The following is a 51220-nucleotide window of genomic DNA, read 5'->3' on the forward strand; positions in this document are numbered from 1 at the left end:
CTGGGAGAAGTGACGATAGGGGGTGAAAAGCCCTGACCTGGGCGTGTTCGTAGTCAACCACGGCGAACCCATCTGGGTAGGGATACCTCCCAACTGGCCCCACTGGAGGCCCCCGTGACCACTCCCGCCATCACCTCCCCGGCCTACAGCCACCGGGCAACACCCGCGACCCGCTTGACCGAGTCCGGCCAGATCAATTTCATTTCCTCGGTATCGGAGGAAATGAAATGACCGCCGCGAGGATCGTCGAATGCAAGTTCCCCGGCTGCCATGAGCCCGTCACGCGGACTGGCAGGCGGGGGCGACCGGCGGAGCTGTGCGCGAACCCGAAGCACACGTCCAGCGCCCTCTATGAAATCAACAGGGCGGCCGATGCGAAGGCCGCCAGAGTCGCCGCAGAACGACAGGACGCGATCATGCGGCCGGTGAGCGCCAGGGCCGATGCACTGGTGGGTCTTGTTCGCCGGATGGAAGAACTGTTCGGAGAGTTGCCCGCCTTGGTCGCCGATGTGCGCGACGTGCTGGAGGTCATCGCCGATCCGCTGTCCGTAACAGAGGAGATCGCGGCCGTGCGCAGGGAATGCGATAAGAGGGTTGCCGACGCGGACCTTGCACGCGCCGATGCTGAACGTCAGGCAGAGCAAGCGTATGCCGAACGTGACGCCGCGATGGCCGCGCGGGAGTTGGCCGACGCCGCCGCCGATGAGGCGCTTGAGGCGCGAGACGAAGCGATCGATGAACTCGATCAGGTGCGCCGCGAAACGCGGGAGAAGGTGATCGAGGTGCAAGGATTGTTCAACAGCGCGCGCAAGGAACAGGCGATCGCCGAAAGTGACCGCGACGCCGCCGTCCGGATCGCGGAGGCACGACTCGCGGAAGTGGGCACCGCTCGCACGGATCTCATTGATGAACGGCGCGAGGGGCAGCGGCGGATCGATGAGGCGCACGCCGCGCACGCCCAGGAAATGGCCGCCGTCCGCGCCGCCGCCGATAAGGCGATTATGGAGATGCGAGCCCAGAATGGGCTGGATATCGCGGCGGTTCGAGACGAGGCGGCCACGATCCGGGCAGAGCTTCGCGAAGATCTGGAGGCGGCGCACGCTGAGTTGAATGCGTTGCGGCGGACCGGGGAATTCGCCCCGGCGCTGGTGCCTCAGAAGCGGTTTGGGACGAAGTGAGTTCACCCGCTGCCCTGTGCAGCGGATCAGTCCTTCCGTATGGCAACTAAAATTCGATGCGGAAGGCGAAGCGCCGCAGAGCCTCCCATGGCGTGGTTGATGAATCAATCTCGGCAGGGCAACAATTCGGCGAATTGCCCCCGGGTGCGGTCGACGTTTGATAGCAAGGACGGATCTGACGATACGCACCACGAGAAAGGGGCTCCATATGCCCGGTCACAATGCCTATCCGGACGAGGTACGCGAAGACTTCGTAACGAAGGTCCGCGACCTCATGAACGGTGAGGAGAAGCTTTCGTTGACCGCTGCCGCGAATCGGCTCGCACAGCCAGGAGGGCCCAGCGGGGCAACCATTATCGGCTGGGCCAAACCCAAGCCGCCACAATCGCGGCCGTCACGCGCGAAGCGCAACGGCCATGCGAAATTTGGTAAGGATCGGGGCGAAGCTCTGGCCGTGATAGAAAACCTCATGGGTGAAGGATTCACACTTCCCGAGGCCATGAAGGCAGTGTCCGACCTGCCGGGAGGTCCGACGATGTCGAAGCTGAAGACTTGGGCCGAAGAGGCTAACTTGACCCCCGGGAAGGCAGTGGCGACTGTGGCACCACAGAAGATCGCGACGGCCGAAGATGTTCAGCCCGAACAAGCGCTGGAGCCTGCTGGGGAGCGGGAGTTGATAGCGCGACTGGACGCGGCGAACGCGGAGAACGGGGAGTTGCGCACGAAACTGCGTGAGGCGCTGGTGGCGTTGGACGCCGCTGATCAGATCATCGATCAGTTTTGCCCGCACGTGGCCACCTACATGAATTTCCGGCAGCGGGTCGCCTAGACCCGTCACGACCCCCGGTTCCCGCTGCGGGGAACTGGAAAGGCCCCGGAGGTTACCTCCGGGGCCTTTCGTCGCGGTGCCTGCGGGTCCACCGCTACCTAACAGGCGACGCCGTAGTTGAGCACCGGAATGCCCGCCGCCGTGGCCATCTCCATGCATCCGTAGGTGCCGATGGAGTCTGCCAGCGGGAAGGCCAGGACGAGATCGGCTCCGGCGGCCACCATGTCGCGGTTGCGCAGCGGGCCCGCCTTGAGGCCCAGGCGTTTCCAGTGGGCCGGGTAGGGGGCCGGGATCACTCGCACAGCCCCGCCGGGGGCGGCCATGCGCCGCGCCCAGATGTGCGCGTGGCGGTCGGCACCGTCCCAGTGGGCACCGTGGGCCACGGTGAGCGCGTCGCCCGCGCTGAGACCGCTGTAGGCGTCGGCAAGCGCCGCCCAGACGGCCCAGGGGTCGGGCCATCGCCGTGAGCCGGTGACGATCACCCGCGCCGCTGTCACCAGCAATCCTGAGGCCACTTCGTCTCCAAGATCATTCAGGGTCCTGTCGGCCACCTGGCTTGGGCACTGACGGTATGCACGATTCATGAATCGTCGGGGGATTCATGAATCGGGTGAACAGCCGCCGAACCCGCGCCGCCGGAACGGAATACGGTTGGCGCGTGATGATCATTGCCGACGCGGTGCGCATCCGCTTCTCCTTCGGAGGTTCGAACGGGGGTGCGTTGGGTGTAAAGCGTTCTGCGGGTCGGCAATTGGGGGATTCCTGCGAGAATCAGACTGGTCATCCGTTTCTTCCTATTGCGGCCCGCCTCTCCGGGCGCGGCGATAGGGTGCGAAACATGGGGATCGACTTACTCTCGTTAACGATCGGCTACGGCGCGTGCCTCGCGTCCGTCGGATTCGGTTCGGCGCTATCGCATGCCAAGCAACGACGTCGCGCTGCGGCGGGGATCGTGTCGCGTTGCTCTTGCAAGCACACGGTTGCCTATCACAATCCCGAAACCGGCGCTTGCCACGCCGAGATTTGTACGGATCGTTTGGCTGACAGGTGGGCTAAGTGCTCGTGCCAGCGGTACGACGGGCCGCCCCTGGTGACGGATTTCTTCGTACCGGAACTGCCGGGCAAGCCATGACGCCGGAGCCGGAGGACGTGGCGAACCTCCGCGCCCTGACCCGCAAGGTGTTGGGGGAGGAGGCTCCTCCACCGCTGGAGCGGCCTTCCCCGGAGCAAATCGCCCGGATCAAAGCGCTGATCGCGAAGCGGCTTGCGCGCCGGGACGCTTTGCGGTCGAAACTGGCCCAGCTCCGGATTCAGATCGAGAACAGGCAGGTTACCGAAGAAGGTGAGTAGCGAGGTGGACATGTCGATCCCGAAGGATGTGCGGGCGTGGATGCAAGACCTACGCGAAGTCGGCCTGGAGCCGCACGCGGCGCGGGAAGCTGAACTGTGGGTGGTTTCGGTGACGACGGAGCGCGCCGAAATGCGCCTGGAACTACAGCGATCCGACGATGGCCGGTGGAAATGGCACGACTCCACCCTCACCGTCGACGGCGAACTTCGGCCGAACGCGAAGGACGCCGACGATCTGGCGCGCATCATCCGGCTGGCCAACGGGCTCGAGCCGGACGAAATTCTTCCGATGCCCCCGGAACGTGATCCGTCCGAAGCGCCGCCGCAAGTCCAGCAGCAGTATTACAACTTTGCCCGGCGTACCGATGTGCCCGTCCTGGTCGGCTACGACGGTCAGGTCTGGGTGATCGGTCTCGACATGGAGCGGGCGTCCCTGCGGCTGGTGTATGTCCGGCGTGCTCGGCACCGACTGGAGACCCGGATCGCGCTCTACATCGACGGCGAAAACCGATCCGCCGAAGTGGCGGGCGATCTGACGCGGGCGATGGCGATGATGGCTGCGGCCAATCAGTCTCCCGCCGCACCGAAGACGATCGGCGCGGCCTCTGGTCCCGCGAACCCGAATTCGCCGGAGTCGCGCAAGGGGACCGTGATGCGGAACTGACTTTCCGCGCCATGTGAACAACCTATTTCCGGTACCGTTTATTGCACCCTCCCATCTCTGTAGCCTAGCCTTAAACGGTACCGTTTATTGTTTCTCCAATAGGGAGGTTCCCCGTGGCCATCGTCAGCGTGTACGAATACCCCGCCCCCGGCGACTACGAAAGCCCACGTAAACGAGTCGGTTTCTTCGACCCCAGCAAGGCCCTGAAGTGGTCCGACAAGGAGGACTACAGCGACACAGGAAGTGGCGGCGTCGGCGCGGGGCAAGCCGTCCTCCTCACCGCCAAGGGCCGATGGATCCTCCAGCATTGGACGTTGTGGCAGGGCCAGGGGGACCGTCACGAATACATCACCGGCGACCAGGCGCGGGAATGGTTGCTGGACAACAACTTCCCCGAAGCTGTCGCAGAGTACTTCGGCGAGGTCGAGGAGGAAGACGGCCCCGGGCGTCCCGCGATCGGCAAGGGCTCCACGCTCCGCCTCGGTGACGAACTCACCGCCCTGGCCGACCAGCGCGCCGAAGCCGACAACATCTCACGCGCGGAGCTGATCCGCCGCGCCGTCCGTCACTATCTGATCGAGGAGTAAATCCATGCCCGACCTGGCCTCCCTCGTGACCATTGCGATAACCGGCCTGGTCCTCGTCGCATTCTTCCGCCCGGAAATCCTCAGCGGTCAACGGCAACGGCTGGCCATGACGCGGGAGCTGGAGGTGTGGCGGCATCTCCACGCGGAGATGCAGGACCGACTAGACAGGGTCGACGCGGGACGCGATGACCGTGCGGCGCTGGTGCGCGCGCTGAACCAGGTGCAGGCCGCCGAAACCACGGTGCCCCTCCCCCGGCAGGTCCGGGATGCCGTGGACGACGCTCTCTCCCGGCACCGCGCCAGCATGGCCGACGGGCGATGACGTTCGTGGCGGACGGGTACGCGGACGCAACAACGCCGCACCGGTCGAGATATCAGCAAGACCGGGGCGGCGTTGGCGCATCACACCATCCCCCCGCCTACGCGGGGAACGCGGCCCCGGCTCAGCAACCTCCGGAAGCCTGCCGGGACAACTTCACTCCACTACTGCGAAGTGCGGCAACAGGATAGCAAGGAAAGGGGCTCGCGATGGACGATTCGGCACCAACGGAAATGCGTCAGGAGGTTTTCACCGACGGCGAGGTCGCCGGACAGAGCAAACGCCAGCGCAGACGACGGCGCGAGAAGGCCAGGCGGTTGCGCAAGATGGCCAAACAGCGGGTAGCCGAGAGGAAGGCTGTCGGCTGCCCCCGCCCGGACAAGGCGGCCTACAGCCCGAATGACGACTTCGAACGCAAGCTCCAAGAACGCGCGTTGGGTCCGGGTATGGAGATGTACGTCTGCCGATGTGGATTCAGCCACAACGGACATTCGTTTCAAGTAGAGGTGGGGCCCCTGTGAGCATCGAACTGGACCCGGTGGTGTTCACCGCCCGTGTCACCGGCCGCGACGGGCGGTTCTGGGCGATCTGGATACCGGAGTTGGGTGAGGACGCACGGACTCAGGCACTGGAGCTGAGCGACGTGGCCAAGGAGGCGCGGGACTACATCGCGGTCACGCTGGGCATCCCGCCCACGGAGGTCAGCGTGATCGTGGCCATGGGCGATGAGGAGGCCGAGCCGTGACGGCGAAAACGACCCTGACCGTTGTAATTAGCCGACGAGATCACGAACTTCTGACCAGCGTGGCCGCGATCAAGAACCTCCGTGTCGCAGAACAGGCGCGGCAGATCCTGTCCGAGGGGATCCGGCGGCTTCTCGATCCGGCGGAGATAGACAAGCTCCTCGACACGCAGCGCATCAAATGGCTGGCCGCCTGCGAAGCGGTCAGGGCTGAAAGCGGTACAGCGGATGACGACTGACCCCCGGAACAGGATCACGCTCACCTTGCATCCATCCACCGCTGCGGCAATCCGGGCGTATTCCGAAAGCAAGTGCGTCGGCACCACGGAGGCGGTGAAGCGGTTGATCACCCTCGGAAACGTCCTGTTCCAGGCCGACATTGCGGGCAAAAAGGTGTTACTGAAGGACGGCGACGAAATCGAATGCGTGTTGATTGTGGATTAGATGACCGGCAAACGCGTGCCGCCCGCGCCGGATACCGACACAGCTCCGGACGGCCAATGAAAGCACTCTTCGTCGGCGGGCCAATGCACATGTGCGCGTTGGAATTTCGCGAACCCGTGGACATCCGCCCCGTCAACGTCAACGGAATCCGCTACTTGCACGGCATCCTCACGCTGACCCACGCGGACGGAGTGCAGCGCCAGCATGTGGTATTCCACACGCCGGAGGCCGTGACGATCAGCGACTATCCGGAGGTTCTGGAGCACTTCTGGGACAACACCGAAAAGGATTGCCCGCCATGATGATTCGCCCATTACTCGACTACATCCAGCGCAGGCGATACACGCGCACCATGGTCGCGGTCGACAAGGTCGTGGACGCGCTCACCGAACGGCCGCACGCCCGCCATTCGGCGTTCGCGATCGCCCACCGTACGGGGCTTCGCACATGGCGGGTGTTCCGCGTCCTGGACCGCATGCTGGCGGACAAATGGCTCCGCGACGGCTGGGAACCCGCGACCGATCCCAAGCGCCCTCCCCGGCGCTACTACGAACTGACCGACGCCGGACGGGACGCCCTGGGTGTGCCGACAGGCCCCCGATGTCGCGAGGGAGCCACGAACTCCCGCGATGAGGACGCCAGCGACTGACTACACAGCAGGGCCGCCCCGGGCGAACTCCGGGACGGCCCTGCTGTCGTCACCATCAAACTGGAAGCGATCGATTGGAGGCCCCCAGGATAGCAGTCAGCTGCCGTCCTGGCGTTCAGCCGCGTCGAGTTCGGCGGCCTTCGCGTGAACCCGCGCAGCGAGCGCGCCGACGCGGGGCGAGAGCCACCGCATCACGGCGCTGAGGGCGAACCACGGCCACAGCACGGACGCCGCGAAGGTGAACACGATCGTGGTGAAGCACAGCGCCGGACTGTGCGGCAGCATCGCGACGATCGGATCGTCGTCCTTGTTCTCGCGGGCGGCTTCCCCGATGTGCACGATGAAGATCACCATGCACACGGCGTACGCGATGAGGAATTCCTCGACCACGACCGCGACGATACGTCATCGACGCGGTGACGTGAACCTGGCCCGCGACGGGGAAGGCCCGCCCCCACTCCATGAGGGGCGGGCCTTCGATCCCTGGCGGCGCAGGGGGAGCGCGAACCAGAGGTGCCCCGGGATGCGGGTGATTGGCCGGGGCGGGTACGCAGTATAGAACAGTGGGCCGCCCCGGATTCGGGGTGGCCCACTGCGGAGCGACGACCAGTGAAGTTATCGCGGTCGCGATTCTACCTTTTGGAACTATCACCCAAAAAGCCCCCGTCGGCACGTGGCCGACGGGGGCTTTGCTGGCGTTCCGCTTCAGCTGGGGCGGTTGAACTCTCCCCCAGCCGCGCCGCCGATGAACGCGTCCCACTCCTCGGCGTTGAAGGTCAACGCCGGTCCTGTCGGATTCTTCGAGTGGCGCACTCCGATTGCCCCTTCCGGGAGGAAAGCGACCTCGACACACGCGTCCTTGGCCGCGCTGAGGCTGGATTTGAACCACGTAACCGATTCGTTCACTGGTCGATCTCCTTCACGATCTCGAGGATGAGAGCACGGCTCTTGGCCTCACTGAGCGCCGCACGGGTTATCACGGCATACGCATCACGATACCGGCGCACCTGGTCTTCGTTGCCCAGATACAAGTCAGATGTGAACGTTTCCACATAGACCAGCGGCGGTTCGCTCATCCAGGACGGTGTTTGCGGCGGGAACTCGAGCAAGACGAACGGGCCGGTGACCAGCCCTTCGTGGCTTCCGGCGGTCAGGGGCACGACGCGGATCGTCACGTTGGGTCGTTTGCTCACGGCGACAAGGTGTTTGAGCTGTTCGACCATGACCCCCGGCTCACCGACGCGGCGGCGCAGCGCCGACTCGTCCAGCAACGCATGCATGGTGAAGGTTTCCGGCTCATCCAGCCTGGCCTGGCGCTTGGCTGCCAGTTCCAGCCGCCTTTCCACCTCGTCGGCCGGTAGGTCGGGATAGTTGGCGGGAATAATCGCGCGACGGTACGCGGAGGTCTGGACCATCCCGGGAAGCAACCTGTCTTGGTAGGAGTAGAGGCAGCGGGCGGATTGTTCGAGCCCCACATACACCTGGAAGTCGTCGGGGATCGCGTCGGCATAGATGTTCCACCAGTTCGGCTGACGCGCTTGCTCGGTCAGATCGAGAAGAATTTCGGTGATCTTGGCGTCCGCGCCGTACATCTCGCACAGGTTCTTGACAGCGCCAATTTTCATCTGTGAGTTCAGGCCGGATTCCCACGCCCACAACGTGTTTGCTCCGACATCCATGGCTTTGGCCGCCGCAGCCTGAGAGATCTTCGCGTCCTTCCGCAGCTGGCGGAGGTGTCGGCCTAGCAGCCGTCGGGGGAGTGTGGAGTCTCTGGTCATACGAGCCACCTTCGTTAGCACCACTACTGGTAGACACTCAATATTGAGTACTTTTATCTTACAACACTTTGGATTGAATACTCGATATCGAGCCCCCTTCGGTGCTGTACTGAAACAGCGCCCGGGAACGGGAAACGCCTAGTCATCCCCGCCAGGACGACAGCCGCGAAGGGGCCGGTCCAGCACTGCCAGACGACCAGTGTGCACTACGGACACGCCGTTTCGCACCCCCGTTCCCGGCCGCCCTCACACCACCAAGGGGATTGACATGCGGACACCGGTTCTTCCCATATATCACTGCGACGAAGACATTCCCTCGATCGCCAGCTACGACCAGGCGCAGGCAATCGCGTTGGCGCACAGTCGAATCCTCAACCACTCCCCCGGCTGTAAGGCCGACTTGGCGGCGGTCGCGTACCTCAGCGCCGGTCTGGACGATGAGGAGTGAGCCATGTTCGCCCTATGCGTGACCGCGCTCATCCTCGTCTTGACGGTCATCGTCGTGGCCGGGATCTGGTGGCCGCTACCGACCGAGGATTCCAGCCTATGCCGCGCCACGGGCGAGCGGATGCCACGCGGAACGCTCACCGTGGCGCAGGCGCGCCTGCTGGAGGTCCAGCACTCCCGATGCTCGGTCATGTGCCCGGATCGGGGGCGGGCGAAAAGCCGCCTGGCCGTCGCCAGGTACGCGGCGATGAACTTGGAGCCGGGCCGGTGAGCACCACCGGGACCGAACGCCAACGCCAGCTCTGCGACGTCGTGCGCGTCTTCGCCGACCCCGCCAAGGCCGAAGCCGCCGTCGCGGTCCACCGCCGCCTGCTGTGCACCCCCATCGATTGCCCGCGACTGCGGTCGGCGTTGCAGCAACTCACAGGAGATCAACCGTCATGAACACCCCCGATGTTTGCCGCCCCCCGTGCGCGATCGGCGCGCGACGGCTGGGCATCGCGATCCATGAGCAAGAGATGGTGTCGGCGATGCAGACCACGGCCGCCGCCTACGGCTACGCACTGTTGGACGGCATCGTCGTGATCGACCCCGACCGGGAGGACCCCACCGCCGATCTGATCGTCGCGGTTCGTACCCACCGGGCGGGGGCGGTCATCGTCCCGTCGCTGCCGCACCTGTGTGCGCCGACGAAGGTCAACAAGGTCTGTGGGGTGATCCTGGTGGAGCCCGAAGAGCCCAGCGCGGCAATGCATCTCAGCGTGGTCAGGCACTCCGATGACCGATAGCGCGCCCTGGGCGGCCATCTACATCAACGCCTTCGTCACCGGGGTGTCGTCGTGGAGCGGTGATCTGATGGACGTATTCGACGTGGCGCTGGACCAGGGCTATTTCGTGCGGAAGATCTTCGTTCGCGACCCCGGACACCCGGATGCCTTCGAACGGATGCTCACCGTCGTGCGCGAGGACGACCGGTTCGCCGCCGTGTTCACACCCGGCCTCATCCATATCGACGAGTACACCGGCCGCCGCACCCAGCTGATCACGCAGGTGGCCGACCTGATCGCGGCCCACCCCCCGCACATCACCCCCAAGGTGGCGTTGTGACAACGAATCTCCCCGCGTGCCCGGTCAGGGGTGAGCGCGCGGGGCTGGAAGGGAGCCCCCGGGCTGGGACAACCGGGGGCATCCCGACCACCGCGCAGGGGGCAACGTCGCCCCCGACGGTCAGCGTCGATCATCATGCGCGCGAAAAAGGTTGCCCGCCAGCGTGTTCTGGCGGGGACCTTCGAACAGGAGCCACCATGCGCGATGTTGAGCGCGTGCCCGCGATGAACCCGTATGTGCCCAGCTCCGCCCGCATCACCAACTATTTGCTGGACGGCAAGGACAACTACGACGTCGACCGTGAGGTCGCGCACCGCATGCTGAACATCGCCCCGGATACCAAGACCTTGGCGTGGTTCGTCCGCTCGTTCCTGGTGAAAGCGGTCTGTACGGCGGGCGAAGCGGGTGTGCGGCAGTACATCGATCTGGGTTGCGGCATGCCGCTGGACATGGACCGACTCAATGCCCATGACGCCGCGCACGAGGTCGACCCGCAGGCGCGCGTGGCCTACGTCGACAACGACCCGATCGTGATCGTGCATGCCGACGCGCTGCTGGCGACCCGGCCTGAGGTGTGGGCGTTGAAGGCCGACGTGCGCCAGCCCGGGGACCTCATCGACCGGTTGAAGAGTTTCATCGACTTCGGTGAGCCGGTCGCCGTCCTGATGGTCGGCGTGCTGGATTACGTGATGGACGACGAGGACCCATGCGGGATCGTCGCGGCGTTGCGCGATTCGATGGCACCGGGAAGCTGGATCGCGATCACTCAATACTCCACCGACACGCACCCGGATTTCATCGACCAATACCACGACGACACCGACCAGAGCCCGGCCCAGGCCGTTTTCCGGACGAAAGAACAGACGGAAAAGTTGTTCGACGGATTCGACCTTTCCGAACCGGGAGTAGTACCCGTACAGGAATGGCTGCGGGATAACCTTCCCGCCACCCGGGTAACAATTTACGGCGGAATGGCCGTGAAGACATAGGAAAGATTCCCGCGCGAAACCCGGTCAGGCGCGGGACGGGAAGGCCCCCGGCTTACTAGGCGGTACTGGGGGCCTTCACCCCAACAGACTCCCCGTAACAGACGGGGTGGGATGCGCCCGAAATCAGGCGCATTCGACACACGAAAAATCACGAACAGAAAAGAAAAGACCATGGCACAAGGCATCGTCAAATGGTTCAACGCCGAAAAGGGTTTCGGATTCATCGCCCAGGACAACGGCGGCCCCGACGTTTTCGTGCATTACTCGAACGTTCAGGGCACCGGGTTCCGGACCCTGGAGGAGGGGCAGCGCGTGGAGTTCGAAGTCGGGCAAGGCCAGAAGGGGCCGCAGGCGGAGGGGGTCCGGGCCCTGTGATCACCGCCCGCGCCAAACGGATCGGCCGCGACCAACGCACGCTCCGCATCGCGTGGCGCGGGGCCATGGGCGTGACGGTGACGGCCGGGGTCGTCACCGCCATGACCCTGTTCGGGTACATCGCCCCGCACAACCGCACGGTGGTGATCGTTGCATCGGTCATCACGCTGATCGGCATCGGGACTCTCCGCAAGCTCGCGCCCAGACTGGCCGCCCCAGAGGCCCAGGGCAAGCAATGATCGACGTCGGTGTCCGCCAGTTCTTCGGCCTGTCGCGGTTCGCCTTGCTCAAGGGCATGCCGCGTGAGGAGTTGGAGCGGTTGCGCCATCAGAAATGGGTGCCGGACCCCGATGTCGTGGTCGGCAGCCGCAGCGGATGGTCGTTGCCGTGCATCCAGCACTTCACGCCCTACGGCAGGCCGTTCCGGCGGGCACCGATCCTGTTCTACGACGACGAGTCGACAATGCTGCGCCGTTACGGCCTGGCCGGTGATGTGTTCTGGGCCCAGATCGCGGCCGGGCGTATCGGGAACCCGGTCGCCTGGGTCGACGGCCAGCCGGGTTGGGAGAAGGAATGAGCAAACGAATGCGCTTCACCTCCTGGGAGCATGCCAAACGTCGGCGGCGCATCTGCCGGGCTCTGGACACCGCGCGCCAATTCTTCACCGTGCTCACGGTTATCTTGCTGACCATTACGGCGTGCAATTACCTGGTAGGCCCGTTCCTGCGCCCCCAGGCCGCCGCCCTGGTGTTCGGGAGTATCGGCGTAGTGGTCGTCGCCGCCATTGTGTTGCACGTCGAACTGAAAAGGAGGCAACGGCGGTAACGCTGCCGCAAAACGCAGAAAACGCCCCGGCCCTGTCAAGGGCCGGGGCATTCCTCGTACGGAAGTGAGAGATCGTGGAAGACATCGTGCTCGACGAAGAGAACGAAAAGAGGGTGGCGGCGTATATGGCCGACAAGAAGGTCGACCGCAATCAGGCGCTGAATCAGCTGATCTATCTCGGCAATCGCGTGCACAAGGTGCACCAGTTCGGCTATCCGACGAGGCTGGTCAGCGCGGGCACGTCGTTTCTCGTCAAGCCGTTCGATCAGGGCCCGCTATGAGCAAACGCGTGTTCTTGGATGAGGTCGAAGCGCTCGAGGTCGCCTATCTCACGCTCCCGCTGGCGGTGCTGGGATGCTGGGGCGGTGCGGGTGCGGCCATCGCGATCGGCACCGGCACCGCCGATATCCGGCCGCCGTGGCGGCGCTGGATTCTCACTGCCGTGCTGGCGTGGACGCTGGGTCATGCGGCGACGGCGGCGATGCTGGTCCGGATGATCAGCTATCTGCAATCACAGCGGTCCATCGACGTCGCCGCATCCAGACATGCTGCCGCGCGGGCGATTTCGAAGCGCAACAATGCCGAAAACCGCCCCTGATCGCACACCGAACGGATATGCTGATCACGCTCAACCTCATCAATCTATGGATGGAACCCTGGCCCTCCCCCTGGGCCGGGGTTCGTCATTTCTAGAACATCACGAAGAACTGCTCCGGGCCGGTCGCGGGCGGCACGTAGATCGAGCATTCGATGCCGCCGTTGGTGCTGAAGAAGTTCGACGAACTGACGGTGAAGGTCTTCGTGCCGGTCGGATCGGGTGGATTCAGCAGGGACGCAACGCTTTCCGCCGTCCATGCGTTGCTCTGGGCGTCCGCCTGTTCGGTCATGCCCGACGGCGGGGTGAAGGTCGCGGCGGTGTTGTTCATGTCGACCATGGTCGAGCACAGCAGGACACCGCCGGGCTGGGGCCCTACCACGGTCGGGGCGACCCGGGAGGTGGAGTTGGCCGACCACACCGGGGCGGCGTAGAGCCAATGCGCGGTGTTGGTGTCGACCCCGCGCAGGGTGGTGATGATGACCACGCCGTCTTCACCGGAGCCCTGGTTGAAGGTGTAGGTAGTGCCCTCACTGGCTCCGGCGATGCGGGTCCAGATCTTTTGATGCAGCAGATTGGTACCCCGGTCCAGCCCGGTCAGCAGTGTCCAGCCCGCCGGGGCGGTGAGTTCGCTGTAGGTGCCGAAATCGTTTCCGTGCCAAGCGATCATGGCATCACCGGACGCGGTGTTGGTCGGTTTGTTGCAGACCAGGGTGGCACCGCTGCCCTGCTGGTTCGCGCTGTTGACCACGGACGCGACCATCAGTAGCCCGTCGGGTCGCAGGCCATGCACACCCATTTCGCGGCGGTGCTGTCATAGATCAGCCCGATGAGATGGGTTTTGCTGATCACCGTGGTCGACAGCAGGGTCGCGATGCCGGAGGAGACGAACGACGTGCCCCAGGTGATCGTTCTCGCGGTGCCGTTGTCCTTGATCCGGATCAACAGCTTCTGGCCGTTGACCGGGGTGCCACTGAGGCCGCTGGTCATCGAGGTGATCGCGGCGGCCAGCGCGGTGATCGTGAACACATCCGTGGTGTCGGTGTTGATGGACGGGGTCGCACTCGAGGCGGTCGTGTTGACCCGGGGGGTGATCGCCTTGTTGGTCAAGGTGTCGGTGGTGGCCCTGGCGACAAGGGTGTCGGTCGCGGCGGGCAACGTCAACGTCCCCGACGCGGTCGCCGACGCGTTGACGGTGGTGCTGCCCGAGGTCGCACCGTTGTGGATCAGCTTACTGTCGTTGAACGACCATGCGCCGGTGATGGTTTGAACAGCCGCCAGCCCCGCGACGGTGTCCGAGGAGCCGGGAAAAGTAAACGTCGTGCCGTCGGTTCCGGCCAGAGTCAGGGTGTTGCTGACCGACAGTTTCTTGCCGCTGGTGACGACGCCAGCCAGGTATTGCGCATTCCAGTCCGCCGCAGCGGTCGGAGTCGCCACGACAGCGGTGAAGATCGCACTGGTGCCCGCCGCCACGATGGTGACGGTGTTCGCGCCCGAGGATTGCACGGTCACCGCGCCCGTGCTCTGGTTGATGATCACGTACTGGCCCCCGGCCACAACCGACGTGGTCGGCAACTTCACCGTCTGCGTGGTCGTGCCCGTCCACACCTGGACGTTGGTGCTCGAGATCGTCATCGTCGTCGTCCCGGCCGCCGTCGCGGTCGTGGTGAACGCGTTGACACCGGCACTGGACCAGGTCGTACCGTCCGAGCGCAGCACGCTACCGTTGGTGCCCGGCGCGACGTTCTGCAACGCGCCGGTGCCGTTGCCCAGCAGGACGTTGTTCAGGGTCTGCGACGCCCCGCCGGTACCACCGTTGCCGACGGGAAGGGTGCCAGTGACGTCCACGGTCAAATCGACTGAGGCGTCCTTGATTTGGCCGCCGCGAACCTCCGTGCGTGCCATTACTTGATGTAGCTCACGCGCAACCGGTCACCGGTGGCCGGGGCGGTCAGGTAGGTGATCGTCGCACCGCTGATGGTGTAGTCGTTACCCGCGCCCGGCTCCTGCAACAGCCCGTTCAGGAACACCGACTCCGTACCGGCGACAGGCGTATTGGCAAGAGTGTAAGCGGTATTCGAGCCGTTCACGCTGCCCGACGGGGTTTCCCGGACCACGTAGTCGGCCTCCTTGACCACCGTGGAGACCAGCGTGAGGGCACCGCTGGCGGCGATCGTCGCGTCGCCGGACATGGTGACCGGGGTGCACACCCCGGAGGCGTTGGCGACATACACCTGACCGCTGGACCCGTGGGTGACCCGCAGGCCCGAGGACACCTCCAGGGAGGCATCGCCCAGGGTGACATGGACTTCGTCGGCGTTGACGGTCAGGCTCGTGTCACCGGCGACCACGTCGAGGGTGTTGGAGGTCTTGGTCAGACCGGCACCGGCGGTGACGGCACCGGCACCGGTGAATTGGGTGAAGGTCAGGGCGGTGGTGCCCAGGGTGATGGTGCTGTTGTTGGTCAGCGTCCAGCCCGTATCCGCGTTGGTGGTGCCTTCCTCCACGAACACATACAGGTTGGGGGTGACCTTGGCGCTCGAGTCGGCGTCGGTGGCGCGCGTGGGCGCGCCGGAGGCGTTGACGGTGTAGATGCCGTTTTCTGAGCCGGTGGACTGGTTCTTGATCAAAATGCGGTCGCCGGTGGCCAGGGTGACCCCGTCGATGGCGTCGCCGTTTTCGAACGAGCTGGCCAGGGTGCCCGCTGCCGTGGTGGCCGCCCGCACGCTGGCCTTGGAGTCCAATCCCTGTGAGCGGGCGTCCAATTGGGCCAGGGTCACCGCGTCCTGGGCGCTGGTGCCGTCGGTGAGGTTGGTGAGCTTGTGCGAGCCCATCGACTGATCGCCGGTGAAAGCGCGGGACCCGTCGGCCTTCACATAGGAAGTGGCCAGTAGGCCGTCGGTGAGGGTGCTGGAGACGATGCGGTCGCCGGTGATGGTGGCGGATTTGATCTGCCGCCCGCCGTCGATCTGTGTTGTCGTCATTGGAACGGGGCCTTCCTTAGTCGATGGCGTAGTCGATGGCGACTACATCGGTGCTCAGCGGCGGATCGATGAAAGTGACTGTGCTGGCGTCGGTTTCGATGTATTCGAATTCGCGGAGCCCATTGAGGTAGACGGCGGTGGAGGTGGCCCGGTAGGGGTAGGCGGTGGTGAACGCGGTGTTGACGCCATTGAGTGCGCCGGTCGGGGTTTCCCCCCAGACCCGCACCCCCTCCCCCGGAATGCCCTGCGGGCCTTGTGGTCCCGGGGGTCCTTGGGTGATGGCGACCAGGACGCGGGGGCTCTGGCCGGGGGTGACCACGACCGGGTTGACCGGCTGGGCGCGTACCTTCGCGGTTTGGGAGACGACCCGGATGACGGTGGTGGTCATGAGGTTTTGCCGTCGTAGCGGGCGATCACGCCGTTGACGATCGGCACTTCCGTAGTGGGGGTGCCGGGATAGCGTTTGATGAAGACCCAGCACCAGCCGTCGCGGAGGGTGTCGGCCACCTCCGATTCGATCCGGACCACGGCGTGGTAGCCGGTGATGGTGGCGGTGAAGCGTTGCGGGGGATCGGTTTTCACGTCCAGGAACGCCGTGACGCCGTCTTCGTATTCCAGCGGTGTCCACACCGGCGGGATCTGGGCGGCGTCGTCGGGGTCGTACTGCTGGAAGTCCACGACGCAATCACCGTGCCAGGACACCGGCAGACTGTGGATTTGCGGCGGGTCGAACAACGGAGGTGCCGTCACAGGTTCTCCCGGGTGTTAGGTGATCGTCAGGAAGGTGCCGGTGCCGGTGGAGACGGTTCCGGCGTTGGATCCGTTGGTGTTCATCTGCACCCCGACGCTGGTGATGCCGCTCAGATTGACGTTGGTCGCGGTAACGGTGCACGTCCCCGAATCGGCGGTCACCGTGGCACCGGTGGCGATGACGGCCCCGGATTGACTGACCAGACGCACGGTGTGCTGACGGCTGAAAAACCCTCCACTGAAAGGGATTTGGGCGTTCAGTGTGGCGTTGGTCTTGGTGCCTTGCACGACCAGGCGGTCGCTGGTGATCGTGCTGCCCGGGTAGGTGGCGGTGTTGGCCACCCAGGTCGTGATCGCCACCCAGGTCGCGGAGCTGGCCCAGGTCTGGGTACCGGATTTGGTCATGCCGCTGGGGGTGAACATCACCGCCGCCACGGCCGGGGCGGGCGCGGAGGCCGACGCGGTGGCGATCGGCGGCGCGATCGTCTTGCTGCGCGAGACCACCGGTGCGAGCGCCGATGCCGACGCGGTGGCCAGCGGCACCGTCTGTGTGGCGGACACGATGACCACCGGGTCCGTCCCCGACGCGGTCGCGGTGGCGATCGGGACACCGATAGCGCTGCTGCCGGTGGTGGCCAGGCCGGGCACCAGCGCCTGAGCGGTCGCGGTGGCGGCGGGCACGACGACCTGAGCGTCGCTCAGCGGCGGCGTGGCCGAGGCCGACGCGCCCGCGACGGGGACCGCCAGCGTGGCACCGCCCGACACGACCGGGGCGGGCGCGCTGGCGCTGGCCTGGGCGATGGGAGCGATCATCGTGCGCGACACCGTGATCGTCGGCGCAGCGGCCGACGCGGTGGCGGTGGCGATCGGGACGCTGAGCGCGGGCGGTTGCGCGCTCACCACCGGGGCCCAGCCATAGGCGGCCGACGTCGCGGCGGGCACCGTGGCGAACTGGGACACGGTGCCGTCCCAGATCAGCAGATCCCCCAGGTATGCGGCGATGACGGGGTCCTCACCGACGTAGAGCACTCCCGTGCGCCCGCGTGAGAACGCCCCGCCGCCGATACCGGAGGCGTACAGGTTCTCCCCGGGGTAGACGTCGGCGTCGGGGTACAGGCTCACGGCGTCTGCCAGCTGCCGCTACCGTCAGCGTTGGTGCATTTCCAGACTTTGCCGACGGCCGCGCCGTTGCGGATCTTCAAATTGCCGGTGTCGACGGTGCCGTCGACCGAAATATTCGATGAGACAGTCACATTGGGGGCACGGAACTGCCCGCGCCGCGAGACGATCCAGTACTGGGGGAAATCGGAGTCGTCGAAATCGGATCGGATGGTGGTCACCAGATTCAGCGCCAGCCCTTCGATCACCTCATCACCGGCGGGGCTGCCGCCGAAGACGATCTCATCCATGGTGCCGCCGGAGTCCAAATTGAACTCACATGCGATCAGGCTGGGCTGTCGGCAATGATTCAGTTGCAGCCCAACGACTCTCGCGCCGATCTTGCAACCGACCAGCGTGAAACTCGACGGTCCGCCGGAGCCGAAGACCCCGACCCTGAATCCGTAGTCCGACCCCTCGAACCAGCACCCGTCGAACACCCAGGTGCTGGCGCTGCCGGTGATGTCGACGTGCACAAGAGTGGTGTCGGGATCGGTATTGCTGATGAATTCACAAGCGATACAGACGATCCCCGCGTTGGCGGTGCCGCCCACACCCAGGATGCCGGTGTACGAATTGACGATCTTGCAGTTGGTCAATTCGTTCTGAATGCATGAGGTTTCGATGCCCACGCCCAGGTTCTGGATCACACTGTTGTGTATCCTCGAGTTACCGGTGTTGTCCTGCAACCGGATTCCGGTCTGCCCGTGATAGGTCGATCCGGTGGTGCCGTCGTGGGAGCCCCGGATACGGACGTCGTCGATGCTGATCTGGAAACACCCCGACAGATCGATCGCGGTCGCCCCGGCACCGGACAGATGGATACCCAGCGACCGGATCGCGATATCCTGGCGGCCGGTCAGCGGCAGCAGGGTACCCGTTCCGGTGTAGACGATTTCGGCGTCCAACGGCCCCACCCCGATGAGGCGATCCCCGTCGATCAACGCGGGCAACGCGGTCACCTTGTAGACACCGGCAGTGAACAACACCGGCTTGCCCCCGGCTGCCGCATACGCCGCCGCGATGGCGGCCGTGTCGTCGGCGGACCCGTTGCCCACCGCACCGTAGTCCCTGACCGACACGAACGAGTCGCCCTTGGGGATGCTGGCAGAGATCCCCGCTTCGATGTGATTGAGCCGCGCAGCGCTGATCGGCGTCCCGCCGATCGCGCCGTTCGACCAGCTCTGCGGTGTGTAGACCATGACTTACGCCACGACCACAGAGCAGATGCCCGCCGCGTCCCAGGTCAGCGACAACGTGCCCGACGTCACGGGGACGTCCGCGCCGAAATCGACATAGACCAACAGCGGGCGGGTGGCGTCGGTGCCGGGGGTGGAGTCATAGGCGACCGCGCCGCGCGCGGTCAGCGTCGCGGAGGTCCAGGACACATCGGCACCATCGAAAGCCAGTGTGTTCGTCGCGCCCGTATACGTCAGCGTCGGAGAACCCAGCGTCGCCCCGCCAGCGGTGTACCCGGTGCCGGTAACTTCGTTGGTGATCGAGGATTTGTATTGGTGCGCGTCCTGATCGAAGGTGTAGGACGACGTCACCAACATGACCTTGACCGTGTCGGATGTCAGATCGATTTTCTTGCTGAACGCGCTGCTGAAGGCCAGCCCGTACCACTTGCTGGTGATCGCCATCAAGGCTCCTTACATGCGAAAACCCCCACCGGAACGGCGGGGGTTCGGGGAATGAATGTCAGTCGGCCACAACGAAATACAGCGTTTGAGGGTCCGGCGTGACCAGCGCCGCATAGGCCGACGCGGTGATCCGCTGGGCGCGGGCGATCCCGCCGCCGTTGCGCACGAACTGGTTGGTCTGCGGCGGCGGGGGGATGGATGCGTCCAGCAGGGGCCACAGCCGAACGGCCGACTGGGAATCGGGAATGACGATCGGATAGGTCACCAGCCCGATCCGCACCCGCGCCGGGCCCGGATCCAGATCTTCGGTCACCACGCGGCCGTCGACCGGCCACACCTGATGGACACGTGTCGTGACTGTGCCTGTGCCGTCCGCGTTTTCACGCAACTCATCGATGAAGAACGTCAGGGGCTCCGTCTCATCGACCCCGGCGATATTGCGCAAGGTTTCCGCGATGGTGGTCACGATGTCCCCTCCCCGTATCCGAGTACGGCCAAGACCTCCGCATGGCTCATCACGACATAGCTCTGAAAGATCGGGACGACGTGATCGCCTGCGATACAACCGTTTTCGTCGCATCCGACGACGTCGACACCGGCGGATTGCCATTGCCCGTACTCCACGGGATGCACGGTGACCGCGACATGGTCGTGGCCGTGATAGGGCGGGGTGAGCCGATAGATACGCGCGTCCCCGATCCAGGACGGGTGTTCGTCGAAAACCAGTTCAGCTCTCACGTGATGTCCTCCATGTACACCCACGCCACGACCGCGCCGTTGCCGCCGGGGCCGCCGGGCAGAAACGGGCCGACGCCGATACCGCCGCGCTGACCACCCCCGCCCCCGCCCCCGCCGCCGCCGGGCGCGGTCCCGGCCCCACCGCCGCCGGGGCGTAGCGCGGTGCCGATGCTGCCGCTGGCCCCCAGGCTCCCGCCGCCGCCGCCGCCCCCGCCGCCGCCGGAATAGATCTGGGGGTCGGTGGCTGTGATGCCTGCGGTCGCGCCGGAGGCGTGCGCGGGGCCTCCGTTGCCGCCGGAACTCAGTGCGGTGGACTGTCCCCGCAGGCCGGGGCTGGCGTACTCGTATTTCTCGCTGTAGGCCCCGCCGCCGCCGTTGCCGCCGCGCCCGGGGGCGCACGTCGAGCCGACCGCACCCTGAGCGGTGCGGATCGAGGACGTTCCCGCTTTGCCGCTGAGCAACGATCCGAAGCTGGACACGCCGCCCACTTGCCCGATGGAGTTGGTGGGGCCCCCGTTACCCAGTGCGCCGACGGTGATGGTCACCGTGGCGGGCACCTCATCGGGCTTCCATTCCGCGTAGGCATACCCGCCGCCTTCGCCGCCTTCGGCCCCTTCGCCGTTGATGCCCGGCGGTCCGTTGCCCCCGTTGCCGCCGTTGATGCACGCGGCGGCGATACGCGAAATCCGTTTCCCCGCAGGCGCACTCGGCTTGGTCCAGGTACCGGCACCGGTGTAGACGTAGCGGGTCACCGTCTGCCCGGAGATGATCGAGGTGGTGACCACGGCCGCCTTGGTGGCGGAGATCGACCCCGCCTGGGCCTGAACCACGGGCATCGCTTGCACATAGCCGTTGTCGACGATCCCGAAAATGGCCTCGATGACCGTGGCGAAGCCACCCAGAATTCCAGCGATCGCGGAGACGATGAAAGAGATGATCATCGCGACCAGGCCGCCGTTGAGGGAGCTGAATCGGTCGCTGGTGAACTGATCTTGCAGGGTCTGGGTGACGTTGGCCTGGGTGTGGCCGGTTTTGGCCGTGATGCTGCCGTCCTTGCCGGTCACCCCCCACTGGCCGGGTTCGAGTCCTGAGGGTCCGCCGGGATTGGTCATCGGCGCGTGAACGCTTCCAGGTCGGTGAGCAACCGGGCCCGGTCGAAGCCCGGCGGGCTCACACCGGCCCGCAGGAAATCAGTAGAGAAATACACCAGCGCCTCATCGCAGTACCGGCGATAGAAACCCTCACTCATCGGCTGGATCCGCCCCCAGGTGATCACGTAGAAGTTGCCCTCACTGCTGCGGCCGACCGCCGGAACGTACTGTCCCCCAGCGATATCGGGGATGCCTTGGCGTAGATCCCAGACCCGGCCCGCCTCGGCGTCGGCCAGCGCGTATTCCGGCAGGCGCAGCCCCACCCCGGCCGCGCCGAACACATACACCGCCGCCGCCAGCTGGTCGGGATCGCCGGGGGTCAGCGCGACGTACCCGCCGATGCGGTGCCGGTTGCCGTCGGCGTCGAGGATCCCGACCCGGCGGCGATAGGAGGCAGCGGTCTGGAGGTCGGTGCCCAGATCCTGAAATCCGGTGACCGTCGCGTAGTCGGACAGGGTGTTGTCGGTGCTGATCGTGACCGATGTACCGGATTCCTGTGCCCACCAGCGGGTCTCATGGGCGGCACCGGCCCACACCGATGTGGCGCGGACGTCGTTGCCGTGCATCCCCCATTCCATGCCCAGCGCGTCGGTGCCGAATTCGGCTGGGATATGCGCGGATACGACCGTGTGGTCCCAGTAGTCGGTCAGTTTCAGCTGGGTGGCGTTGATCCGCGCGGGCGTCTTGCCCAACCTCATTTGCTCACACATCCCAGATCGACGCCGATCTGGCGCAGGGTCGCGTATGCCTTGGCCTGCAACACCTTTTCGTCATCGGAATAGTTCGGGGACCGGGTCGTGCGGGATTCGAACTGGGAGAACAACGCGATGAACGCACACTGGGCCTGCTGGTTGCGGGCGGTGTCCGCACTGACCTGGGCCTGGAGTTCGTTGATGCGCTGCTGGCTGTGGCCCAGGCCGAACATGCCCACCCCGACCAGCACCGTCAGGGTCAGATCCAGCGCCAGCCCCAGCATCACGCCAGCGGAGACGATCTTGACCCGCTTGAGCGTCGATTCGTGGACCTCCACCGTGTCGGCCAGCTTGACGACGGCCTTTTCGGTCTTCGCCAGCGCGCCCATCAGTTCGGGAATGCGGTCAGGCATCGTCGCCTCCCTTGGATAGCCCTGGCCTGGAACTCAATTCGGTCTCGAGGTCATCGAGGTGAGTGCGTAATGTCGCCAGGATTTCCCGCAGATCGGCTTCGACCGCGCGCGCCTGGGCCAGCGCGTGGCCGGGATCCGTCTTCGCGCGTGAACGCGCCCGCCGCCAGCTCACATCCAGCCCTTCCGGTGCGGGTCGCCCCGGCGCTGCCTCTGCGTCTCCGCTTCCAAATCGTCCAGGGCGGTAGAGAATTCGTTGAGCCGCGCCTCGAATTCGTCGAGGGCTTGTCGGGTTTCGGCGATGACGATGCGAACGTCGCGCCGTTCGGCAGCCATCACTGATCGCCCCTGTTCCGAAGCATTTGCGTGACCTCCCGCATGGCCTCTGTCGCACGTACCAGGTGTCCGGACAGTTCACTGGAGATGAGCCCGTTGAGTGAAATAAGTTGCGCCTCAAGACGATCCGCGCGTTGACGTTCGGTCTCATAGAGGCGATCGTGGCGCTGGCTCTCTGCCTCATAGATACGATCGATTCGTTTCCAGAGAATCCAGACCCCGATCAGCCCGACCAGGGCCAGCACGCCGACCGCGCCGTACTGGGCAAGGTTGTTGGAGATCGGTTCGACCTGCTGTTGGGCCAGCACCACAACACGTCATTTCCTGGGGTCAGCGACGCCCGGTCTGCGGCGGCGGGGCCGCCGCCATCATGATCTGGATCTGATCGAGGACATCCACGCCGGGCTGGCCCAGGGTGTCGGCGACCTGGCCGCGCAACCGTTCGATCGCCCCCACCCCCGCCGCCGCCACCGCGTCGGGCAGATGCCCGGCCGGGGTGACCTGGGATCGGGCGGCGATGACCCCGGACCCGCCCAGCACGGCGACCGCCACGGCGGTGATGACCGATGCCATGTCGTCGCCGATGACGCCCCGGGCGACCAGGATGGTGGTGATCGCGCCCAGCACCGGCCACAGGATCAGTTGCAGCGGTTCGTTTTCCCGCAGCCGGGTCAGGTACGCGCGCATGGCCCCTCGAACCCGTCGATGCCCAGCTTCGCGCCGATGGCCGCCAGCGCGTCGACCACGGTCCGATCACCCAGCTGGGGCCATCCGCCGTAGTGGCCGGGTTCGCGCTGGCCGGTGCCGCACAGCTGTTCGCGGATATCGCCCAGTACCTCATCGTTCATCGGTGCCTCCTGAGAGATCGACCATTGCCCGTAGTCGGGCTTGCGGGCTTCGTTGACGTCGCAGTCGACGCCGCCGACGTTCACGTATCCGACCGAATTTCGTTGCAGCAGATGGATTCTCGGGTCCACGTTCCAGCCCGACCATGCTTCGGCCTGCCACGCCCACCGGGCGGTGCCGTGGTCGAGGGCGCGGCTGAGCGGCCAATACCCGCCGTAGATGCCCACGTTGTCTTCCCCGATGACCTCCGCCGCGCCGCGCAGATACTCGTCGATGGCGTCCTGTTCGTCCTCGGAGGCGTCCCAATCGGCCGAAAAGTAGATCGGCCGATTGGGACGGCCGCCGCAGGCCAGCACCTGCGCCAGGGCCGCCTGGGCGTCCTCGCGTCCGGCGGCGCGGCCCTCGCGCATGCGGTCGCCCCAACTCTCCCAGTTCGAGACGATCTCCACACCGTGCGCGCGGTAGTCCTCGGCCTCCTCGGGCAGCAGCTGTTTGCCGGGCAAGCTCGGGCCGCCGTGGCTCAGATACCGGACGACAAAACCGAATCCGGCGGCGCGGATCGCTGCGGCACCGGGACGTCCCCCGGCAAAATCGAGTCCTCGGATCATCGGACCTCCATCCGGGTAGATGGCGCTGGCCAGCCACGTCATCGGGTCGAGCTTGGCTTGGGGGGCGTAGCCGTGCGGCATCACCGACAGGTGCAGATGCGGGCCGCTGGACTGGCCGTTGCTGCCGACGTAGCCCAGGAGCTGGCCGCCGTCGACCCGGTCGCCGACCTGGAGGCCGGTCGCCCCGGCGTGCCACATGTGGCCGTACTCGGTGACCCCCCCGCCGACGGAGGCGGGGTGGTCGATGACGATCCACTGCCCGTAGCCCTGGGCCTCGCCGATGTAGAGCACGGTGCCCCCCGCGCACGCGTAGAACGGGGTGCCGTCGGCCGCCTCGAAATCCTGGCCCGCGTGGAACCCGCCGTCGCGGGGCCCGAAGCCGGAACCGAATCGGAAGCTGCCCAAGGCCAGGGGCCAGTAGCGGGTCATAACAGCATCGCCACCAGCAGCAGCGCGGCGGCGATCAGCACGATGGCCACGACACCGATGACCATCACCGACGCCAGCCCGCGATCTGGAGCAGCAGGCTCACCGTGACCACTATCAGGATGACTACGTGGACAACGTCGGTACTCATGACGACTCCTGTCCGTGTAGGCCATCTGGCTTTTCCGCTTCGACGGCGGCCCGTAGTTTCTCCAGCCGGTCGAACGCGGCGGGCATCGCGTCGCGTTGTGCCTCGAGCGCAGCGGCTTTCTCCTCCGGGGTCATCGCACTGATCCGTTGTGCCAGTTGCGGATCCAGCGCCGCGAGCATCCGTTCCGCGCTGGCGCGCCACCGGTCGGCTTCGACGTCGGGGTCGGAGTGGGCGGCCCGGTATGCCTCGTACTGCTCCCGGTCCACCACATCGGGAACGTTCAAATAGCCCGCTTCCGGATGCTGGCCGGGGATCAACCACTTGGCCTGAAGGTCGGCATGCCAGCGAAAACCTAAGTCCCACAACCGTTGTGAGAACTTCGGGCGGATCACCGGATGGATGGGGACATCGCCCATATCGGTGTTGGGTGCCGGGAACGAGCACAGGGCCCAGGCGAAATGCTCGCGCGGGTTGCTCATATCGGCGCTGTCCTGGGTCGGCGGGGAGGTCAGACCAGTGATATCGGATTCGTCCACGGATGGCCCTTTCTCAGCTGATGAGGTGCACGCCGATATTGCTGAGCGTGGCCAGAGCGAAGGACAGTTGACGGGTCTGGCGTTCGGCCAGGGTCATCGCCGCCTGAGCCAGTCCGATCTGGGCGGTGTATTCGTGCGCCTTGCCCGCCCCGTAATCCCAGGACAGGGTCACTTCCTCGCACTGATCGACCCGGATCGTGGGGGTGGCGATTTCGAATGTCGAACCGATCCGATCCCCGGGCATGAACATCAATCCGGGAAGGAAACGCCCCCCGGAGCCGAAACTCATGACATGCGCGGCTTGGGACTTGGTGGCCAGGAACGCGCCCCGCAACGCGACGATCGCACCCAAACTCCACGCATTGTTTTCCGCACCCTGGCCGAAAGTCTCCCACAGATGACACCAGCCCAGATTGTGCGCCCGGGAATGGTTCTGCCATTCCAACCACGCGAAGATAGTTCCAACCAGAAATGGCATCACCACGTCAGCCACAATGGAGCCGAGCCCGCTGAATCCCCCGAGGAGGAAATAACCTATCAGTGCACCGATACTTTCGATGAGTAACCGTGTGATCTGATCGGCTAATGGATTGTCTCCGCCGACGATGGCGCGGGTCGCCGACGCCGGGCCCCAGGTCCATTCGGAGGTGTCGATCGAGGAATACTTGCTGTCGCGCACCACGATCCACGTCCGCGTCGGATCGCCGGGCCCCAGGTAGTCGGCATCGTAGTAGCTGGGCGGCCACGATTCGGCGTCACCGGTGAACGTCTGAACGTCCTCCACGAAACCGTTCGCGAAACCCTGAATGGTGCGCGACAAACCGCCCAGGAGCCCGCCACCGGTCGCGACACCGTCCGGGGAGTAATACCCCGACGAATCGACGATCTCCAGCACCAATGCACCATTGGCGACGTTACTGACCCCGGCCACATCGGGGACTTCCCCGTCGACGGTCAGAATCCGCCGGTACCGCATCGTCAATTGCGCGTCATCGAGGGCGTTGGCGATGACCTGATCCATTCTGTTCATCCGTGTGGCGATCAACGTCCACACCGACGAATCGTCCAGATCGATCGGGCTGGCCTTCATCAATACTTGCCACCCGGACCAGTCGACCAGCGCTCCCCATCCGTTGTCCGCGAAGGGGTCGTCGCTGGGTGTCCACAAATTCCCCTCCAACCGGAGGAGATTGAGGAAAATCATCAGCGAAATCGCGAATTTCGCGGGCCCGAAAATCGGGAGAACACGCGGGAATTGAAAAATGGGAATCGGCAGCAGGGGATTCGGTGCGCCGAGCATGAATTGCAGGTACTGGAGGTCGTCGATAAACGTGCAATCGAGATACCAGATACCGCCTTTTTTGACCGCTTTGAAATACTTCAGCAACCCGGACCAGCGAACTTTGCCACCGTAGTGATCAACGGTGATCACGACATTTTTCTTGGCATCCGGATTGTCGGGGATGGAAATCAGCCACCGCGCCAGGTAGTGGTCCAGGCGCAATCTCAGCGTGCCGGTGGAGCCGAATTGGTTTCTCTTCCAAGGGAAATCACCGGCGATCGTGTCGGCGGCGTTGCCCATCAGCACCAGCCCCGGGGAACTGTCAGGGTTGTTGGTCCACAGCCGCACCAGCGGGCGGGCCCGTCGCATGGCGTCGAGCTGGTCGCGGCGCGCCTGGGCCCCGGCGTGGATTTCGGCGTGGGTCAGGCTCACAACGTCACCCCCCACGGCCGCGAATACCACCGGTCGCATTCCAGGGTCGCCGTGGCACCGGCACCGGCCCCGCTCACCGCCACCGGCACCAGCGCCGGACGGGTCTGCGCGGCCACGGGATAGATCAGCTCACGGCCGTTGGAGCGCATCCACGGCCCGAAACCCCCCGCAGCGCTGATCATGTACGGGTGGTCGGGGTTGGTATCGATCTCCACGTCCTCCCCGTCCAACAGGGTGACCACGGTGTAGGTGCGATCGGCGTCCGCGCCGGGCGGGCGCTGGAAGTCGATCTCCTGGCCCCAGCTGGGGTCCGGCAGCACCCAGGTGCCCGGACCGGTCAGCGTCCAGCGGGGAAAGATCACGACGTCGCCGGGATTGCCCGGATGCACGAAGTTCGCGGTCGCCCCCGACGGGCCCGGCGCGGTCCACGCGGACGTGACCGGGGTGGAATACCAGTGCGGCATCTCCGCCGCCGCGCTGACCATCAGCGTGGACGTGGCGTAGAGGTGCGGGTCCTTGCCCTCCCAGTCGCTGGTTTCGGCCGTCTTCGGCGCTTCCAGCAGCCGCATCTTCAATGACCTTGTGCCGTAAGCGGTTTGGGCTTCCAAGGTGAACTGCTGGTCGTACATGCCCAGGTCCAGGCGCACCTGCGACGCGATTTCGGCTTCGTCGGCCGGATCGTCGCCGCAGATCACCAACCCGAACAGCGGATCACGCCGTTTGAAGGAATAGCCCTGGTATTTCTGAAGCGCCCCACCGGATTTGATCCAATACGTTTCGGCCGGGGAGTCGTAGAACTGCACCGGCTTGGGCATCAATTCCACGCCCTGAGCGCCCTGGTTGGGGCCGGAGATGTCCCAGCGCCGACCCTTGACCCCGACCAGGGCGAGGGCAAGCAAATCGCTCATGGCATCGCCGCCATCAGCCCGATCGCCTTGGCCTGGGCCGCGCGTTCGGCCAGCGCGACCAGATCCCCGACATCAGCGACACGCGGTTCCACGATCGTGGTCGAAAAGTCGTGCCCGCCACGGCTATACGTGGCCGCCGAAGTGCTCATCGCGCCGGTATCGATACGGTCGGGCGACCAGGCGGTCGCGTTGATCGACTCCAGCAACGGCAGCGCCGATTCGAAGGTGTCGGTCTGACGCGGGGACAGCACCCGTTCGGGAAGCGGGGTCTTTTTCCACAGCGCGCCGGGGCCTTCGGCGATACCGCCGTCGTCATACCAGTGCGGTGACTGCGCCTGCCAGAACGCCCAGGCATGGGCGGGATCACCGTAACGTTGCTGGATATATTTCCTCCCGTAGAGTGCCTGCAATCCGGCATCGGAGGTTTTCGACCCACCGACCGTGGCCCAGGTGGTGTCCAGGAACTGGAACAATCCATAGGCGGTGGAGGTCGGATTCTGGGCCTGGGGATTCCAACTCGATTCGTGTTCGACCAATTGATCCAGCGCATTCCATTGGGCACCGGTGTGCCAGCCCAGATCAGCCATGATCCCGCGCACCCGATCCACCACCGGCCCGGTCCTGCCGGTGCCGGTCACCGAATTCGGGACGGTGGTGTTGATGGTGGTCGACCCCAGAATCTGGACATTGCTCTGATCGCCGGTGATCGGCCCGGACGACGGAATGGTCGAGGTCACCCCGGTATCGCTGGGCGTCACCGTCGTCACCGTCGACGGCAGATTCTTCGGCTGATAGGCATACCCGCCGCCGCCGGGCTTCTGCCCGAAACGATCGATCAGCGCGTTGGCCGATTTGTTGTAGACGTTCGATTCCGACAGCACGCTGTTTTCCAGCCCCAGCCCCGACAGGATTCCGGTGGCCAGAATCGAACCGGCCTTGGAGAAGATTCCTTGCAGGCTGATCGCGGACGTGTCGGATTTCTGGGTGGATTCCAGTTGATTCTGGGCCTGCTGGTATTTGATGTCGGCGGCCAGGCGATCGGCGTCGGTCGCGGACGGATTGGCATAGACCGCGTTTCTTTCACTGTTGGCGGCATCGACGGCGTTCTGTGCGGTCAGGGTGGACAGCTGTTGTTCACTCGCGCGGCCCGGCAGTGCGGCCTGCGGGTAGAGCTGGGTTTGCGTGCCGGTCGTGGTGGTGTTGGTTCCGGTCGACACCGCAGGAATCGACCCGGCGGGCGCGGTGGTTCCCGGTGCCGACACCGGCGCTGAGCTGGCCCAATGCACATGATTTCGATGCTCGGCCATGATCGGCGCGGTGTAGGTGGAGATGCCGTCACCGACGTCGCGGCCGTTTTTGATGTTGTGCCCGAACGGGGAATGGATCAATTCCAGACTGCCCGGGTAGTTGGTCGCGATGAATCCCGCCAGCGATTGCATCCCCGGGGTGTCGTCCTGGCCGTCGGAGAAATCGGCAGCCTTGCCCTGGGTGTGGTAATCGTCACCCTTATTGCGATACCCGGAGGTGAGTTTCATTCCCGGGTATTTCGCGGCCACCACCGCCGCCATGGAATCGACGATCGGCGAACCGACCGCGCCGCCCTCGGCATATCCGCGTACTTCACCGCGCGCCAGCGCCTCCCGGAACCGGTAGACCCCGGCCTGACCACCCATCCGGTTGACATCATCGACGTTGAGCATGTGTTCACCGGGCATCGCCCAGACCGGGACCGAGTCCTTGCCGGGAATGCCACCGCTGATCTCGCCACCGGCCGCACGCGGAAGCCCGGGGGCGATCTCGACATTGCTGATGTCTTCGTGCAACTTCTGGCGTGAGGTGATCGTGAGGCTGTAACCGGTCAAGTCCGTGGCGTAGTCGATGACGACCTTCACGCGCTTGTCCGCGATCTTCTGGTCGGCGATGCGCTGCAATTCCGCGATCGCGTCGGCGGTCTGGGGCACCAGCCGGAATTCCTTGGTGCCGGGAATTTCCTGGATCGCCACGTGAGCCCTGGTCAGCTCATCGCGGAATTCCTGGTCCACCAGTTTCATCGGGACGACGACGCCGTCTTTGTGCAAATCCAGCAATTGCCCGATCGTCACCAATTTCTGCGTGACGTCGTCGGCCCCGGCCAGGCTCGCCAAGAGCTTGATTTCCGGGGGGAGATAGCCCACGGTCTTGGCCAGATCGATGACCTGTTGTTTGGTCAGGCCCATCCGGTCGGCGATCAGCTGGAATTGCTGTTCGTTTTTCGCGAACAGCGGTTCGAGCGGATTGCCTGCGGCACCGGCCTCCAGGGTCGTGCGCGTGAGATCCTTCAGTTCATCGCGCAACAGCTTACCGTTGGCCAAGGCGGTGTCGATATCGCCGTCTTTGATCAGTTGCGACCCGAAACCCTGTGACCGGTCGAAACTTTCGATCGCCTTGATGGTGTCGCGGATCTGCTGGTTGTATGCCTCGAGCGCATCCCCGGCCGCGATCGGCTTGCCGGACAGGACATCCAGGGCGGCCTGCATCGCCTTGACTTTGTCTGCGGCGGTAGAGGATTCGTCGGCAAGCTTCTCGATAGCATTGGAGAGAGTGAAGAATCCGGGAGTGGAATCCTTGGCCAGCTGACGGGCTTCGGCGATACGTTCGCGCATCGCGCGAATCTCAGCCTCGGCATCCGCGCCACCGTTGGAGGTCTCACGCAAACGGCCGATGAATTGCGCGAATGTCGAGTCCGAGCCGGTGATTTCGGCAGCGATCTCCTTGGAGGACAGCTGAAGTTCGTCGAAAGAAGCCTTCGCCCGTGCGTTGGCGTCGGACAGTTCATCGGCCGCCCGGACGGCATCGGTACCGGCTTGGGCCTGACCATGGAACCAACCCTTGATGTCCTGGAAACCGCCGGTGAACACCGAGAACGCGCCCGGCCTGGACTCGGCCAGAGCCTTTTCCTTGGCAAGCACGATGTCGATCTGTTTGGCGACGGAGTCCAGGACGTCGACACTGACCGCACCGCCGGATTCCTGGAACGATCTGGCCATATCCCGCTGCGAGACCGCGACGTCACGCGCGGAGTCGGCCAGCGCGTCCTGTCGTTCCTTGGCCTTGTTGACCTCCCCGGAGATGCCGGTGATTCCCAGCGTCACACCGGCCATCGCCAGACCGGCGATCGTGATCGACGCCGCGACCTGCCGCCAGCCCAATTGCATTGCGCCGGTAGTGAATCCAACGCTTCCTTGCAACGCAAGCATTTGCGCGCGCACAGCCTGGATCGCGCCGGTAACCAGGTTGACGATGGGTGCGATCGTCTTGAACGCCAGGTACGCGACAACGACCGTTTGAACGAAATCCTTGTGGTCGGCCAGCAGTTTCGCAGCGGTGGTCAGGAACGGCACCACGATGCCGCTCCAGGTCTTGAACCCGTCGATGACGGAGTCCATGATCGAGGGCAGTTGCTCGAGCAACGGCTTGATCTTGTCGAGTGCGGCGCGGCCGTCGTCGAAGTACTCCCTCAACTTCGTCTGTCCCTCAGTGGATTTGACGAACGTGGCGATCCTGTCGGTGAGCGCTTCGAGGTCGTGAAGCGCGTTACCACCCCCGGCGGCGCGGAACACGCCGCCGATCGCCGACCCGATATGGCCGATGGTCTGGGTGAGTTCGCGGGCGGCATCGATGCCGCCTTGCATGAACTTCTTCAGGCTCCCGTCGGCGGCGGTGCGCTGAATGAAATGATCGAAGTCGACCGAGGCGTGGCGGATCGCGTCACCGAACGCGGGAAGGAACCCGGTCCCGACGGTGATCAGTTTGGTGGTGGCGTCGGTCAGCGGCCGGGCACCTTCGGCGGCGCGGCGGAACGCCTCGGCGGTGTTGCCCAGGCTGGTCTTGAAGTCGGCTTTGTTGGTGTCGCTGGACAGCGACGCCAGCGACGCGCGCAAGCCGCTGTTGATGGCGGTGTTGATGCCGACCATGCCGTCGCGCAAGGCGGGCAACTGCACCTGGGCCAGGCGGGTGACATCGGGGCCAAGCTTCGCTGTCAGGGCATCCTGGCTGGCCTGCTGGGCCTCACGCCAGGCCGGGCCCAGGGCGCGGACGTCGTTGACGAACTCCTTGGCGTTGGGCGACAACTTCGCCATCGCCTTGGCCAGCGCGTCGTCCTTGGCCGACCCCTTCGACGCGTCCTCACGGGCCTTTTCCAGGGCCTGTTCGGCGCGGGTCTGGGCATGGATCGCCTCGGCGATGCGGTCGCGCGCCGCGACCACGGCGTCGGAACCTTCGACACCCTTGCGGTTGGCTTCGGCGGTGTCCTGGCTCAGATCCTGGGTCTTCTGGGATTGCTCTTTGAGCCGCTGGACGGCTTCGTCGTAGGACAGCTTGGCGCGGGCGCGGGTGGTGGAATCGGCGGTGACGTCGAACTGCACCTTTTGCAGCCGCTGCGCGGCTTCCTGGACACTGAGCGCCGCGTCCTGGGTGGCGAACTTCTGATCGACCAAATCGTCGTTCATGTCGCGCAGAGAGCGCGAGGCGTCGCGGTAGACATCCGACAGCGACCGCTGGCTGGTCAGGGCGGTCTGGTTGGCGCGATCCAGCTGATATTCGGCTTCGGCGATCGCCTCGGCAGCGTCGCGCTGGGAGCGCATCGAATCGCTGGCGTCCTTGGACGCGGCGGAGGCGGCCTTGAACGCGCCCACGATGCCGCTGGCACCGGAGGCGATCGACCCGACCCCGGCCAGCCCGGCGAACCCGATCGCAGGAACCAGGGCGATGGTCTGACCGGCCTTGGCGACGGCGGCGGTGATAGAAGCCAGATCCGCCAGCACCCCAGCGGTCCCGGCGATGGCGACGGTGGCGATGCTGATCGGCACCGGGCGGGCGCTGAGCAACGTACGCCGCAGGCTGGAGATCGAATTCGAGGCGTTGCGGGTGCTGTTGCGGTCGACATCGACCCGCATCCGCACCGGGTCACGGGTCGAGTCCCGCAGCGAATCCACCTGAGCTTGCAGCGCCGCGATCTTCGCCCGCGCCAGCATGGTGTTAGCCCCGACGGTGAAACTCTGGTTGTCCGAGGCGAGCCGTTGCAGGCTGCGGATCTTGGCGTCGGCGACCTTCGTGTCGGCGGTGATCTTGACGTCGAACTCGCGTTTGAGACCGGTCAGGAACGTATCCAGCTCGGTAACGAAGGTCTTGAACGACGGCGTGATCTTGATGGAGGCACTACCGGCGCTATATTCGACCACTCATCGCCCCTTTCACGCGCTCAGCCGTGGCGTCAGCCCGGCGTGGACAGGGGAGAACAGCTTGATCGTGCGATCCATCCCGGCCTGGCGCTTGGACAGCCGCAGATGGTCAGCGGCGGTCAAAGGACGCGGAAGTGCCGCTGTGGCAGGGTCTTTCACCGCTTGCTTGTAGAGAATGTCGCCGATGTCGGTCAGCAAGTGCATCTGGTTGCTGAACCGCCACAGGGGCGGGTGAGTCTGTCTGGGTGCCTTGTCCCCCGCCGCCGCGAGGTCGGGATCCAGCAACAGCGCCGAGTGATACGCCGACCCCACGAACCGGTTGATGCGCTCTTCGAACCGGAAGAACTGCCGCCAATCCTTCTTGCGCGCAATCCAATCCATCGCGTTCAGGCCCAGGATCTCCTGGAAATCCCATTCCAGCGCATCCCAATAGCCGTCGACTACGGCGTGGATTCTCCGGATTTTCCCGGCACCTCACCGGCCCCGGCACCGTAGAAATGCTTGTGCACGTCGGCGGCGAAAGCGTTCCACTCTTGCTCAGGCCGATCGGCGAACAACGCCACCACCGCGTCGTAGGAATCGCCCAGGAAGGCGCGGTCGAATTCCTCATCGGTGCTGGATTGGCGCAACGCGATCATCTGCGCCCGCGTCGGGGCCTTGATCACGATGTCGCGGGTCAGGACATAGTCGTCGGGAACTTCGACTTCCTTGATCAGGTCGTAGTAGCGCCCGACCGGCGGCTTGCGTGTGGGACTCATGGCATTGCCTCCCCGGCAATCGATTCCCCGGCAGATGAGTAAAGCCGCCCGCGCCTGCCGGGGAGGAAATGGCGCGGACGGCGTTCAGTGGGGGACTAGCTGCCGTCGCCGAACTGCGCGGCATCCACCAGCGGAGCCCAGCCGGGGCCCGCGTAGGTGATCCGCGTCGCATAACCCAGGCTCTTCGACTTCAGGAATTGCATCGTGACGGGATAGGTCGCGATGTTGTCGTCGGTATAGGTGATATCGCCACTCTTGGAAAGGGTCGCGCGGGGGGAATCCACAATCGTGTAGATCTCGGCCCCCTCCTCACCGTCGAAACCGATCATGATCAGCGAGTATTCGACGTTGAACGCCGATTCGCTGATCTTCAGATGGGTTTCACCGCTGGTCGCGTCGGCGACGACGTCGATGAAATTCTGTCCCCAGTACGCACCCAGGGTCACCGCCGATGTTTCCTGCATCGTGAAATCGACGGTGGTATCGCGGTTCTTGCGAATGATCCGGGTGGGGCCTTGCTCACCATAGGTTTCGACGGGCGTCGAATTGATCGCCGTCGACAACTTCGCCCCCGCCTTCTTGTCCAAGTTGCCCACCGGCACATAGGCGGCGGGCAGCGGCTGGATCACGCTACTGGAATTGGTGTAGTTCGTCGGAATCGCGGTGCCCTTGGGGGCGAGGTAGATCGCCCAATCCAAGACTGCCAGTTCGAGGTCCGGGTTACCCTGCCGGACGAGGGTGCCGAAATCGGCCATGATCGTTTCTCCTTCTGAGGTCGCCCGGGGATGGGCAGTGCGACATCACGCACGCCCGGCCGGTCGCGCGTTGCTGCAAGAGCAGTTGTCAGGTCAGGGATTCGCGGATCTTCTGGTAGTCCGGCAACCCGCGCGGCTTGCGGCACACGACACGAAAGGTCAACGGCACCAGTCGTTTATCGGGAGACAGCTCCGGAACCTGTTGCGGGCCAACAAGTTCCTCAACAGTGTCGATGAGTGTCGTACTCTCATCGGCACGGACGACCGTGCCGCCGCGCTGGTAGCTCAACAACCACTGGCGGCAGAACTCCAGCAACACCCACGACTCCTCGCGGGTGTCGGCGATGACGGCCACTTGCACCGACGCCGGGTCACGCATGACCCCGACATCGGCCGCGCCGCCACCGCGATAGACCCGCACCACCGGCAGACGCTGGGTGTAGTTCTCCGGCAGCCATGTGCACGCCAGCGGCCGACGCGCGACCGCGCCGTCGAAGACCGTGGCCCCGTTCACGTCCCGGACCTCCACCAGATCCAGGACCGGCTGCAAGGCATCGACAACGACCAGCTCCCGATCGGGAAACCCGCCCGCATACCACTGTGGAAGGACCAGGCTCACAGCTTGCCCATCAGATCCAGGATGTGGTTCAGATCGTGCGCGGCCGGAAGCGCACGACTGGGATCCGTACGCCCCGTGCCGAATTCGTGACTGGCCGCATACGGTGCGTGCACTTCCAGATAGCCCGCCCACCGGTCACGCTGGATACCGGTGGAGATCCGCGCCGACGCCGCCAGACGGCCGGTGCGCTTGGCGACGACTTCGCGGTAGAGCGCTTGATACAGCTCCGCCGCCTCGAACACCATCGCCCGCGCCTGCGGCCCGACCAGCCACGCACTGATGAACGGATTCGGGCTGGGCACATCGACATCGAGCATCTAACGCACCCCCGTCAGCTTCACATCGACACCGGGCTCCCACCCGGTGTAAGGGGAATGCCAGCGCCCCGGCTGGCCCACGACCAGATAGACCGTGTCATCGCCGGGCAGCAGCACCCGGTCACCGGCGCGGATGTCCGCGCCGGGCGGGCAGAACAGATCGACATCGGTCACCGTGGCATCGCGGTGATCGGTCTCCGAATCCGTTCCCGATCCCGCCGACAGACGGCTCCCGCGCCCGATCGCGCACCCGGCGATGGTGTGCGGGGCCGACGGCGGGCCCGACGGGTCACCGGTGCTCGTCTTGGCGGCCGGGCGGATCACTGTCACCGTCTGCCCGTGCGGGAAGATCACGACCGCTCCGAACCCAGCCCCACCGACACATACCCGCTGCCGGTGATGCCTTGTAGGATGATCCGGTCGGACTTGCTCAGCCACGGTTCGATCGAGTTGGTACCGTCGGCGAACTGGCGCGCCCACGTGTGCGGGCCCGTCGTCACCGATTCCGAGGTCACGCCGGGGGTGATGACCCCGCCGGTGGTGAGCACCCGCGCCACCATGGACGCGACCACGATGCGCACCGCCGACGGGATGTCCTCCACATCGGTGTAGACGACCCGCAGATAGCCCTGCACGATGGCCGACGCCTTGAGCACCAGCCCCGGCAGCCGGTCCAGCTCAGAGGATGAGAGCTGGTGTCCGAGTTGGGTTTCGACGTCGGATTCGGTTGCCAGATCCACAGATCACCGCCTCCCGGCCGGGTTGGGGACTTAGCTGCCCGACGGGACGACCGCGCCGACGGGAACCTTGTCCGGGCCGTAAGAGGTCGCGCCGGTGCCCAGCACATAGGCGAACCTCGCCTTGAGCCGCAGCGCGACCATGTCGCGCTCGGCCAAATTGATGCTGCCCACGGTGGCCTGATCCAAGAGCTTGACCGTGATGTCCTGGCGCACACCGATCCGCACGCGCGAGGAATCGACCAGCAGCATGTCGGCCGCGTCCGGATCCCAGGCACCGTTCTTGTTGAAATAGGTGGAGAAACCCGCGAAAGACTCGTCCCGGAAAATGGGCAAGCCATTCGCATCACGCAAATTCGCGACCTTGAATTTCAGGCCCAGCGACGCGATCAGGGTGTCGGGCATATGCCCGGCCAGCGAAATCAATTCCGCCACCTGATTGGCCGCGCCGACCAGGTCGGAGGGATTCGCCTGACCGGTGACATTCGCGATGTCCTGATTGGCCGCGATCGCCGCAGGCAGCAACGCCGGAGACACCCAGCTTGCGGGCTTGTCGGTGCCGAAAAGCACCGCCTGATCCAGTTTCTTGCCGATCGCCTGACCGCCCAGCTTCGCGATCTCATCCAAAACCGACACCGTCGCGTCGTCGATGACATTTTCATGGACGGGAATGATGACGGCCAGCTCTTCGGCGACCAATGTACGGTCGGCCCAGGTCACCTGAGACTGCGGCTTCACACCCTCAGAGGCTGTCGCCGATTCCGACACCCATCCGGCCTCGGGCAAGGTCGCCAGCACCGGCAGATGAGTGATCTTCGTGCCCATATTCACGGGCGTGAACGCGGTCAATACGGTCGAGGCTTCGGCGGCCGATTGCAGGAGAGTATTGCTGTACGCCTCCTGAATAAGGGTCGCAACCTCGCTACGGCTGATATCAGCCATGTCGGGGGGTTTCCTTTCTGGAATTCACCCGCACCGAGTGGCGTGGATGAATGGGGTTAAAGACCCCTGCGCGATGCGCGCAACGCCGCCGCAGCCCGTTCTTTCAGGTCCGCCGAGTGATCACCGTTGGGTGACGCGCCCGACTTCAACCCGCCCGACGGGGCCGGGGGCTTGGGGGGCCGTTTCGTATTCGCGTCACGCCAGGCGATGAGATCGTCGGCGCACGCTTCGAGTTCTTCTCTGGTGGTGCCGGACAGAGAGGTGGCCGGAACACCCTTGGCGGCAGCGACTTCGGCGCGCAGACTCGCATGCCGGGCCTTACCGATTTCGACGTCCTTGTCCGCGACCTGTTGTTTGAGCGCAGCGACCTCATCGGCCAGACGCTGTTGGTCGGTCTTGTCGCGATCCTCGAATTCCTTGACCTTCGCGGCCAATTCGTTCTGCAATTGCGACGATTCGGCCAGCTTGCGTTCGAGGTCCTTGCGGGCCTCACGCTCCTTCTGGATCGCCGCCTTACCAGCCGCGCCAAGGTCGTCTGAAATCGCTTCAGGCGCATCGGTTTTCGGCGGTTCGGACACGGGTTCAGGCGTGGGTGCCGGATCGTTCACCGGTTCCACTGGGGGGGTGGGGGCAGACATCGCGTCATGGCCCTTTCAGTTCACGGCGGGGCATCGCGCCGACGCCGTCAGGAATTCCGGTGGGGCATCGCGCCACCGACCGGGGTGAATTCACCCTCTCCGCATCGCACTCGGAGGGTTCGAATCGGGAATGCCGATTACGTGTGTGTTCCCTTAAATCACCGGCAGGGAAATGGTTTTCGTGCGATCGCGCGGCGGATCGTTCTTCCGCATCGCGGCAATGATCGCCTTCGTGCTGCCATTGGTGCTCATCGCCGCCGCCTGGTATTCCTCCATCCAGGCGTCGATGTATTCCGGGGGGTCATAACTGTCACCGGCACGCACCGCGACCGGCAGACAGAAACAGTGGTCGTGATACAGCTCCCCGATCGCACGGGTGCCGCGCTGTTTTCCCCGGCGGCCGACGACGAACCGCGCCGATTCGGCGGTCAGGTATTTCGGCCCCCTGGTCGCCAGCATCCGGCAGAACGCGCACGCATCCGCGCGGGGATGGCGGTACCACCGCACCCGTTCGGCCTTGGCGTTGGCGGTGATGGTGTCGCGGGCGGCGTTGTGCACATGCCGCTGCACCGCCGCTTCCAGCCGCTGGGGCATCGTCGATTCCACCGGCGCGCGCGCGGCCTCCACCGCCCAGCGGACACTGGAATCGATCTGTTCGTCGGGGATGTCCACCGGGTGCGGTTCGAAGGCGTTCGCGGCGGCGCGCGCCGGGCGCGTGGTCGGGCCGACGATCCGGGCGGCGGGGGCCGCCACGACCTCCGGGCGGGGGGAAGGCGGGCGCGGGGCCGGAGGGCCCGGGGAGGGTAGACGCGGGGTCGACGGAACCGGCTGCGGCGCGCTGAGCGATGCGGGGTCCTTGTAGAACGACATCGCCAGCGCCGACGCGGCGGACAGGAACGGTCGCAGGACCTGCGGAATCGCCGCCAGCAGAATCGTTTCCATCTGCGCGGGCGGATCCGAGGCCACCGACGCCGCGATCTTCGCCACCTCGGCAGCGGCCAGCGCGGAGACCACGTTCAGATGCGAACGGAACTCATCGATCTCAGCCTGTGAGGGCATCGGCGACCGGCACGGCGGGAGTAAGACTGCTACGGCGGCGCAGCTCATCGACCAGGCTGGTGACCTGCCGGGAACGCAACGCGTTCTGGACGCCGACGATCTGCTGTTGAGTCATGCCGGGGATCATCGGCAGTAGCGCGTCGATGGGGATACCGACGTTGGCCAGCTTGGTCAGCCCGTCCACGACCGCCCCGAACGACCTGGCCTCGGTGTCGCGCCAGATGACCTCGGCCCCGGAGTCGATCGCGGTCTCCTCATCCCCGTCGATCGCCGCGCCCAGCCGGAGCACCTGTTCCCAGGACTCCCCGAACGCCTCCCGTTTGGCCGCGAGTTTGCGTTGCTCTTTCTTCTCCGCCGCCGCCAACGCATCGGCGGACAGGTTGACCATCTTCCCCACCACCTGCGCCGGGGAGATCTGGGCCTTCATCGCGACCGTGGCGATCATTTCCTCCAGCAGGGCGTTGTAGCCCTCCAGGCTTGCCGGGGCCAGCGTCGCCGCCTTCACCTCCGGGTCCTCGAACGTCCACACCCGGCTGGCCGATGCCTTGAGCACTTCCCCCGCCGTGCCGGACCAGCCGGTGATCACCCGCTGCGGGAACGCCCCGAACCTGGCCACGATCAACCGGTCGAAGTTGACCTCGTTGATCGCCTGTTGATCGGTCAGCAACGGCGCGACTTCCCCCACGATCATGTCGTCGGCGTCGCGGGCGTTGACGAACCGGACCACCGGGCACACCGGGGCGTCGTCGATCACCGCCCCGTGCGCGATCGGCTCCCCGATCTCGGCCACCGAAATCGGTACCGTGCGCGTGGGATCCAATGGCAGAGAACTGATATGGCCCAGATCCAGGGGATAGGCGAACTCGTCGTCCAGCAGATAGCCCTTGCGGCGCGGCTTGGAATCGGACTGGTCGATCCAGGTCTCCAACGCATATTGCGGCCATTCGTCCAACTGGGGATCGACATAGGTCGCCAGCAGCTGGCGCGGGGAACGCGGCCGGAACACCGGCCCGTGCTCCCCCGGCAGCACCGTCACATACGCGGCCCCGTAGGTCAGCGCCGGACCGTAGACCTCCGCCTGGCGCGCGTCCATCCTGTTGCGCTGCCACATCTTCCAGGCCGGATCGTTCTCCAGTGCCGTGGCCCGCCGGTACCCGATCACACTCAGGTTCTGGGCGAAGGAATCCCGGACCATGCCCAGAACGTTTTTCACGCTCAGCCGGGCGATGTCCTTGACTTCCTGCAACGCCCCTTCCGGTACCTCAGGAATCCCCCGCAGGCCCTTGCTGTAGTCGTAGAGCCGATCCAGCCACGCGCGCTCATTGAGGTGCAGAGTCCACATGTCACCGATCTGGGTTTTGATCTCGGACTCAGAAAGCACCGCTGCCCCTTTCATACGAAGGTCGCCCGGCCCGATCGCTTGCGTTCACCCGCCCCCGCCGCGATGGCGTCCAGGCGGCTCTTCCAGGCCATCACCCCCGCGTACGCGGCGTCGATCTTGTTGGGGGAGTCCGGATATGCCTTGAAGATCAGATATCCCTGCCGGTGCGCGCGACGGCGCGCATTGAGCACGTGCCGGGTCAACGCGGACGAACCGTCATGGGCCACTTCACAACTCACCACGGCCTGGCGGAACCGCTCCACGTACTCCACGACCTTGGTGTCCTTGCCCCGTGGCCACGCCGCGATCGAACTACCCGGTGCCGCTTTGACTTTCAGCCGTTTACCGAACGACGCCTCCCACCGCGCCACCTGTTCGGTCCAGCCGTTCGGATCGGCGGCGAACCCCACCACATCCCACAACTCGAACGCCTTACGGACCTCCGCATCCACCTCGATCGGATTCGGCACCCACTCACGACCGGCCGGACCCGTCGGCGGCTCCCACACCCACGACGACAGGCTGAACAAGTACCCATCCGTGACCCGGCACCCGACAAGCGCTGTGGCATCGGCGTTTCCGCGATTACGACCACGCGACCCGTCGAAACCCAGGGTGATCACATCCCCGGGCGACAGAGCCCGGTCCAAGTCCATGCACGCCAGCCACTCCTGGCGCGACACCCAGCTGTCGGAGGCGTGGGTGATCTGGTTCAGGAAGTCCGACCGCGACATTTGCACGTCCTGGGCCGGATCCCAGATGGTGGAGATCAACGGGTCGATCTGCACATGCCCCGGCGGGCACGGCGGCACGTGCAACACACAGCCGTCCGGATGAGCGCAACTGTCCCCGTAGGCCATCCGCAGGCCCTCACTCAGCGACTCCCGGTCGGTGAGATCGGTCTCCGCCGGGGCTTCGCGGTGGTCGTAGAGCAACCCCTCGTCGCGGGCGCGGCCCTCCCGGATCGACGCGGCGAACGCGGCGGAATCCTCCGCGACCGATTGCTCCCCGGGGATGTAGGCGTTGGGCGATTCCAGGGTGCGCCCGCCGATCTTGGCGGCGTTGGAGCGCATCACCCCGGCCAGGCGCACACCCCCGTTGGAGGGCACCCACTCCTCTGTCTGATCCAGGACCGAGAACACCGGCTTCGCGCCCTTGATCGTGCGCGCCGACGCGGTGCGCTGGAGGATCTTGCCCTTGGGCAAGTTGACCATCGTGTCCAGCGGCTCCACACCCCGGTACTCGTCGATCACCGGGCCCTCCCGCAGCATCTCCAGCAGCGGATCCCAGGTGTTTCGGGTCTGCTCCTCGGAGACGGCGGCGATGTGGACATTCGGGGTGCGGATGTCGGCCCACGGCCGCCCCACCGGCTGCCCGTCGGCATCCCACCCGGCCGGGACGATCGGGGCCAGCGCCTCCACACACGACAGCGCCGCCAGCAGTGGGGACTTGCCCCACCCCCGGGGGCGGCCCAACAGCCCGCGCCGATACCGCCACCGCCCCGTCTCCGGGTCGATCGCATACCAGCGCAGGACGAAATCCTCTTGCTCGCGATACAAAATAAAAGGCTCGTATTCCGGCTTATCCGGGGCGGCCAGATACGCCGCGATCCAATCGATGGCGACATATCCCAGCGTCGGAATCTCCCCGTCGACCGACGGCTTCCAGGGGATGGGAATCACCCCCCTTCGGTCAGACGGCCTTGAGCGGACCCCGGCGATCGCGCGCCGAACCATCCGGACCGTGACGGCGCTCCTCGGCCTCATCGGCGGCGGCGAACTGGATCCGCAGCCGCGCCCGGTCCTCCGGCGTCGCGCCGAACTTGGCCACCCGCAACCGCAACTCCGCCGCCAGATTCACCGCGCCGTTCCAGAACCGGGAATGGATGATCGCGGTGTCCAGCAGCTCCGACCAGTCGGTGGAGGTGAAATCGGCACTCAGCGGGGACTCACCCCACATCTGCCACCACTCCCGCGTCCGGGGAGCCCAGGTGAACCGCTTGCCGACGATCTTGTTATCGACCTCGATCTGCAAATCGAACTCCGGCAACTCCGGTTGCGGAGCCGGTTCCGCGTGGATGACACGCAGCGGGATCGGGTCCTTGTTCGCCCGCGCCCGCCGGTTCGGGTCCTTCGGGGCGGGTCCACGACCAGGCATAGCGACCTCCTGAAAATCTTCCGGCACAGCCCCGCAGCACCGCAGGAAAATTTCCGGTGAATCGGGCCTGAAAGCGAATAACTATCTGTCGAACGGTGAGGGTGGCTGCCGTGCGGGGCCAGCTTCCGGCATCGGCACTTACCTCCGCGCATTCCTGGTGATGGGGCAGGGCCGGATGCGCGGAACCACCTCACGGACTAGGAGGTCGGGGCCTCCGGGCGGACCGGCTCCGCCTCCGGGCTGGTGCCCGGCTCCTCCGTCTCCGGGCGCTCCGGGGTGTCGGGCAGGTCGGGGAACGGGATTTCGGCCATGATCGGACTCCATCTGTTTCGGTGGAATACCTACCCTGACCAGGGCGGACGGGTAGGCTTGAGGCGATCCGGTGACCCGGACCCACGGGGGCCCGCGCCGGATAACGGCCCGGGGCCCTGCGTTTTCAGGAGTGGGGGGGTATGCGGCCGGGGGATCGGAAAGTTCGCAGCCCGGCTGGGTAGTCGCTAGTCAGTGACCCGTAGCCAAGGTCAGCGCGTAGGGCTCCGACGCCGGGCCGGAACTACCGGGGGGTAACCCCCCTACCCCCTTGGGGTATACAGCCGCCGACATGGGTACCCCTCCGGGGGTATGCAGCCCGTGGACGGCTCGAGGTGATACGCGCACTGGTACAAACCGGCGCTCGGCATGGATGCGATCCGCACACGAAGGGAACGGCAAGGTGGTCAACTGTCCGGAATGCAATGGCCCGCTGGCCGACAGGGTCAACGAAGGGTGGGGGCACAAGGCGTCGTGTTCACGTCGCTACGCCGGGTTCCGCACCACCGACGGGCCGGTGCGGTGGGCGGGGATCACCGCGCCACCCTCCGACCCCGACTGCGGGCCGGATGCCGGAGGGCGCGGGGGCGACTGAGAGCGGGCCGCAGTGGGGCTCTGGCGTCCACTCTGCGGGCCGTGAGCGTCACGGATGGGTAATTGGCACGGATGAAGGGATTCGAACCCCTGCGTGGCGGTTTTGGAGACCGCTGCTCTCCCACTGAGCTACATCCGTTCGGGGGGACGGGTTCCTTGTGCGCCAGGGAACCCGTCCCGTCACGCCCCGTTGCTCGCCACATCTCACCGCGTGAGTTCCGGGGGGACAGCGGGCCGGACCGAAGACAGCCCCGCTGTAGGGGTGAACCTTGCCATGGGAACCGGCAGCGGGACAAGCGCATAGGTGGCAGGGTGGGCCGCGTGGGTACCGACGCTCAGCGGCACGAGTTCGTCTCGGTGGAGAAGGTGGGCGATCACGAGTGCTGGGCCACGTGTAGCTGTGGCCGCCGCAAGCGGGGCACGACCAAGGCCAAGGCGCGGAAGCTGATCGAGGAGCATGCGGCCCGGCAGAATCCGCCGTGCCCCCATCGGCCGAACAGTGCGGCCTACGAGACCAGGGAGCAAGCCGAGCAAGCCATGGTGCGGACGTGGAGGATTCGGAGGATAGAGCGGGCCCCTACCGGGGTGTACCTGTGCCGGGACGGGTGCGGGCTGTGGCACCTGACAAACCGGCGGCGCACCTTCTGACAATGCTGGCCCGGTTCCGTAGGCGCGGGACCGGGCCAGCGCGCTGTCGCAGACTGGACGGGGCACGGCCTTCCAGTTACAGCGCCTGCGGCGTCCGTCGCATGCCTGAACGCCACGCCGATTCTCACACGCGCCACCCGGATCTCAGAGCAAGCCGGGGTGCGCGCTGGCCGGATACCGGGCAAGGCCCAGCTTGGCGGCCCGGTCCCGGTTGGTCTTGATCACGTGGCAGGGATGGCAGACCGCTTGCATGTTGGCGTCGTCATCTGCGCCGTTCAGGGCGACCGCGACGACGTGATCCATCTCTGTCGCCTCTCCCAAGCATCCCGGGTAGCGGAGCTGGCAGCGGTGGTCATCACGGGCCAGGACGCGCACGCGCTGGGCCCGATGCCGGGGCGTGCTGGTGCGCGCACGTGCGCCGATTCCCCACGCCATCAGGGCCTGCCTGCTCGAGGTGGGGCGAGGGTGTAGGCGCGGCCGTCGATCAGCTGGGCAAGCCGGTGCAGTGCGGAGCCGATCCGGATACGCAGCACGGGGCCTCCTGCTCAGGGGCGCTGAGTGCGCCGAATCGACCGGCGCGCAACGGATTCGCCGTACCTCGGCGAGGGGGTATTGCCCGACCTGGTTATAGCGTGCTATAAAGGACTTCTCACCGCGAGCAAGGAAACCCCGATGGCTACCAATTACGCACTCGCCCCCGTCGGATTCGACCGCTACGGCAACCTCTTGAACCTTGCCGTCACCGACAACGCCGACACCTACGGCTACGTGGTCGCCACCACCGCAGGCGAGGCGCTGAGCTTCTTGCGCGGCACCGGCCCCGGACCGGCAACCCGCAGCTGCGGCGATGGGCATGAGCCGAGCCGCGCGTACCGCACCGTCGGCTACCACTACACCGGCGAGGACTATCGCCGGGTGCGTCCGATGTTCTGGACGATCCGCGAAGGTGGTGTCGTTCACGAGGTGTGGAGCGTCGCCCGCAAGGTGCTGGTTTTCGGACGTGGTACCACCGTGAACCGCCCGGACTGGGCGGCACTGCGTCGCGCCGAGATCGACGCGCGTCACGAAACGTCGACACCAGCGGAAACATCGGCATCCGCCGTCCGCAAACCCGATACCACCCAAGGAGTCGAAATGATCACCGTTACCGCCGCCCAGCTCGCCGACACTGCCCGCGTCGGCGACGCGATCACCCTGCGCGACCGCAACGGCACCGTTCGGTCCGGCGAGTTCGTCGCAGCCACCGAGATCACCGTAGGCCCGCGCCAGATGATCCGGGTGGAACTCGAGACACGCACCGACTTTCTCACCTACTACCAGGAACTGGACGGCGAAATATCCGTCGGCGAGTAGGACGCGATGCCCTGGGGGCGAGGAAGCGGCGGAGGCGAAAGCCTTCGCCGTTTTTCGTCTGTGAGCCAGTCTGGACACAACCTGTTATAGCGTGCTATAAAGGACGCCTCACCGCGAACAAGGAGAATCAAATGTCCACCGACACCCTGGATGCCCGACTCGACGCAATCCGCGCACAGCTGGCCGCAGTCACCGCGACCCCGGACGCTTCCGACCGGTGGACCACGGCGTACGCGGAGGCGCAGCGCCTGGCCCATGAGGTCGAGGTGCTCGAGCGCAAGGTTGCCGAGCGCGACCGCGTCCGGCTGACCCGCGATGACGTGATCGGTGCCGTGGCCGTCCGTACCGCCGTCGGGTGGCACAAGGTTGTCCGGGTCAACAAGACCACCGTGTCGTGCGCCTCCGGCTACTCCTGGACCGACAAGTTCGCTTTCGACAAGATCCTCGAGGTGCGCAAGGGCTAGCCGGGCCGGACGCGGGCGGGGGTTTCGGCCCCCGTTTTCGCGTCTACGGGCCGCCTGGCGGCGCTGGGAGCGTTCCGGCGACAAACTTACCCGGCGTTGGGGCGTTCGTCCGCTGACGGCGATTCTAGCGGGCTATAATCGGCATCTCGGCCAGGCGGTGCGCATTCAGGCAGCGGGATATGCCGTCGGCGCAGGAAGGGAGGTCGGCAGCGCGGTCAATTTCAGATTCCGGGAAATGCGACTGTTGACGCGATGTGTTACAGCGCGCTATATTCATGTCCTCACCGCGAACAAGGAGTCGACATGACCGCCTACACCATCGTCTACAACGGCAGCAGCGTCCACATCAAGGGCCTCGAGATCCGCACCACCGGCAAGGGCCAGGAATCCGGCGGGGTCGTCTCCTACTACGCCAAGAGCGCCTGCCCCGCGCTCAGCCGGACCGGTGCCCGTTTCTCCACCAGTGTCACCATTCAGGACGACGTCGCGGAGGCCCTGCGGGTCGCCACCGGCACGGCGAGCGCGATGAACAACAACATGTGCGCCAAGTGCCAGAAGGCGGCGGAGGAGATGATCAAGGCGGCGGTCGCGGAGTAGGTATCCGCACCAGGGCGGGGGCTCCGGTCCCCGCCTTTCGCATGTGCGCCCCACCAACATTGGCACCATCTTTTGCCCGCCGACACGGCCACGATCAGGGCCATGAAATCAACCAGCCTGACCTTTGAAGCCTCCACCTTGACCTTGGCCCGCGAAATATGGCTTCAGGCCGTGGTCATCGCCTTGACCGAGATCTCCGTCCCGTTGATCCGCAACGGCGTCGCCGTTCGTATCTGGGTCGACGGTCAACGTATCGCCGACTCCGAAGACCCGACGCTGTAGGTCGTCCTGCGGCAAACACCCGGCTTCGCGTGCGCCGGGCACTTACCCTCACCTTCCATGGGTGAGCTGGTGATGATCGAGATCGACGGCGGGTACTGCGTGAAGCGGCTGAATGATCAGTACTGCGTCGACCTGATGAAGATGATGTCCGACTGGCGCATCGGCACCGGCGAACCCCCGGGCTACGACAAACGCGCGCTCTGAGTGCCCCATTTGCCGGACAAGCAACCCACTGGCGACTTACCCTGTGCACCCATGGGAGCTACGACACACACCCCATCGGCCGCACCGCCCTACATCGTGTCCCTGGACATCGGGAATCGGCGCGTGGAACTCGACCTAGCCGTGGACGCCGCACGATGGATGCCCCAGCTGGGCGGGGAGCTGGAGTTCGACCCCGACGACTACAACCTGCGGATCCAGATACGCGGTATCCGCGACGTGTTCCGCGACGGGCACACGGTCATGCTGGGCGCGCTCCCCCAGCCCGGCTACCGGTCGCGGGCGGCACAGTTGCTGGGCTCGAAGAAGATCTTCGACTTACCCCAGCGGTGCCCGCACGTGCGCCAGGTTCGCGAGGTCACCCAGGAGCGGAGGGAGACATGATCTCTTCGCAGGTAGAGGAAATCCGGGAAGCCTGGAACAGCTTCGAAGCGAACGGGTTCGGGGGGAAAGGCTTTCACGTGCGCGTGGGGGAACGCTGGCGGGCGGATGTCCAGGCCCTGCTGGCCGAGATCGACCGGTTGCGGTCCCAGCTGAAATCCTAGGGAAAGGGCTTCCGCGCGCGGATCGTTGTGTACGGTGTCCCGCTGGAATCTCCTTGGGCCCCAGGGAAGGGCTGACCGGATTCCCGCGATGGGCTCCTGTCCCGCAGGCGGGGGCCCATCACCGCCCAACCGGGTACGGCGATTGCGGCCCCCTGGAAGCCCCGTGGGGCCACGAACGGGGGCCCGCTCGAACAAATCCTCCCCTCCGGCGGCGCTACTGCGCCAGAAAGGCGACCGATGGCCATCTTCGCCCGCGAATCGGCCGGTCCTCCGGCCGAGCCCGGTAGGTGGTACGGGCAGTATCACGACGACTGGGAGCGCGATCACCCGGGCCTTTGGGTCCGGGGTGAGGCCCAGTGCGGCAGCTTCTACGCCGACAACACCTGGGCCGGTTCGACGTTGGACTGGGACCGGGAATGGTTCGCAGCCCACGGCATGTCCATGCCCCGCAAGTACGCCTACCGGCTGGACCCGGTCGGCGGGGTGAGGATCGGAACCCTTCAGCCCGGCGAGTCGGTGACGGTCGTCGTCGCGCCGATCGCACGGGAGGACCCGTGAGCCGCACGGACAAGACCGCCCCGTTCCGGGTGAAGCTCCGGCGTGGTGATCTGAGCACCCGTGAGCATCACGACCATCGAAACGGTGTGTGCGAGTTGGCAACCGACGCCCGCCGGGTCGAATTCGCCCCGGGCGCTTGCTATCTGGAGTTCCATTTCACCGGCACCCAGGTCTGCTGTTGTCCGATGTGCCACGCGTACGAGCCGCCGCTCACCGAGACTCAGCGCCGCCGCCGGGATCGCCGCCGGGCCAAGCAACACTGGGGGCACAGATGGCCGGTGATGGCCGAGGTGTCCCACCAGTCGCCCAGGTGATGGCCGTCGTCGGAGTTCAGTTCCCACTCACGCCGCCATTCGCGATCCTCACGGGCGCGTGCGCTCATCCAGTCCGCGCAATCCTGCGGATCCGACGACCGCGACGACGCGCTGCGCATCATTCCCGGCATGTGCCGGATTCTAGAATGCGGCCAGCCGATTTCGAGGGCATTTCCGGGGGGGCGCTGAGAGAATGACCGCCATGGGTAATCTCCCCCGCGATCCGATCCACTTCCCACAGATGAAATACCGGGCCGCGAACCGCCGCCAGTGGCGGCAGATCCAACAAGGGTTCGATCTGGCGGCGTCGTTGGACCCCGACGGGTTCGCCGCCGAAATCCTCAAGGCGCTGGCCGAACGCGCCGGGATCACGACGCGGCCGGTGTCTTTGCGGGTCTTCGTGCCGACCTGGCGGGCATGAAACGCTGATATCCCGGAAAGGGTGTTGCCACGATGAGCAAGGGTCAGGTGCCGCGCGAACCGGCGTACTTCCCGAACATGAAATACCGGGCCGCCAAACGGCACCAGCGGGAGCTGGTGCGCCGGACGCGATTTCGGATCCGGCAATGGTATTACGACCGCGACGGCCGCCCGATCGACCTCACCACCGCAGCGGAGCTGAAGTCCGATGAGTCCTACGTCCGCATCGCGCGGACCAAGGTTGTCGACGGCGCGAATCTTGCTCTGGTATTTGATGTTTCGACCGTGTGGGTGGGTTTCGATTTCCGGCTCAATGAGGGGCCGCCGCTGATCTTCGAGACCATGGTGTTCAGTGACGGCGGGGCCGTGGTCGCCGACCGGTACAGCACCACGGCCCAAGCACAGCAGGGGCACGCCGCGACCGTGGAATCGGTGTGCGCCACCCTTACCGACCCGATCACCATGCACGCCCAAACTTCTTTATACCGGGGGTGAGCTTGGGTGAAACGCGACAATCCCTGGACCTACCAGCGAGGGTCGGCGGCGCGGCTGGCGCGATCGGCGTCGCGGAGTTCGCGCACGATGGCCAGCACGTCGGTAGCGACCATCCCGATATAGGTCAGCGTGCCCAGAATTGCGGCGAGCAGGATCAGAATCAGCAGCACAGAAATCCCCATCGGAATGTGTTGTTACCCTTTACCTTCGGCGTCGCGGATCATCTTCGAGTGTGTCGCTGGCCAATACCCCAACGCCGCGTGATGGTATTCCGCGCACAGCCCTTTCGGGTCGCGCACATATTTACCCAAGTGTGAAACGCATCGGTCGAAATCTCCGGGTTCGCCCCAGCGGATCTTGACCGTCAAACAGCGCCGGTTCCGTGCGTCCAATACGCTCTGAGCATTCGGACGGCGCGGACATCCCCGGGGGATGCTTCAGCACCAGCGACCATGTGGCATCACCTCCCTCGCGTAGGACCCATGTGGGGTTAGGCTGTTGCGGCCCTCTGGGAGAGCGCTCAGGTCAACCCTGAGGCCCCGCCCACAACGACCGGGGATAGCGCGCAGCGGCGGATTGGGCGCGGACATTGTCATGTGCCCCCGGTGGCTCCCAGGGGGCTCTAGGTGCGCCCGCCGGATCGATCGAGGAGTGCGGCCAGCCGTTCGGCCGCCTGGCGGGGAGTGTGGCGGTCCCATTCGGCGGCCCGGGGGCGTTCGGGGATCGCGAAGCGGTCCCAGTCACGATCGGGGTAGTGGTTGCTGATCTGGCCCGTGGGCAGCTGGGCGACGACAACGAACCATCCGGCGGCCCGCGAGCCGTCGGAGTGGCAGCGGGCCTTGTGGACGTCATAGAGGCCCTGCCTGGCCCACTCGTTGAACAGCAGGGCGTTGTAGAGCATCCGATGGTGATACAACTCGTTGAACGTGTGGTACCCGTCGGACATCTCTCCGGCGTTCACGTGCCCGCCCGCAGTGGTTCGCCGTCGGCCAGGCGCAGGACGAACCCTTGATGGGTGGTGTCGTAGTCGCCGATGGCGTACTCCCAGTGTCCGTTTTCCAGGTCGAGAACCAGGCGATCGCCGACGACGTGCACGCTGTGGATGAATCCTCCGCGCGCCCACTCCAGCAGGCCGGGGTCGATCATGGTGATTGGGTCCATCCGTACCGCGCCGACGCGCTGGGTTCCGTCGTCGAGGCGGCGGGTGTAGAGCTGGACCACCCCGGGACGGCGCACCCCCGGCGGCGCGCCCGCATACGGGGAAGGGCCCAACAGCGGGAAGCCCACATCCCCACCGGTGCTCACATCGTCACCGCTGTCGAGTTCCAGGCATCGCGCGTACCGGTGCGCCACGCGCAGCGGGGGCGGGTGCGCGGGCCCCGATCGCGGACCAGGGTCGGCAGGTCGGAGTGCTCCACCAGGGAGGGCACGGTGTAGGCGATGGTGTGCCCGCGCGCACGGCACCAGGCCCCCAGCCGCTGATCGATCGGCAGCGCGCTGGCCGGGGCCCAGCGCAGCCAGTCCTCACGAAGGCGGGTGTGCATCGCTACCGCGACAGCGTGCAACATGTGGTCGGTGGTGATCCAGTGCGCGTGACGCTGATCGGCGTGGTCCAATGCGCCGGGGATGACGTATTGCCAGCGCGCCGGACGGCCACGGCCCAGATAGAAACTCACCACGGGGGCGGGCGCGGCGGCCAGCGCCAGGTCGGCTTGCTCGAGGAACCGCGCGACCGGCTGGGCGTCGTCCTCGAGTACGGCGGCCCACTCCGATTCGCGGCGGCGGGTGTCGGCCCAGGCAAGGAGGTGGTTGGCCTCCGCGCCCAAGCTGCCGTCGTCCATCGTGACAGCGGCGCTGAGGGTGCGCGCCAGGTCGGTCGCCTCCACGATGCGCGCAGTGTGCCCGACC

The 51220-nt window shown here is 65.6% G+C and carries 82 protein-coding genes and 1 tRNA gene (1 of these 83 cut by a window edge); 38 read left to right on the forward strand and 45 right to left on the reverse strand.

What is annotated here, in order from left to right; translation table 11 throughout:
- Window positions 1–227: 227 nt before the first annotated feature.
- Together ACFQ9K_RS40930 and ACFQ9K_RS40935 are read left to right on the forward strand one after the other, a co-directional pair.
- Window positions 228–1178, forward strand: a complete 951-nt coding sequence (locus ACFQ9K_RS40930) for a hypothetical protein (protein WP_378720729.1) — start codon at window positions 228–230, stop codon at window positions 1176–1178.
- A gap of 208 nt (window positions 1179–1386) precedes the next feature.
- Window positions 1387–2007: a hypothetical protein gene (locus ACFQ9K_RS40935; protein WP_378720730.1), complete on the forward strand. Its 621-nt coding sequence runs from the start codon at window positions 1387–1389 to the stop codon at window positions 2005–2007.
- A gap of 98 nt (window positions 2008–2105) precedes the next feature.
- On the opposite strand, the gene ACFQ9K_RS40940 is transcribed toward ACFQ9K_RS40935, so the two are convergent.
- Entirely contained in the window at window positions 2106–2522 is a 417-nt protein-coding gene (locus tag ACFQ9K_RS40940; RefSeq protein WP_378720731.1) for an SLOG family protein, read from the reverse strand.
- Window positions 2523–2665: 143 nt separating this feature from the next.
- On the opposite strand from ACFQ9K_RS40940, the gene ACFQ9K_RS40945 reads away from it, so the two are divergent.
- The 11 genes from ACFQ9K_RS40945 to ACFQ9K_RS40995 all read left to right on the forward strand — a co-directional run bounded on the left by ACFQ9K_RS40945 (window position 2666) and on the right by ACFQ9K_RS40995 (window position 6762).
- Window positions 2666–3139: a hypothetical protein gene (locus ACFQ9K_RS40945; protein ID WP_378720732.1), complete on the forward strand. Its 474-nt coding sequence runs from the start codon at window positions 2666–2668 to the stop codon at window positions 3137–3139.
- Complete coding sequence (locus ACFQ9K_RS40950) at window positions 3136–3357, forward strand: hypothetical protein (RefSeq protein ID WP_378720733.1); 222 nt, start codon at window positions 3136–3138, stop codon at window positions 3355–3357. The genes ACFQ9K_RS40945 and ACFQ9K_RS40950 overlap by 4 nt, the downstream gene beginning before the upstream one ends.
- Window positions 3350–4021 (forward strand): hypothetical protein, encoded by a 672-nt coding sequence (locus ACFQ9K_RS40955; RefSeq protein WP_378720734.1) that lies wholly within the window; start codon window positions 3350–3352, stop codon window positions 4019–4021. Before ACFQ9K_RS40950 ends, ACFQ9K_RS40955 begins: the two co-directional genes overlap by 8 nt.
- 113 nt (window positions 4022–4134) lie before the next feature.
- Window positions 4135–4608, forward strand: a complete 474-nt coding sequence (locus ACFQ9K_RS40960) for a CopG family transcriptional regulator (protein WP_378720735.1) — start codon at window positions 4135–4137, stop codon at window positions 4606–4608.
- Between the two features lie 4 nt (window positions 4609–4612).
- Window positions 4613–4930, forward strand: coding sequence for a hypothetical protein (locus ACFQ9K_RS40965; protein ID WP_378720736.1), 318 nt, complete (start codon window positions 4613–4615; stop codon window positions 4928–4930).
- A gap of 206 nt (window positions 4931–5136) precedes the next feature.
- A complete protein-coding gene (locus ACFQ9K_RS40970) occupies window positions 5137–5448 on the forward strand; it encodes a hypothetical protein (protein ID WP_378720737.1) in 312 nt (103 codons plus the stop codon).
- A complete protein-coding gene (locus ACFQ9K_RS40975) occupies window positions 5445–5672 on the forward strand; it encodes a long chain fatty acid-CoA synthetase Faa4p (protein WP_378720738.1) in 228 nt (75 codons plus the stop codon). The genes ACFQ9K_RS40970 and ACFQ9K_RS40975 overlap by 4 nt, the downstream gene beginning before the upstream one ends.
- Window positions 5669–5908 carry a hypothetical protein gene (locus tag ACFQ9K_RS40980; protein WP_378720739.1) on the forward strand — a complete coding sequence of 80 codons (240 nt, stop codon included), beginning with the start codon at window positions 5669–5671 and terminating at the stop codon, window positions 5906–5908. Before ACFQ9K_RS40975 ends, ACFQ9K_RS40980 begins: the two co-directional genes overlap by 4 nt.
- Complete coding sequence (locus ACFQ9K_RS40985; protein WP_378720740.1) at window positions 5898–6113, forward strand: hypothetical protein; 216 nt, start codon at window positions 5898–5900, stop codon at window positions 6111–6113. The genes ACFQ9K_RS40980 and ACFQ9K_RS40985 overlap by 11 nt, the downstream gene beginning before the upstream one ends.
- A gap of 56 nt (window positions 6114–6169) precedes the next feature.
- Window positions 6170–6415: a hypothetical protein gene (locus ACFQ9K_RS40990; protein WP_378720741.1), complete on the forward strand. Its 246-nt coding sequence runs from the start codon at window positions 6170–6172 to the stop codon at window positions 6413–6415.
- Window positions 6412–6762 (forward strand): PadR family transcriptional regulator, encoded by a 351-nt coding sequence (locus tag ACFQ9K_RS40995; protein ID WP_378720742.1) that lies wholly within the window; start codon window positions 6412–6414, stop codon window positions 6760–6762. The genes ACFQ9K_RS40990 and ACFQ9K_RS40995 overlap by 4 nt, the downstream gene beginning before the upstream one ends.
- Window positions 6763–6858: 96 nt before the next feature.
- On the opposite strand, the gene ACFQ9K_RS41000 is transcribed toward ACFQ9K_RS40995, so the two are convergent.
- The 3 genes from ACFQ9K_RS41000 to ACFQ9K_RS41010 form a co-directional block, all read right to left on the reverse strand.
- On the reverse strand, window positions 6859–7152 hold the full coding sequence (locus tag ACFQ9K_RS41000) for a hypothetical protein (RefSeq protein WP_378720743.1): 294 nt from the start codon (window positions 7150–7152) through the stop codon (window positions 6859–6861).
- 315 nt (window positions 7153–7467) lie between these two features.
- Window positions 7468–7668 carry a DUF397 domain-containing protein gene (locus ACFQ9K_RS41005; protein WP_378720744.1) on the reverse strand — a complete coding sequence of 67 codons (201 nt, stop codon included), beginning with the start codon at window positions 7666–7668 and terminating at the stop codon, window positions 7468–7470.
- Complete coding sequence (locus ACFQ9K_RS41010; RefSeq protein ID WP_378720746.1) at window positions 7665–8540, reverse strand: helix-turn-helix domain-containing protein; 876 nt, start codon at window positions 8538–8540, stop codon at window positions 7665–7667. Before ACFQ9K_RS41010 ends, ACFQ9K_RS41005 begins: the two co-directional genes overlap by 4 nt.
- Window positions 8541–8808: 268 nt before the next feature.
- Between ACFQ9K_RS41010 and ACFQ9K_RS41015 the strand changes: the two genes are divergently transcribed.
- From ACFQ9K_RS41015 to ACFQ9K_RS41070, 12 genes are all read left to right on the forward strand, one after another.
- Window positions 8809–8988, forward strand: coding sequence for a hypothetical protein (locus ACFQ9K_RS41015; protein WP_378720747.1), 180 nt, complete (start codon window positions 8809–8811; stop codon window positions 8986–8988).
- Between the two features lie 3 nt (window positions 8989–8991).
- Window positions 8992–9258 (forward strand): hypothetical protein, encoded by a 267-nt coding sequence (locus ACFQ9K_RS41020; protein ID WP_378720748.1) that lies wholly within the window; start codon window positions 8992–8994, stop codon window positions 9256–9258.
- Complete coding sequence (locus tag ACFQ9K_RS41025; RefSeq protein ID WP_378720749.1) at window positions 9255–9431, forward strand: hypothetical protein; 177 nt, start codon at window positions 9255–9257, stop codon at window positions 9429–9431. The genes ACFQ9K_RS41020 and ACFQ9K_RS41025 overlap by 4 nt, the downstream gene beginning before the upstream one ends.
- The gene (locus ACFQ9K_RS41030; RefSeq protein ID WP_378720750.1) at window positions 9428–9775 is read left to right on the forward strand and encodes a hypothetical protein; all 348 of its coding nucleotides are present in this window, start codon (window positions 9428–9430) and stop codon (window positions 9773–9775) included. The genes ACFQ9K_RS41025 and ACFQ9K_RS41030 overlap by 4 nt, the downstream gene beginning before the upstream one ends.
- The gene (locus ACFQ9K_RS41035; RefSeq protein WP_378720752.1) at window positions 9765–10094 is read left to right on the forward strand and encodes a hypothetical protein; all 330 of its coding nucleotides are present in this window, start codon (window positions 9765–9767) and stop codon (window positions 10092–10094) included. Before ACFQ9K_RS41030 ends, ACFQ9K_RS41035 begins: the two co-directional genes overlap by 11 nt.
- Window positions 10091–11083 carry an SAM-dependent methyltransferase gene (locus ACFQ9K_RS41040; protein ID WP_378720754.1) on the forward strand — a complete coding sequence of 331 codons (993 nt, stop codon included), beginning with the start codon at window positions 10091–10093 and terminating at the stop codon, window positions 11081–11083. The genes ACFQ9K_RS41035 and ACFQ9K_RS41040 overlap by 4 nt, the downstream gene beginning before the upstream one ends.
- 171 nt (window positions 11084–11254) lie before the next feature.
- Window positions 11255–11458 carry a cold-shock protein gene (locus tag ACFQ9K_RS41045; RefSeq protein WP_378720756.1) on the forward strand — a complete coding sequence of 68 codons (204 nt, stop codon included), beginning with the start codon at window positions 11255–11257 and terminating at the stop codon, window positions 11456–11458.
- Entirely contained in the window at window positions 11455–11697 is a 243-nt protein-coding gene (locus ACFQ9K_RS41050; protein ID WP_378720757.1) for a hypothetical protein, read from the forward strand. Before ACFQ9K_RS41045 ends, ACFQ9K_RS41050 begins: the two co-directional genes overlap by 4 nt.
- A complete protein-coding gene (locus ACFQ9K_RS41055; protein WP_378720758.1) occupies window positions 11694–12035 on the forward strand; it encodes a hypothetical protein in 342 nt (113 codons plus the stop codon). Before ACFQ9K_RS41050 ends, ACFQ9K_RS41055 begins: the two co-directional genes overlap by 4 nt.
- Window positions 12032–12283, forward strand: a complete 252-nt coding sequence (locus ACFQ9K_RS41060; RefSeq protein ID WP_378720759.1) for a hypothetical protein — start codon at window positions 12032–12034, stop codon at window positions 12281–12283. The genes ACFQ9K_RS41055 and ACFQ9K_RS41060 overlap by 4 nt, the downstream gene beginning before the upstream one ends.
- 74 nt (window positions 12284–12357) lie before the next feature.
- Window positions 12358–12564: a hypothetical protein gene (locus ACFQ9K_RS41065; RefSeq protein ID WP_378720760.1), complete on the forward strand. Its 207-nt coding sequence runs from the start codon at window positions 12358–12360 to the stop codon at window positions 12562–12564.
- Window positions 12561–12881 carry a hypothetical protein gene (locus tag ACFQ9K_RS41070; RefSeq protein ID WP_378720761.1) on the forward strand — a complete coding sequence of 107 codons (321 nt, stop codon included), beginning with the start codon at window positions 12561–12563 and terminating at the stop codon, window positions 12879–12881. The genes ACFQ9K_RS41065 and ACFQ9K_RS41070 overlap by 4 nt, the downstream gene beginning before the upstream one ends.
- Window positions 12882–12972: 91 nt before the next feature.
- Here ACFQ9K_RS41070 and ACFQ9K_RS41075 read toward each other — a convergent pair whose 3' ends face one another.
- From ACFQ9K_RS41075 to ACFQ9K_RS41180, 22 genes are all read right to left on the reverse strand, one after another.
- The gene (locus ACFQ9K_RS41075; RefSeq protein ID WP_378720762.1) at window positions 12973–13677 is read right to left on the reverse strand and encodes a hypothetical protein; all 705 of its coding nucleotides are present in this window, start codon (window positions 13675–13677) and stop codon (window positions 12973–12975) included.
- Entirely contained in the window at window positions 13641–14726 is a 1086-nt protein-coding gene (locus tag ACFQ9K_RS41080) for a hypothetical protein (RefSeq protein ID WP_378720763.1), read from the reverse strand. The genes ACFQ9K_RS41075 and ACFQ9K_RS41080 overlap by 37 nt, the downstream gene beginning before the upstream one ends.
- A gap of 56 nt (window positions 14727–14782) precedes the next feature.
- On the reverse strand, window positions 14783–15862 hold the full coding sequence (locus ACFQ9K_RS41085; protein ID WP_378720764.1) for a hypothetical protein: 1080 nt from the start codon (window positions 15860–15862) through the stop codon (window positions 14783–14785).
- 16 nt (window positions 15863–15878) lie between these two features.
- On the reverse strand, window positions 15879–16250 hold the full coding sequence (locus tag ACFQ9K_RS41090) for a hypothetical protein (RefSeq protein ID WP_378720766.1): 372 nt from the start codon (window positions 16248–16250) through the stop codon (window positions 15879–15881).
- The gene (locus tag ACFQ9K_RS41095) at window positions 16247–16612 is read right to left on the reverse strand and encodes a hypothetical protein (RefSeq protein WP_378720767.1); all 366 of its coding nucleotides are present in this window, start codon (window positions 16610–16612) and stop codon (window positions 16247–16249) included. Before ACFQ9K_RS41095 ends, ACFQ9K_RS41090 begins: the two co-directional genes overlap by 4 nt.
- Before the next feature lie 15 nt (window positions 16613–16627).
- Window positions 16628–17734, reverse strand: coding sequence for a hypothetical protein (locus ACFQ9K_RS41100; protein ID WP_378720768.1), 1107 nt, complete (start codon window positions 17732–17734; stop codon window positions 16628–16630).
- Window positions 17731–18678 carry a hypothetical protein gene (locus tag ACFQ9K_RS41105; protein WP_378720769.1) on the reverse strand — a complete coding sequence of 316 codons (948 nt, stop codon included), beginning with the start codon at window positions 18676–18678 and terminating at the stop codon, window positions 17731–17733. The genes ACFQ9K_RS41100 and ACFQ9K_RS41105 overlap by 4 nt, the downstream gene beginning before the upstream one ends.
- Before the next feature lie 297 nt (window positions 18679–18975).
- The gene (locus tag ACFQ9K_RS41110) at window positions 18976–19413 is read right to left on the reverse strand and encodes a hypothetical protein (protein WP_378720770.1); all 438 of its coding nucleotides are present in this window, start codon (window positions 19411–19413) and stop codon (window positions 18976–18978) included.
- Window positions 19414–19471: 58 nt separating this feature from the next.
- Window positions 19472–19879 (reverse strand): hypothetical protein, encoded by a 408-nt coding sequence (locus ACFQ9K_RS41115; RefSeq protein ID WP_378720771.1) that lies wholly within the window; start codon window positions 19877–19879, stop codon window positions 19472–19474.
- Window positions 19876–20151, reverse strand: coding sequence for a hypothetical protein (locus ACFQ9K_RS41120; RefSeq protein ID WP_378720772.1), 276 nt, complete (start codon window positions 20149–20151; stop codon window positions 19876–19878). Before ACFQ9K_RS41120 ends, ACFQ9K_RS41115 begins: the two co-directional genes overlap by 4 nt.
- Entirely contained in the window at window positions 20148–21263 is a 1116-nt protein-coding gene (locus tag ACFQ9K_RS41125; protein WP_378720773.1) for a hypothetical protein, read from the reverse strand. The genes ACFQ9K_RS41120 and ACFQ9K_RS41125 overlap by 4 nt, the downstream gene beginning before the upstream one ends.
- On the reverse strand, window positions 21260–22000 hold the full coding sequence (locus tag ACFQ9K_RS41130) for a hypothetical protein (protein ID WP_378720774.1): 741 nt from the start codon (window positions 21998–22000) through the stop codon (window positions 21260–21262). The genes ACFQ9K_RS41125 and ACFQ9K_RS41130 overlap by 4 nt, the downstream gene beginning before the upstream one ends.
- A complete protein-coding gene (locus tag ACFQ9K_RS41135; protein WP_378720775.1) occupies window positions 21997–22407 on the reverse strand; it encodes a hypothetical protein in 411 nt (136 codons plus the stop codon). The genes ACFQ9K_RS41130 and ACFQ9K_RS41135 overlap by 4 nt, the downstream gene beginning before the upstream one ends.
- 168 nt (window positions 22408–22575) lie before the next feature.
- The gene (locus tag ACFQ9K_RS41140; protein ID WP_378720776.1) at window positions 22576–22740 is read right to left on the reverse strand and encodes a hypothetical protein; all 165 of its coding nucleotides are present in this window, start codon (window positions 22738–22740) and stop codon (window positions 22576–22578) included.
- A complete protein-coding gene (locus ACFQ9K_RS41145) occupies window positions 22740–23051 on the reverse strand; it encodes a hypothetical protein (protein WP_378720777.1) in 312 nt (103 codons plus the stop codon). Before ACFQ9K_RS41145 ends, ACFQ9K_RS41140 begins: the two co-directional genes overlap by 1 nt.
- 19 nt (window positions 23052–23070) lie before the next feature.
- Window positions 23071–23427, reverse strand: coding sequence for a hypothetical protein (locus ACFQ9K_RS41150; RefSeq protein WP_378720778.1), 357 nt, complete (start codon window positions 23425–23427; stop codon window positions 23071–23073).
- Window positions 23412–24623 (reverse strand): glycoside hydrolase domain-containing protein, encoded by a 1212-nt coding sequence (locus ACFQ9K_RS41155; RefSeq protein WP_378984394.1) that lies wholly within the window; start codon window positions 24621–24623, stop codon window positions 23412–23414. The genes ACFQ9K_RS41150 and ACFQ9K_RS41155 overlap by 16 nt, the downstream gene beginning before the upstream one ends.
- The gene (locus ACFQ9K_RS41160; protein ID WP_378713933.1) at window positions 24620–24796 is read right to left on the reverse strand and encodes a hypothetical protein; all 177 of its coding nucleotides are present in this window, start codon (window positions 24794–24796) and stop codon (window positions 24620–24622) included. Before ACFQ9K_RS41160 ends, ACFQ9K_RS41155 begins: the two co-directional genes overlap by 4 nt.
- Window positions 24768–25307, reverse strand: a complete 540-nt coding sequence (locus ACFQ9K_RS41165; RefSeq protein WP_378713935.1) for a hypothetical protein — start codon at window positions 25305–25307, stop codon at window positions 24768–24770. Before ACFQ9K_RS41165 ends, ACFQ9K_RS41160 begins: the two co-directional genes overlap by 29 nt.
- 13 nt (window positions 25308–25320) lie before the next feature.
- On the reverse strand, window positions 25321–27021 hold the full coding sequence (locus ACFQ9K_RS41170; protein WP_378713937.1) for a hypothetical protein: 1701 nt from the start codon (window positions 27019–27021) through the stop codon (window positions 25321–25323).
- A complete protein-coding gene (locus ACFQ9K_RS41175) occupies window positions 27018–27929 on the reverse strand; it encodes a hypothetical protein (protein WP_378713939.1) in 912 nt (303 codons plus the stop codon). The genes ACFQ9K_RS41170 and ACFQ9K_RS41175 overlap by 4 nt, the downstream gene beginning before the upstream one ends.
- Window positions 27926–32776, reverse strand: a complete 4851-nt coding sequence (locus tag ACFQ9K_RS41180) for a transglycosylase SLT domain-containing protein (protein WP_378713940.1) — start codon at window positions 32774–32776, stop codon at window positions 27926–27928. The genes ACFQ9K_RS41175 and ACFQ9K_RS41180 overlap by 4 nt, the downstream gene beginning before the upstream one ends.
- Here ACFQ9K_RS41180 and ACFQ9K_RS41185 point away from each other — a divergent pair.
- Complete coding sequence (locus tag ACFQ9K_RS41185) at window positions 32763–32906, forward strand: hypothetical protein (RefSeq protein ID WP_378713942.1); 144 nt, start codon at window positions 32763–32765, stop codon at window positions 32904–32906. The two genes, ACFQ9K_RS41180 and ACFQ9K_RS41185, sit on opposite strands and share 14 nt — an antisense overlap.
- 254 nt (window positions 32907–33160) lie before the next feature.
- Here ACFQ9K_RS41185 and ACFQ9K_RS41190 read toward each other — a convergent pair whose 3' ends face one another.
- The 14 genes from ACFQ9K_RS41190 to ACFQ9K_RS41255 all read right to left on the reverse strand — a co-directional run bounded on the left by ACFQ9K_RS41190 (window position 33161) and on the right by ACFQ9K_RS41255 (window position 43553).
- Window positions 33161–33529 (reverse strand): hypothetical protein, encoded by a 369-nt coding sequence (locus tag ACFQ9K_RS41190; protein WP_378713943.1) that lies wholly within the window; start codon window positions 33527–33529, stop codon window positions 33161–33163.
- Between the two features lie 59 nt (window positions 33530–33588).
- Complete coding sequence (locus ACFQ9K_RS41195; RefSeq protein ID WP_378713944.1) at window positions 33589–33906, reverse strand: hypothetical protein; 318 nt, start codon at window positions 33904–33906, stop codon at window positions 33589–33591.
- 95 nt (window positions 33907–34001) lie between these two features.
- On the reverse strand, window positions 34002–34661 hold the full coding sequence (locus ACFQ9K_RS41200) for a hypothetical protein (protein WP_378713946.1): 660 nt from the start codon (window positions 34659–34661) through the stop codon (window positions 34002–34004).
- 88 nt (window positions 34662–34749) lie between these two features.
- A complete protein-coding gene (locus ACFQ9K_RS41205; protein ID WP_378713948.1) occupies window positions 34750–35175 on the reverse strand; it encodes a hypothetical protein in 426 nt (141 codons plus the stop codon).
- A 101-nt stretch (window positions 35176–35276) separates the two neighbouring features.
- The gene (locus ACFQ9K_RS41210) at window positions 35277–35597 is read right to left on the reverse strand and encodes a hypothetical protein (RefSeq protein WP_378713950.1); all 321 of its coding nucleotides are present in this window, start codon (window positions 35595–35597) and stop codon (window positions 35277–35279) included.
- Entirely contained in the window at window positions 35598–35951 is a 354-nt protein-coding gene (locus ACFQ9K_RS41215) for a hypothetical protein (RefSeq protein ID WP_378713951.1), read from the reverse strand.
- Window positions 35948–36337, reverse strand: a complete 390-nt coding sequence (locus ACFQ9K_RS41220; protein WP_378713953.1) for a hypothetical protein — start codon at window positions 36335–36337, stop codon at window positions 35948–35950. Before ACFQ9K_RS41220 ends, ACFQ9K_RS41215 begins: the two co-directional genes overlap by 4 nt.
- A 30-nt stretch (window positions 36338–36367) precedes the next feature.
- Window positions 36368–37276, reverse strand: coding sequence for a phage major capsid protein (locus ACFQ9K_RS41225; RefSeq protein WP_378713954.1), 909 nt, complete (start codon window positions 37274–37276; stop codon window positions 36368–36370).
- A gap of 56 nt (window positions 37277–37332) precedes the next feature.
- On the reverse strand, window positions 37333–37884 hold the full coding sequence (locus ACFQ9K_RS41230) for a hypothetical protein (protein ID WP_378713956.1): 552 nt from the start codon (window positions 37882–37884) through the stop codon (window positions 37333–37335).
- Window positions 37885–38067: 183 nt separating this feature from the next.
- On the reverse strand, window positions 38068–38973 hold the full coding sequence (locus ACFQ9K_RS41235; protein WP_378713958.1) for a hypothetical protein: 906 nt from the start codon (window positions 38971–38973) through the stop codon (window positions 38068–38070).
- Window positions 38957–40354 (reverse strand): phage portal protein, encoded by a 1398-nt coding sequence (locus tag ACFQ9K_RS41240; protein ID WP_378713959.1) that lies wholly within the window; start codon window positions 40352–40354, stop codon window positions 38957–38959. The genes ACFQ9K_RS41235 and ACFQ9K_RS41240 overlap by 17 nt, the downstream gene beginning before the upstream one ends.
- A gap of 11 nt (window positions 40355–40365) precedes the next feature.
- Entirely contained in the window at window positions 40366–42036 is a 1671-nt protein-coding gene (locus ACFQ9K_RS41245) for a hypothetical protein (RefSeq protein WP_378713961.1), read from the reverse strand.
- Between the two features lie 10 nt (window positions 42037–42046).
- A complete protein-coding gene (locus tag ACFQ9K_RS41250) occupies window positions 42047–42511 on the reverse strand; it encodes a hypothetical protein (protein WP_378713962.1) in 465 nt (154 codons plus the stop codon).
- Window positions 42512–43478: 967 nt separating this feature from the next.
- Window positions 43479–43553, reverse strand: a tRNA-Trp gene (locus ACFQ9K_RS41255).
- 182 nt (window positions 43554–43735) lie between these two features.
- Here ACFQ9K_RS41255 and ACFQ9K_RS41260 point away from each other — a divergent pair.
- Complete coding sequence (locus tag ACFQ9K_RS41260) at window positions 43736–44062, forward strand: hypothetical protein (RefSeq protein WP_378713963.1); 327 nt, start codon at window positions 43736–43738, stop codon at window positions 44060–44062.
- Between the two features lie 144 nt (window positions 44063–44206).
- Here ACFQ9K_RS41260 and ACFQ9K_RS41265 read toward each other — a convergent pair whose 3' ends face one another.
- Window positions 44207–44383, reverse strand: coding sequence for an HNH endonuclease (locus ACFQ9K_RS41265; protein ID WP_378713964.1), 177 nt, complete (start codon window positions 44381–44383; stop codon window positions 44207–44209).
- 351 nt (window positions 44384–44734) lie between these two features.
- Between ACFQ9K_RS41265 and ACFQ9K_RS41270 the strand changes: the two genes are divergently transcribed.
- From ACFQ9K_RS41270 to ACFQ9K_RS41320, 11 genes are all read left to right on the forward strand, one after another.
- Window positions 44735–45415, forward strand: a complete 681-nt coding sequence (locus ACFQ9K_RS41270) for a hypothetical protein (RefSeq protein ID WP_378713966.1) — start codon at window positions 44735–44737, stop codon at window positions 45413–45415.
- Window positions 45416–45546: 131 nt separating this feature from the next.
- On the forward strand, window positions 45547–45879 hold the full coding sequence (locus tag ACFQ9K_RS41275; protein WP_378713968.1) for a hypothetical protein: 333 nt from the start codon (window positions 45547–45549) through the stop codon (window positions 45877–45879).
- Between the two features lie 303 nt (window positions 45880–46182).
- On the forward strand, window positions 46183–46476 hold the full coding sequence (locus tag ACFQ9K_RS41280) for a hypothetical protein (RefSeq protein WP_378713970.1): 294 nt from the start codon (window positions 46183–46185) through the stop codon (window positions 46474–46476).
- A gap of 102 nt (window positions 46477–46578) precedes the next feature.
- A complete protein-coding gene (locus tag ACFQ9K_RS41285) occupies window positions 46579–46758 on the forward strand; it encodes a hypothetical protein (RefSeq protein ID WP_378713972.1) in 180 nt (59 codons plus the stop codon).
- Window positions 46759–46815: 57 nt separating this feature from the next.
- Entirely contained in the window at window positions 46816–46962 is a 147-nt protein-coding gene (locus ACFQ9K_RS41290; protein WP_378713973.1) for a hypothetical protein, read from the forward strand.
- A gap of 51 nt (window positions 46963–47013) precedes the next feature.
- Complete coding sequence (locus ACFQ9K_RS41295) at window positions 47014–47364, forward strand: hypothetical protein (RefSeq protein ID WP_378713975.1); 351 nt, start codon at window positions 47014–47016, stop codon at window positions 47362–47364.
- Window positions 47361–47525, forward strand: coding sequence for a hypothetical protein (locus tag ACFQ9K_RS41300; RefSeq protein ID WP_378713976.1), 165 nt, complete (start codon window positions 47361–47363; stop codon window positions 47523–47525). The genes ACFQ9K_RS41295 and ACFQ9K_RS41300 overlap by 4 nt, the downstream gene beginning before the upstream one ends.
- A 237-nt stretch (window positions 47526–47762) precedes the next feature.
- Window positions 47763–48083: a hypothetical protein gene (locus ACFQ9K_RS41305; protein ID WP_378713979.1), complete on the forward strand. Its 321-nt coding sequence runs from the start codon at window positions 47763–47765 to the stop codon at window positions 48081–48083.
- Window positions 48080–48397 (forward strand): hypothetical protein, encoded by a 318-nt coding sequence (locus tag ACFQ9K_RS41310; RefSeq protein WP_378713980.1) that lies wholly within the window; start codon window positions 48080–48082, stop codon window positions 48395–48397. The genes ACFQ9K_RS41305 and ACFQ9K_RS41310 overlap by 4 nt, the downstream gene beginning before the upstream one ends.
- 202 nt (window positions 48398–48599) lie before the next feature.
- Complete coding sequence (locus ACFQ9K_RS41315; protein ID WP_378713982.1) at window positions 48600–48818, forward strand: hypothetical protein; 219 nt, start codon at window positions 48600–48602, stop codon at window positions 48816–48818.
- Window positions 48819–48850: 32 nt separating this feature from the next.
- Entirely contained in the window at window positions 48851–49312 is a 462-nt protein-coding gene (locus ACFQ9K_RS41320) for a hypothetical protein (protein ID WP_378713984.1), read from the forward strand.
- Between the two features lie 29 nt (window positions 49313–49341).
- On the opposite strand, the gene ACFQ9K_RS41325 is transcribed toward ACFQ9K_RS41320, so the two are convergent.
- From ACFQ9K_RS41325 to ACFQ9K_RS41340, 4 genes are all read right to left on the reverse strand, one after another.
- Entirely contained in the window at window positions 49342–49494 is a 153-nt protein-coding gene (locus ACFQ9K_RS41325; protein ID WP_378713986.1) for a hypothetical protein, read from the reverse strand.
- Between the two features lie 440 nt (window positions 49495–49934).
- A complete protein-coding gene (locus ACFQ9K_RS41330) occupies window positions 49935–50273 on the reverse strand; it encodes a hypothetical protein (RefSeq protein WP_378713987.1) in 339 nt (112 codons plus the stop codon).
- The gene (locus tag ACFQ9K_RS41335) at window positions 50270–50617 is read right to left on the reverse strand and encodes a hypothetical protein (protein ID WP_378713988.1); all 348 of its coding nucleotides are present in this window, start codon (window positions 50615–50617) and stop codon (window positions 50270–50272) included. Before ACFQ9K_RS41335 ends, ACFQ9K_RS41330 begins: the two co-directional genes overlap by 4 nt.
- Window positions 50614–51220: the 3' portion of a hypothetical protein gene (locus tag ACFQ9K_RS41340; RefSeq protein ID WP_378713990.1), read on the reverse strand. The gene runs 38 nt beyond the window's last position; the window shows 607 of its 645 coding nt (coding positions 39–645); the start codon falls outside the window, past its right edge; the stop codon is at window positions 50614–50616. The genes ACFQ9K_RS41335 and ACFQ9K_RS41340 overlap by 4 nt, the downstream gene beginning before the upstream one ends.

This window comes from Nocardia sp. NPDC056564 (assembly GCF_042793755.1).
GTDB lineage: Bacteria > Actinomycetota > Actinomycetes > Mycobacteriales > Mycobacteriaceae > Nocardia.

Excerpts from the sequence above, each read along its gene's own strand:
- ACFQ9K_RS41135 (WP_378720775.1), bottom strand. The coding sequence starts at position 22,407 with ATGCCTGACCGCATTCCCGAACTGATGGGCGCGCTGGCGAAGACCGAA.
- ACFQ9K_RS41320 (WP_378713984.1), top strand. The coding sequence starts at position 48,851 with ATGAGCAAGGGTCAGGTGCCGCGCGAACCGGCGTACTTCCCGAACATG.
- ACFQ9K_RS41075 (WP_378720762.1), bottom strand. The coding sequence starts at position 13,677 with ATGGGTGTGCATGGCCTGCGACCCGACGGGCTACTGATGGTCGCGTCC.
- ACFQ9K_RS40930 (WP_378720729.1), top strand. The coding sequence starts at position 228 with ATGACCGCCGCGAGGATCGTCGAATGCAAGTTCCCCGGCTGCCATGAG.
- ACFQ9K_RS41185 (WP_378713942.1), top strand. The coding sequence starts at position 32,763 with ATGCTGATCGGCACCGGGCGGGCGCTGAGCAACGTACGCCGCAGGCTG.
- ACFQ9K_RS41295 (WP_378713975.1), top strand. The coding sequence starts at position 47,014 with ATGGGAGCTACGACACACACCCCATCGGCCGCACCGCCCTACATCGTG.
- ACFQ9K_RS41305 (WP_378713979.1), top strand. The coding sequence starts at position 47,763 with ATGGCCATCTTCGCCCGCGAATCGGCCGGTCCTCCGGCCGAGCCCGGT.
- ACFQ9K_RS41290 (WP_378713973.1), top strand. The coding sequence starts at position 46,816 with ATGGGTGAGCTGGTGATGATCGAGATCGACGGCGGGTACTGCGTGAAG.
- ACFQ9K_RS41015 (WP_378720747.1), top strand. The coding sequence starts at position 8,809 with ATGCGGACACCGGTTCTTCCCATATATCACTGCGACGAAGACATTCCC.
- ACFQ9K_RS41090 (WP_378720766.1), bottom strand. The coding sequence starts at position 16,250 with ATGACCACCACCGTCATCCGGGTCGTCTCCCAAACCGCGAAGGTACGC.
- ACFQ9K_RS40985 (WP_378720740.1), top strand. The coding sequence starts at position 5,898 with ATGACGACTGACCCCCGGAACAGGATCACGCTCACCTTGCATCCATCC.
- ACFQ9K_RS41200 (WP_378713946.1), bottom strand. The coding sequence starts at position 34,661 with ATGGCCGATTTCGGCACCCTCGTCCGGCAGGGTAACCCGGACCTCGAA.
- ACFQ9K_RS41225 (WP_378713954.1), bottom strand. The coding sequence starts at position 37,276 with ATGGCTGATATCAGCCGTAGCGAGGTTGCGACCCTTATTCAGGAGGCG.
- ACFQ9K_RS40950 (WP_378720733.1), top strand. The coding sequence starts at position 3,136 with ATGACGCCGGAGCCGGAGGACGTGGCGAACCTCCGCGCCCTGACCCGC.
- ACFQ9K_RS41035 (WP_378720752.1), top strand. The coding sequence starts at position 9,765 with ATGACCGATAGCGCGCCCTGGGCGGCCATCTACATCAACGCCTTCGTC.
- ACFQ9K_RS41190 (WP_378713943.1), bottom strand. The coding sequence starts at position 33,529 with ATGGATTGGATTGCGCGCAAGAAGGATTGGCGGCAGTTCTTCCGGTTC.
- ACFQ9K_RS40970 (WP_378720737.1), top strand. The coding sequence starts at position 5,137 with ATGGACGATTCGGCACCAACGGAAATGCGTCAGGAGGTTTTCACCGAC.
- ACFQ9K_RS41110 (WP_378720770.1), bottom strand. The coding sequence starts at position 19,413 with ATGGCGATCACCAGCAAGTGGTACGGGCTGGCCTTCAGCAGCGCGTTC.
- ACFQ9K_RS41275 (WP_378713968.1), top strand. The coding sequence starts at position 45,547 with ATGTCCACCGACACCCTGGATGCCCGACTCGACGCAATCCGCGCACAG.
- ACFQ9K_RS41140 (WP_378720776.1), bottom strand. The coding sequence starts at position 22,740 with ATGGCTGCCGAACGGCGCGACGTTCGCATCGTCATCGCCGAAACCCGA.
- ACFQ9K_RS40935 (WP_378720730.1), top strand. The coding sequence starts at position 1,387 with ATGCCCGGTCACAATGCCTATCCGGACGAGGTACGCGAAGACTTCGTA.
- ACFQ9K_RS41325 (WP_378713986.1), bottom strand. The coding sequence starts at position 49,494 with ATGGGGATTTCTGTGCTGCTGATTCTGATCCTGCTCGCCGCAATTCTG.
- ACFQ9K_RS41315 (WP_378713982.1), top strand. The coding sequence starts at position 48,600 with ATGGGTAATCTCCCCCGCGATCCGATCCACTTCCCACAGATGAAATAC.
- ACFQ9K_RS41150 (WP_378720778.1), bottom strand. The coding sequence starts at position 23,427 with ATGCGCGCGTACCTGACCCGGCTGCGGGAAAACGAACCGCTGCAACTG.
- ACFQ9K_RS41285 (WP_378713972.1), top strand. The coding sequence starts at position 46,579 with ATGAAATCAACCAGCCTGACCTTTGAAGCCTCCACCTTGACCTTGGCC.
- ACFQ9K_RS41085 (WP_378720764.1), bottom strand. The coding sequence starts at position 15,862 with ATGACGACAACACAGATCGACGGCGGGCGGCAGATCAAATCCGCCACC.
- ACFQ9K_RS41010 (WP_378720746.1), bottom strand. The coding sequence starts at position 8,540 with ATGACCAGAGACTCCACACTCCCCCGACGGCTGCTAGGCCGACACCTC.
- ACFQ9K_RS41270 (WP_378713966.1), top strand. The coding sequence starts at position 44,735 with ATGGCTACCAATTACGCACTCGCCCCCGTCGGATTCGACCGCTACGGC.
- ACFQ9K_RS41155 (WP_378984394.1), bottom strand. The coding sequence starts at position 24,623 with ATGACCCGCTACTGGCCCCTGGCCTTGGGCAGCTTCCGATTCGGTTCC.
- ACFQ9K_RS41210 (WP_378713950.1), bottom strand. The coding sequence starts at position 35,597 with ATGCTCGATGTCGATGTGCCCAGCCCGAATCCGTTCATCAGTGCGTGG.
- ACFQ9K_RS41195 (WP_378713944.1), bottom strand. The coding sequence starts at position 33,906 with ATGAGTCCCACACGCAAGCCGCCGGTCGGGCGCTACTACGACCTGATC.
- ACFQ9K_RS41300 (WP_378713976.1), top strand. The coding sequence starts at position 47,361 with ATGATCTCTTCGCAGGTAGAGGAAATCCGGGAAGCCTGGAACAGCTTC.
- ACFQ9K_RS41030 (WP_378720750.1), top strand. The coding sequence starts at position 9,428 with ATGAACACCCCCGATGTTTGCCGCCCCCCGTGCGCGATCGGCGCGCGA.
- ACFQ9K_RS41175 (WP_378713939.1), bottom strand. The coding sequence starts at position 27,929 with ATGAGCGATTTGCTTGCCCTCGCCCTGGTCGGGGTCAAGGGTCGGCGC.
- ACFQ9K_RS41280 (WP_378713970.1), top strand. The coding sequence starts at position 46,183 with ATGACCGCCTACACCATCGTCTACAACGGCAGCAGCGTCCACATCAAG.
- ACFQ9K_RS41060 (WP_378720759.1), top strand. The coding sequence starts at position 12,032 with ATGAGCAAACGAATGCGCTTCACCTCCTGGGAGCATGCCAAACGTCGG.
- ACFQ9K_RS41235 (WP_378713958.1), bottom strand. The coding sequence starts at position 38,973 with ATGCCCTCACAGGCTGAGATCGATGAGTTCCGTTCGCATCTGAACGTG.
- ACFQ9K_RS41045 (WP_378720756.1), top strand. The coding sequence starts at position 11,255 with ATGGCACAAGGCATCGTCAAATGGTTCAACGCCGAAAAGGGTTTCGGA.
- ACFQ9K_RS41020 (WP_378720748.1), top strand. The coding sequence starts at position 8,992 with ATGTTCGCCCTATGCGTGACCGCGCTCATCCTCGTCTTGACGGTCATC.
- ACFQ9K_RS40990 (WP_378720741.1), top strand. The coding sequence starts at position 6,170 with ATGAAAGCACTCTTCGTCGGCGGGCCAATGCACATGTGCGCGTTGGAA.
- ACFQ9K_RS41055 (WP_378720758.1), top strand. The coding sequence starts at position 11,694 with ATGATCGACGTCGGTGTCCGCCAGTTCTTCGGCCTGTCGCGGTTCGCC.
- ACFQ9K_RS41160 (WP_378713933.1), bottom strand. The coding sequence starts at position 24,796 with ATGGCCTACACGGACAGGAGTCGTCATGAGTACCGACGTTGTCCACGT.
- ACFQ9K_RS41070 (WP_378720761.1), top strand. The coding sequence starts at position 12,561 with ATGAGCAAACGCGTGTTCTTGGATGAGGTCGAAGCGCTCGAGGTCGCC.
- ACFQ9K_RS40965 (WP_378720736.1), top strand. The coding sequence starts at position 4,613 with ATGCCCGACCTGGCCTCCCTCGTGACCATTGCGATAACCGGCCTGGTC.
- ACFQ9K_RS41125 (WP_378720773.1), bottom strand. The coding sequence starts at position 21,263 with ATGACCAATCCCGGCGGACCCTCAGGACTCGAACCCGGCCAGTGGGGG.
- ACFQ9K_RS40995 (WP_378720742.1), top strand. The coding sequence starts at position 6,412 with ATGATGATTCGCCCATTACTCGACTACATCCAGCGCAGGCGATACACG.
- ACFQ9K_RS41130 (WP_378720774.1), bottom strand. The coding sequence starts at position 22,000 with ATGAGGTTGGGCAAGACGCCCGCGCGGATCAACGCCACCCAGCTGAAA.
- ACFQ9K_RS41250 (WP_378713962.1), bottom strand. The coding sequence starts at position 42,511 with ATGCCTGGTCGTGGACCCGCCCCGAAGGACCCGAACCGGCGGGCGCGG.